The 56,189-nt window shown below is 63.8% G+C and carries 56 protein-coding genes (1 of these 56 running past the window's edge); 37 read left to right on the top strand and 19 right to left on the bottom strand.

The window, feature by feature from the left end:
* On the top strand, positions 1-97 hold the 3' end of the coding sequence (soxR, locus tag LB557_RS26705; protein ID WP_224643113.1) for a redox-sensitive transcriptional activator SoxR. 350 nt of this gene lie to the left of the window's left edge; the window shows 97 of its 447 coding nt (coding positions 351-447); the start codon falls outside the window, past its left edge; the stop codon is at positions 95-97.
* Here the strand turns inward: soxR and LB557_RS26700 are convergent.
* The gene (locus LB557_RS26700; RefSeq protein ID WP_023770299.1) at positions 94-351 is read right to left on the bottom strand and encodes a hypothetical protein; all 258 of its coding nucleotides are present in this window, start codon (positions 349-351) and stop codon (positions 94-96) included. The genes soxR and LB557_RS26700 overlap by 4 nt on opposite strands.
* Before the next feature lie 168 nt (positions 352-519).
* On the opposite strand from LB557_RS26700, the gene hemF reads away from it, so the two are divergent.
* From hemF to LB557_RS26685, 3 genes are all read left to right on the top strand, one after another.
* Positions 520-1,434, top strand: coding sequence for an oxygen-dependent coproporphyrinogen oxidase (gene hemF / locus LB557_RS26695; RefSeq protein WP_224643114.1), 915 nt, complete (start codon positions 520-522; stop codon positions 1,432-1,434).
* 297 nt (positions 1,435-1,731) lie between these two features.
* A complete protein-coding gene (locus tag LB557_RS26690; protein WP_023770301.1) occupies positions 1,732-1,992 on the top strand; it encodes a DUF1344 domain-containing protein in 261 nt (86 codons plus the stop codon).
* A 186-nt stretch (positions 1,993-2,178) separates the two neighbouring features.
* Entirely contained in the window at positions 2,179-2,364 is a 186-nt protein-coding gene (locus LB557_RS26685) for a DUF1059 domain-containing protein (protein WP_015316061.1), read from the top strand.
* A 6-nt stretch (positions 2,365-2,370) separates the two neighbouring features.
* Here LB557_RS26685 and LB557_RS26680 read toward each other — a convergent pair whose 3' ends face one another.
* From LB557_RS26680 to LB557_RS26670, 3 genes are read right to left on the bottom strand one after another with little or no spacing between them, the layout of a single operon-like run.
* Positions 2,371-3,633 carry a CCA tRNA nucleotidyltransferase gene (locus tag LB557_RS26680; RefSeq protein ID WP_224643116.1) on the bottom strand — a complete coding sequence of 421 codons (1,263 nt, stop codon included), beginning with the start codon at positions 3,631-3,633 and terminating at the stop codon, positions 2,371-2,373.
* On the bottom strand, positions 3,630-4,262 hold the full coding sequence (locus tag LB557_RS26675) for a CoA pyrophosphatase (RefSeq protein ID WP_224643117.1): 633 nt from the start codon (positions 4,260-4,262) through the stop codon (positions 3,630-3,632). The genes LB557_RS26680 and LB557_RS26675 overlap by 4 nt, the downstream gene beginning before the upstream one ends.
* Positions 4,262-4,891: a DUF1285 domain-containing protein gene (locus LB557_RS26670; protein ID WP_224643118.1), complete on the bottom strand. Its 630-nt coding sequence runs from the start codon at positions 4,889-4,891 to the stop codon at positions 4,262-4,264. Before LB557_RS26670 ends, LB557_RS26675 begins: the two co-directional genes overlap by 1 nt.
* A 158-nt stretch (positions 4,892-5,049) precedes the next feature.
* Between LB557_RS26670 and LB557_RS26665 the strand changes: the two genes are divergently transcribed.
* Genes LB557_RS26665 through LB557_RS26650 form a run of 4 tightly spaced genes read left to right on the top strand, consistent with a single transcriptional unit; the run spans position 5,050 to position 11,969 of the window.
* The gene (locus LB557_RS26665) at positions 5,050-6,054 is read left to right on the top strand and encodes an AAA family ATPase (RefSeq protein WP_023770308.1); all 1,005 of its coding nucleotides are present in this window, start codon (positions 5,050-5,052) and stop codon (positions 6,052-6,054) included.
* Complete coding sequence (locus LB557_RS26660; protein WP_015316056.1) at positions 6,054-7,019, top strand: DUF58 domain-containing protein; 966 nt, start codon at positions 6,054-6,056, stop codon at positions 7,017-7,019. Before LB557_RS26665 ends, LB557_RS26660 begins: the two co-directional genes overlap by 1 nt.
* A complete protein-coding gene (locus LB557_RS26655; RefSeq protein ID WP_224643119.1) occupies positions 7,016-9,838 on the top strand; it encodes a DUF4159 domain-containing protein in 2,823 nt (940 codons plus the stop codon). Before LB557_RS26660 ends, LB557_RS26655 begins: the two co-directional genes overlap by 4 nt.
* Positions 9,839-9,896: 58 nt before the next feature.
* Positions 9,897-11,969: a hypothetical protein gene (locus LB557_RS26650; protein WP_224643120.1), complete on the top strand. Its 2,073-nt coding sequence runs from the start codon at positions 9,897-9,899 to the stop codon at positions 11,967-11,969.
* Between the two features lie 102 nt (positions 11,970-12,071).
* On the opposite strand, the gene clpS is transcribed toward LB557_RS26650, so the two are convergent.
* From clpS to LB557_RS26630, 4 genes are all read right to left on the bottom strand, one after another.
* Positions 12,072-12,377, bottom strand: coding sequence for an ATP-dependent Clp protease adapter ClpS (gene clpS, locus LB557_RS26645; RefSeq protein WP_015316053.1), 306 nt, complete (start codon positions 12,375-12,377; stop codon positions 12,072-12,074).
* Positions 12,378-12,506: 129 nt separating this feature from the next.
* Positions 12,507-12,821: a hypothetical protein gene (locus tag LB557_RS26640; RefSeq protein ID WP_140665118.1), complete on the bottom strand. Its 315-nt coding sequence runs from the start codon at positions 12,819-12,821 to the stop codon at positions 12,507-12,509.
* A 162-nt stretch (positions 12,822-12,983) separates the two neighbouring features.
* Complete coding sequence (locus LB557_RS26635; RefSeq protein WP_224643121.1) at positions 12,984-13,292, bottom strand: hypothetical protein; 309 nt, start codon at positions 13,290-13,292, stop codon at positions 12,984-12,986.
* Between the two features lie 38 nt (positions 13,293-13,330).
* Positions 13,331-13,630 carry a hypothetical protein gene (locus tag LB557_RS26630; RefSeq protein WP_015316050.1) on the bottom strand — a complete coding sequence of 100 codons (300 nt, stop codon included), beginning with the start codon at positions 13,628-13,630 and terminating at the stop codon, positions 13,331-13,333.
* Positions 13,631-13,909: 279 nt separating this feature from the next.
* Between LB557_RS26630 and LB557_RS26625 the strand changes: the two genes are divergently transcribed.
* Complete coding sequence (locus LB557_RS26625) at positions 13,910-14,626, top strand: response regulator (RefSeq protein WP_015316049.1); 717 nt, start codon at positions 13,910-13,912, stop codon at positions 14,624-14,626.
* Positions 14,623-16,032: an ATP-binding protein gene (locus LB557_RS26620; RefSeq protein WP_140875385.1), complete on the top strand. Its 1,410-nt coding sequence runs from the start codon at positions 14,623-14,625 to the stop codon at positions 16,030-16,032. The genes LB557_RS26625 and LB557_RS26620 overlap by 4 nt, the downstream gene beginning before the upstream one ends.
* A 112-nt stretch (positions 16,033-16,144) precedes the next feature.
* Here LB557_RS26620 and choV read toward each other — a convergent pair whose 3' ends face one another.
* From choV to LB557_RS26605, 3 genes are all read right to left on the bottom strand, one after another.
* A complete protein-coding gene (gene choV / locus LB557_RS26615; protein WP_015316047.1) occupies positions 16,145-17,326 on the bottom strand; it encodes a choline ABC transporter ATP-binding protein in 1,182 nt (393 codons plus the stop codon).
* Positions 17,323-18,177 carry a choline ABC transporter permease subunit gene (choW, locus tag LB557_RS26610; RefSeq protein ID WP_224643122.1) on the bottom strand — a complete coding sequence of 285 codons (855 nt, stop codon included), beginning with the start codon at positions 18,175-18,177 and terminating at the stop codon, positions 17,323-17,325. The genes choV and choW overlap by 4 nt, the downstream gene beginning before the upstream one ends.
* Positions 18,178-18,312: 135 nt before the next feature.
* The gene (locus tag LB557_RS26605) at positions 18,313-19,248 is read right to left on the bottom strand and encodes a choline ABC transporter substrate-binding protein (protein WP_015316045.1); all 936 of its coding nucleotides are present in this window, start codon (positions 19,246-19,248) and stop codon (positions 18,313-18,315) included.
* A 262-nt stretch (positions 19,249-19,510) separates the two neighbouring features.
* Here LB557_RS26605 and LB557_RS26600 point away from each other — a divergent pair, with 262 nt between their 5' ends.
* The 9 genes from LB557_RS26600 (at position 19,511) to LB557_RS26560 (ending at position 30,234) form a co-directional block, all read left to right on the top strand.
* On the top strand, positions 19,511-20,122 hold the full coding sequence (locus LB557_RS26600) for a thymidine kinase (RefSeq protein ID WP_140617670.1): 612 nt from the start codon (positions 19,511-19,513) through the stop codon (positions 20,120-20,122).
* 130 nt (positions 20,123-20,252) lie between these two features.
* Entirely contained in the window at positions 20,253-20,642 is a 390-nt protein-coding gene (locus LB557_RS26595) for a c-type cytochrome (RefSeq protein WP_224643123.1), read from the top strand.
* Positions 20,643-20,960: 318 nt separating this feature from the next.
* The gene (locus tag LB557_RS26590) at positions 20,961-22,049 is read left to right on the top strand and encodes a hypothetical protein (RefSeq protein ID WP_140665129.1); all 1,089 of its coding nucleotides are present in this window, start codon (positions 20,961-20,963) and stop codon (positions 22,047-22,049) included.
* Positions 22,050-22,089: 40 nt separating this feature from the next.
* Positions 22,090-23,235, top strand: a complete 1,146-nt coding sequence (locus tag LB557_RS26585; protein ID WP_140721661.1) for a hypothetical protein — start codon at positions 22,090-22,092, stop codon at positions 23,233-23,235.
* Between the two features lie 24 nt (positions 23,236-23,259).
* Positions 23,260-25,170: an AAA family ATPase gene (locus LB557_RS26580; RefSeq protein WP_224643124.1), complete on the top strand. Its 1,911-nt coding sequence runs from the start codon at positions 23,260-23,262 to the stop codon at positions 25,168-25,170.
* A 69-nt stretch (positions 25,171-25,239) separates the two neighbouring features.
* Positions 25,240-25,647, top strand: a complete 408-nt coding sequence (locus LB557_RS26575; RefSeq protein ID WP_015316039.1) for an endonuclease domain-containing protein — start codon at positions 25,240-25,242, stop codon at positions 25,645-25,647.
* A gap of 67 nt (positions 25,648-25,714) precedes the next feature.
* Positions 25,715-27,013, top strand: coding sequence for a DUF6638 family protein (locus LB557_RS26570; protein ID WP_224643125.1), 1,299 nt, complete (start codon positions 25,715-25,717; stop codon positions 27,011-27,013).
* A gap of 103 nt (positions 27,014-27,116) precedes the next feature.
* Positions 27,117-28,241: a DUF2333 family protein gene (locus LB557_RS26565; protein ID WP_015316037.1), complete on the top strand. Its 1,125-nt coding sequence runs from the start codon at positions 27,117-27,119 to the stop codon at positions 28,239-28,241.
* Positions 28,242-28,554: 313 nt separating this feature from the next.
* Positions 28,555-30,234, top strand: coding sequence for a formate--tetrahydrofolate ligase (locus LB557_RS26560; RefSeq protein WP_015316036.1), 1,680 nt, complete (start codon positions 28,555-28,557; stop codon positions 30,232-30,234).
* Between the two features lie 67 nt (positions 30,235-30,301).
* On the opposite strand, the gene LB557_RS26555 is transcribed toward LB557_RS26560, so the two are convergent.
* Positions 30,302-30,946, bottom strand: coding sequence for a cysteine hydrolase family protein (locus LB557_RS26555; RefSeq protein ID WP_140665139.1), 645 nt, complete (start codon positions 30,944-30,946; stop codon positions 30,302-30,304).
* Positions 30,947-31,053: 107 nt separating this feature from the next.
* Here LB557_RS26555 and LB557_RS26550 point away from each other — a divergent pair, with 107 nt between their 5' ends.
* Complete coding sequence (locus tag LB557_RS26550) at positions 31,054-32,049, top strand: helix-turn-helix domain-containing protein (protein WP_224643126.1); 996 nt, start codon at positions 31,054-31,056, stop codon at positions 32,047-32,049.
* A 56-nt stretch (positions 32,050-32,105) separates the two neighbouring features.
* Here the strand turns inward: LB557_RS26550 and LB557_RS26545 are convergent, their stop codons facing one another.
* Positions 32,106-32,690 carry a cytochrome b/b6 domain-containing protein gene (locus LB557_RS26545; RefSeq protein ID WP_224643127.1) on the bottom strand — a complete coding sequence of 195 codons (585 nt, stop codon included), beginning with the start codon at positions 32,688-32,690 and terminating at the stop codon, positions 32,106-32,108.
* Between the two features lie 5 nt (positions 32,691-32,695).
* Positions 32,696-32,962 carry a PepSY domain-containing protein gene (locus tag LB557_RS26540; protein ID WP_140665146.1) on the bottom strand — a complete coding sequence of 89 codons (267 nt, stop codon included), beginning with the start codon at positions 32,960-32,962 and terminating at the stop codon, positions 32,696-32,698.
* Between the two features lie 166 nt (positions 32,963-33,128).
* Between LB557_RS26540 and LB557_RS26535 the strand changes: the two genes are divergently transcribed.
* Both LB557_RS26535 and LB557_RS26530 read left to right on the top strand, forming a co-directional pair.
* Entirely contained in the window at positions 33,129-33,788 is a 660-nt protein-coding gene (locus tag LB557_RS26535) for a response regulator (RefSeq protein ID WP_140665149.1), read from the top strand.
* The gene (locus LB557_RS26530; protein WP_140665152.1) at positions 33,785-35,134 is read left to right on the top strand and encodes an ATP-binding protein; all 1,350 of its coding nucleotides are present in this window, start codon (positions 33,785-33,787) and stop codon (positions 35,132-35,134) included. Before LB557_RS26535 ends, LB557_RS26530 begins: the two co-directional genes overlap by 4 nt.
* Here the strand turns inward: LB557_RS26530 and LB557_RS26525 are convergent.
* Entirely contained in the window at positions 35,121-35,678 is a 558-nt protein-coding gene (locus tag LB557_RS26525) for a sugar O-acetyltransferase (protein WP_140875362.1), read from the bottom strand. The genes LB557_RS26530 and LB557_RS26525 overlap by 14 nt on opposite strands.
* A 213-nt stretch (positions 35,679-35,891) precedes the next feature.
* On the opposite strand from LB557_RS26525, the gene LB557_RS26520 reads away from it, so the two are divergent.
* The 7 genes from LB557_RS26520 (at position 35,892) to LB557_RS26490 (ending at position 44,476) form a co-directional block, all read left to right on the top strand.
* Complete coding sequence (locus tag LB557_RS26520) at positions 35,892-36,539, top strand: glutathione S-transferase family protein (protein WP_224643128.1); 648 nt, start codon at positions 35,892-35,894, stop codon at positions 36,537-36,539.
* A 116-nt stretch (positions 36,540-36,655) separates the two neighbouring features.
* Positions 36,656-37,117, top strand: a complete 462-nt coding sequence (locus tag LB557_RS26515; protein WP_224643129.1) for a DUF4126 domain-containing protein — start codon at positions 36,656-36,658, stop codon at positions 37,115-37,117.
* A gap of 11 nt (positions 37,118-37,128) precedes the next feature.
* Positions 37,129-38,505, top strand: a complete 1,377-nt coding sequence (locus LB557_RS26510; RefSeq protein ID WP_224643133.1) for an FAD-containing oxidoreductase — start codon at positions 37,129-37,131, stop codon at positions 38,503-38,505.
* 288 nt (positions 38,506-38,793) lie between these two features.
* Positions 38,794-39,969 carry an MFS transporter gene (locus LB557_RS26505; protein ID WP_224592893.1) on the top strand — a complete coding sequence of 392 codons (1,176 nt, stop codon included), beginning with the start codon at positions 38,794-38,796 and terminating at the stop codon, positions 39,967-39,969.
* A gap of 87 nt (positions 39,970-40,056) precedes the next feature.
* Positions 40,057-41,112, top strand: a complete 1,056-nt coding sequence (locus LB557_RS26500) for a succinylglutamate desuccinylase/aspartoacylase family protein (RefSeq protein WP_224585687.1) — start codon at positions 40,057-40,059, stop codon at positions 41,110-41,112.
* 221 nt (positions 41,113-41,333) lie between these two features.
* A complete protein-coding gene (locus tag LB557_RS26495; RefSeq protein ID WP_015316024.1) occupies positions 41,334-43,523 on the top strand; it encodes an anthranilate synthase in 2,190 nt (729 codons plus the stop codon).
* Between the two features lie 5 nt (positions 43,524-43,528).
* Complete coding sequence (locus LB557_RS26490; protein WP_140617656.1) at positions 43,529-44,476, top strand: cation diffusion facilitator family transporter; 948 nt, start codon at positions 43,529-43,531, stop codon at positions 44,474-44,476.
* A 171-nt stretch (positions 44,477-44,647) separates the two neighbouring features.
* Here LB557_RS26490 and LB557_RS26485 read toward each other — a convergent pair whose 3' ends face one another.
* Positions 44,648-45,745: a hypothetical protein gene (locus LB557_RS26485; protein ID WP_224643130.1), complete on the bottom strand. Its 1,098-nt coding sequence runs from the start codon at positions 45,743-45,745 to the stop codon at positions 44,648-44,650.
* A gap of 101 nt (positions 45,746-45,846) precedes the next feature.
* Here LB557_RS26485 and LB557_RS26480 point away from each other — a divergent pair, with 101 nt between their 5' ends.
* The 6 genes from LB557_RS26480 to LB557_RS26455 all read left to right on the top strand — a co-directional run bounded on the left by LB557_RS26480 (position 45,847) and on the right by LB557_RS26455 (position 49,423).
* Positions 45,847-46,284 (top strand): DsrE family protein, encoded by a 438-nt coding sequence (locus LB557_RS26480; protein ID WP_140617654.1) that lies wholly within the window; start codon positions 45,847-45,849, stop codon positions 46,282-46,284.
* 71 nt (positions 46,285-46,355) lie between these two features.
* Complete coding sequence (locus LB557_RS26475) at positions 46,356-47,141, top strand: SDR family NAD(P)-dependent oxidoreductase (protein ID WP_140665172.1); 786 nt, start codon at positions 46,356-46,358, stop codon at positions 47,139-47,141.
* 58 nt (positions 47,142-47,199) lie between these two features.
* On the top strand, positions 47,200-47,508 hold the full coding sequence (locus LB557_RS26470; RefSeq protein ID WP_140721619.1) for a putative quinol monooxygenase: 309 nt from the start codon (positions 47,200-47,202) through the stop codon (positions 47,506-47,508).
* Between the two features lie 102 nt (positions 47,509-47,610).
* Entirely contained in the window at positions 47,611-47,856 is a 246-nt protein-coding gene (locus LB557_RS26465) for a type II toxin-antitoxin system Phd/YefM family antitoxin (RefSeq protein WP_140721616.1), read from the top strand.
* A complete protein-coding gene (locus LB557_RS26460) occupies positions 47,853-48,239 on the top strand; it encodes a type II toxin-antitoxin system VapC family toxin (protein ID WP_140721613.1) in 387 nt (128 codons plus the stop codon). Before LB557_RS26465 ends, LB557_RS26460 begins: the two co-directional genes overlap by 4 nt.
* 95 nt (positions 48,240-48,334) lie before the next feature.
* A complete protein-coding gene (locus LB557_RS26455) occupies positions 48,335-49,423 on the top strand; it encodes an AbrB family transcriptional regulator (RefSeq protein WP_224643131.1) in 1,089 nt (362 codons plus the stop codon).
* Positions 49,424-49,446: 23 nt separating this feature from the next.
* On the opposite strand, the gene LB557_RS26450 is transcribed toward LB557_RS26455, so the two are convergent.
* Positions 49,447-50,334 carry a LysR family transcriptional regulator gene (locus LB557_RS26450; protein WP_140665177.1) on the bottom strand — a complete coding sequence of 296 codons (888 nt, stop codon included), beginning with the start codon at positions 50,332-50,334 and terminating at the stop codon, positions 49,447-49,449.
* A gap of 143 nt (positions 50,335-50,477) precedes the next feature.
* Here LB557_RS26450 and LB557_RS26445 point away from each other — a divergent pair, with 143 nt between their 5' ends.
* The gene (locus LB557_RS26445; protein WP_140721607.1) at positions 50,478-52,013 is read left to right on the top strand and encodes an MFS transporter; all 1,536 of its coding nucleotides are present in this window, start codon (positions 50,478-50,480) and stop codon (positions 52,011-52,013) included.
* Positions 52,014-52,052: 39 nt separating this feature from the next.
* On the opposite strand, the gene LB557_RS26440 is transcribed toward LB557_RS26445, so the two are convergent.
* Positions 52,053-52,829 (bottom strand): esterase family protein, encoded by a 777-nt coding sequence (locus LB557_RS26440; protein WP_140721604.1) that lies wholly within the window; start codon positions 52,827-52,829, stop codon positions 52,053-52,055.
* 3 nt (positions 52,830-52,832) lie between these two features.
* Complete coding sequence (locus LB557_RS26435) at positions 52,833-53,999, bottom strand: ATP-grasp domain-containing protein (RefSeq protein ID WP_224643132.1); 1,167 nt, start codon at positions 53,997-53,999, stop codon at positions 52,833-52,835.
* Positions 54,000-54,400: 401 nt separating this feature from the next.
* On the opposite strand from LB557_RS26435, the gene leuA reads away from it, so the two are divergent.
* Complete coding sequence (gene leuA / locus LB557_RS26430) at positions 54,401-56,140, top strand: 2-isopropylmalate synthase (RefSeq protein WP_224592912.1); 1,740 nt, start codon at positions 54,401-54,403, stop codon at positions 56,138-56,140.
* The last annotated feature ends 49 nt before the right edge of the window (positions 56,141-56,189 follow it).

Below are 56,189 nucleotides of genomic sequence, written 5' to 3'. Positions count from 1 at the left end.
CGGCTGCATGTCGATCGACAAATGCCCGCTTCGCAATAAGGGGGATCGGCTGGCAAGGGAGGGAACGGGCGCGAGGCGCCTGCTGGCCGAGCGCTAATCCGCGGCCGGCAGCCGCCTTATCGTAAACTCGATAAGGTCGCCCGGGCGTTCGAACCAGCTTTCGATCTCGGTCCAGTAGGCCTGCTTGGGGAAGCGCTCGAACCATTCCTTGGCCTTGAGACGGGCGTCCGAGCGCGGCAGGACGAAGGTCTCGCGCAAAAAACCGTCGCGCGGCATGCGTGCGCGCTCTGCCCGGCTTTGATCGAGCCTTTTCTTCAGGCCATCCAGCGGCGGTCTTGCCGGGGTGCGCACGAAACAACTCCTTGCACCTGGCGCATGACCCCGAAATCGGAATCGGGTTTCGGAAAGGATCATGCGCGAAACCAAAGTGACTTGACCCTATCCCTTAAGAGATTAGGGATCGCGCCCGGAAAAGACGAGTCTTTTGTCGACTCACCGCCCCGCAACCGGAGACGGCACTTGGAACGACCTGAAATACCGGCGGGGCTGCCTGCCGACATCGAAGAAAAGAAGATGAAGGCCCGGCTTTGGTTCGAGGCGCTGCGCGAGCGCATCTGCGGCGCTTTCGAGCAGATCGAGCAGGATCTCGGCGGGCCGCTGGCTTCCTGGTCACCGGGCCGTTTCGAAAAGACGCCCTGGCAGCGCGATCACGGCAAGGGCGGCGGCGGCACCATGTCGATGATGCACGGCCGCGTCTTCGAGAAGGTCGGCGTCCACACCTCGACGGTTTATGGCGAGTTCTCGCCCGAATTCAGGAAGCAGATGCCCGGCGCCGAGGAAGACCCGCGCTTCTGGGCATCGGGCATTTCACTGATCGCGCATCCCTGGAACCCCAACGTTCCGGCCGTGCATATGAACACCCGCATGGTGGTGACCTCGCGCCAGTGGTTCGGCGGCGGCGCCGATCTGACGCCGGTGCTCGACCGCCGCCGCACGCAGGACGATCCCGACACGATAGCCTTCCAGCGTGCCATGCAATTCGCTTGCGAGAAGAATGCCGCCGTCGCCGACTATCCGAAATTCAAGGCTTGGTGCGACGAGTACTTCTTCCTGCCGCACCGCAACGAGCCGCGCGGCACCGGCGGCATCTTCTTCGACTACCTGCATCCGGAAGAGGAGAAGGGCGGCTGGAATGCCAATTTCAACTTCGTCCAGGATGTCGGGCGCTCTTTTCTCGTGGTCTACGGTCACCTCGTGCGCGCCAACTTCAACGAGAACTGGACCGATGGCGACCGCGACGAACAGCTCGTTCGCCGCGGCCGCTATGTCGAATTCAACCTTCTTCACGATCGCGGCACCATCTTCGGGCTGAAGACCGGCGGCAATGTCGCCTCGATCCTGTCCAGCCTGCCGCCGGAGGTGCGCTGGCCATAAAAAAATTGTGAGCGCGATGTGAGGCCGCATTGATGTCCCATTGTTCGAATCTGGGCGCGGAATGTGACGCAATGAATATCTTTTTCGTCTAATATCCATCTGAAAAAACTGGGTTATTTATCGCATTCGGGTCGGGAAGCGCCGGTGGTTTGCCTGAGGGCAATTCCAGGAAAATGCGGTTTTCCCTTCGGAATTGCGTCGGAACAGGCGAACCGCGACTCGACGCGACCGGACGGCCCGAAGACGATGCGGATCATCTTCGTCAAAGGATGGCCGCTTTCCCAGGAGTATATCAGCATGAGAAAGATCATTGTTTCCGCTGCCGCGGCTGCCCTTCTTGCTTCCGGTTCGGTGGCGTTCGCCGCCGTCAAGCACACCACCGGAACGGTCAAGAGCTTCGATGCGACGGCCAAGAGCCTGGTTCTCGACAATGGATCGTCTTTTACGCTTCCCCAAACCTTCAAGGATCCTGGCCTGAAGGTCGGCGAGAAGGTCAGAATTTCGTGGGACATGAGCGGCAAGGACAAAGTTGCCGAGGCAGTCAAGATCGTGAAGTGACGGCCTGCCCGCCGGGCTAGCGTAAGAGGGCGGAGCAGCGCTGCTCCGCCCTTTCACCGTTGACCGCAACCAATATCACACCATCTGTGTTATGGTTCTCACCCCCGCCCATGATCGGAAAAGTCGGATCATGAGCCAAAAAGTACCGGAGCCTCGCAGGCTCCACGGAGGAAAAGGAGAAATCCGATGAAGGAATTTCACTGCGGGTCGCTGGTTCCCGGCTGTGAGTGGCATACTCGTGCCGGCGAGGAGGCCGAAGTGATGCGCCGTGCCGTCGAGCATATGCGTGAAACACATGGCGAAACGACCATCCGCGAGACGATGATCGAGGCTATCCGCTCCCGAATTGAGAAGGTCCGCGACGCGGCCTGATCCTCATCAGCCTTCAAGTGCCTCCGCGGCGCGCTTGATCAGTGCGTCGCGATCGGGCGTGAAACTCGCATCGATCCATTCCGCTTCCAGGTTCTTGAGGATTTCGCCGAGCTTCGGCCCCGGTGTTGCGCCGAGCGCGGTCAGATCGGCGCCTCGCAGCGGAAATTCGGGCTTTTTCCATTTGAGCGCAAAGGAAAGCAGGCGCGAAAAGCCGCCGGCTTCGAGCAGCGCTTCATTGTCCTCGACGGCCCGCACCCGCGCCGCGGCAAGCGAAAGCCGCAGGCGGTCGACAAATCCTTGGCGGTCGCCGCGATAGAGCCGTTTCGCCAATTCGCCCTCGGTCGTCTTCGGTTCGACCGCGGTTGCCATCGACCAATGGCGCAGGCGATCCGCTTCGGCGGTCGAGAATTTCAGCCGCTCCGCAAGCGTCTTCATGCGCGCCGCATCCGGCGGCACCATCGCCTCCAGCCGCAGCATCGGATCCACCGCCCAGCCCAGGTCCTTCTCGGCCCTGGTCAATCCGTGGATCGCATCGATGCCCCATTTCTCGCTTTCCGGCAGCGCGGCGGTCAAGACACCGGCCTGCCGCATCCAGAGCAGCGCCCGTGAGGGATCGGGTGCGGACAAAAGCTTTTTCAGTTCGGACCAGATGCGCTCCGCCGAGAGTTGGGCGAGGCCTTCCTTCAACCGGGCGCAGGCCTTCAGCCCCTCGGCGTCGGGCCGGCCTTCGCCATACCAGGCGAAGAAGCGGAAGAAGCGCAGGATGCGAAGATAATCCTCGCGGATGCGTGCCTCCGGATCGCCGATGAAGCGCAGCCGGCGCGCCTCGATGTCGGCGATGCCGCCGACAAGGTCGACAACGCTGCCATCGGCCTCCGCATAAAGCGCGTTGATGGTGAAGTCGCGCCGCTCGGCGTCGAGCTTCCAGTCGCGCCCGAACGACACCTTGGCACGACGGCCATCGGTCTCGACATCGGCGCGCAAGGTGGTGATTTCATAAGGTTTGCCATCGGCGACCACCGTGATGGTGCCATGCTCGATACCGGTCGGCACCGCTTTGAAACCTTCCGCCTCGGCGCGGCGAATGGTTTCCCGCGGCAGGCAAGAGGTCGCTATGTCGATGTCGGTGACAGGCTGGCTCATCAGCACGTTGCGAACGGCGCCGCCGGCGATGCGCGCCTCTTCACCGCCTTCGGTGAGCGCGCCAAGCAGGCGCTGCAGATGCTTGTCGAAGAGCCAGTCCGCCCTGCCCGCGATCGAAACACTCACGCATAGAGCCTTTCATACAGTGTGCGGATGATCCCGGCGGTGACACCCCAGATGCGCCGGTCGCCATAGGGCATGTCGTAGAAGAACCATTCGAGATCGTTCCAGATGCGGCTGTCGCGCTTGTGGTTGGCCGCGTCCATCAGGAAGCGCAGCGGCACTTCGAAGGCGGCGTCGACCTCATCCGCGTTCAGGGTCAGCTGGAAATGTGGCCGCACGATGCCTAGAACCGGCGCGATGCGGTAGCCGCTGCCGGCGACGTAATCGGGCATCCGGCCGATGATCTCGATGCGATCCTGGCCAAGGCCGATCTCCTCGAAAGTCTCGCGCAGCGCCGCCGCTTCCGGGCTTGCGTCGGTCGCATCGATCGTGCCGCCCGGGAAAGCCACTTGCCCGGAATGATTGCGGAGTTTTTCGGCCCGTTTGGTCAGCAGAACCGTCGCCTGGCCGTCATGGTCGACCACCGGGATCAGCACCGCGGCGTTGCGCAGCGGCTTGCCAGGGTTGAGGCGTGGATGGCCGGGATTGAAGCGGTGATCGCCATAGTCGCCGCCGGCATGCGCCTCCGGCTGCGCGGCAAAGCGCGCGCGAAAATCCGCCGACGAAAACGGCGCCGGCGATACCTGGTCCATCATGCGCTCAACCGCTTCAACTGATCGGCCAGCATGATCGGAAACACGGCGTTCTTGGAGCGCACTGAAAACATCGTCCTGCCGTCGATTTCGATCTCCTCGCCATGCCCGACCAGTTCGTACATGACCGGCCGCGCCACAAGCGCCTCCAGCCTGCCGCGCACCAGCAGATACGGCTTCAAACCGCCGGTCCCGTTCTCGTCGACGAAGCGCAGCGGCCGCTCCGGTCCGGCCTCGATCACGTCGCCGACATTGGTGCGGAAGGTGATGACCTGATCCTCGCCTTCGCCCGAAACATCCATCTCGACGGCGACGAAAGGCGCATCGGCGACGCGGATGCCGACTTTTTCCACCGGCGTCACCAGATAGGTCCTGCCGTCGGCGTCCTTGCGCAGCACGGAGGAGAAAAGCTGCACCAGCGGCATGCGGCCGATCGGCGTGCCCAGGTAGAACCAGGTGCCGTCGGCCTTGATTTCCATGTCGAGATCGCCGCAAAAGTCGGGATTCCAGCGCTCGACCGGCGCCGCGCCCTTGCCTGCGCGGGCCGCGCGCGAGATCAGCGCCTCAAGGCCCCGAGCCTCGGTGGCCTGCGTAAGGCTTTGTTGGCGATGTTCGTGGTGTTCGCTCATCGTCACGAAATAGTCACTGTTGTTCCGCTTGTCAGCCTAAGTCTGTGATTTAAGTTCAACCATAGGCGCTCCGCGAGGCCGAATCGCGGCAGCCTATGGTATGGTGCGGGCCAGCATTTCCAAACCATGGCATTTCCAACCAAAGGGATCGATGCGGCATGAGCGTGATGGTCAAGGAAAGCCCGATCAGCGAAACGGACATGGTCGCCGAGGCCGAGAAGGCGCTTGCCGACATCTCCAGGATCCGCGACGGGGTTGGCCGGGTGATCTTCGGCCAAGAGAACGTCGTCGAGCGTACGCTGGTGGCGCTGCTGGCCGGCGGCCATGCGCTTCTGGTCGGTGTGCCGGGCCTCGCCAAGACCAAGCTGGTGGAGACGTTGGGCGTCGTGCTGGGGCTCGATTCGCGCCGCATCCAGTTCACGCCCGACCTGATGCCGTCCGACATCCTCGGCTCCGAGGTCATGGAGCAGGACGAAACTGGCAAGCGCTCGTTCCGCTTCATTTCCGGGCCGATCTTCGCCCAGCTGCTGATGGCCGACGAGATCAACCGCGCCTCGCCGCGCACGCAGTCGGCGCTGCTGCAGGCGATGCAGGAATATCATGTCACCATTGCCGGCGCACGCTACGACCTGCCTTCCCCCTTCCATGTGCTGGCGACGCAGAACCCGCTGGAGCAGGAAGGCACCTATCCGCTGCCCGAAGCCCAGCTCGACCGCTTCCTGATGCAGGTCGACATCTTGTACCCCGAAATCGAGGCCGAGCGCCGCATCCTGCTGGAAACCACCGGCGTCGAGGACGCGAAAGCCCAGAACGTGCTGCAGCCGGCGCGGCTGAAGGAGATCCAGACACTGATCCGCCGCATGCCGGTACCCGAAAGCGTCGTCGAGGCGATCCTTACCCTGGTGCGCTCGGCGCGTCCGGGCCAGGGCAATGCCGACACGGACAAGCATGTCGCCTGGGGCCCGGGCCCGCGCGCCAGCCAGGCGCTGATGCTGTGCACCAGGGCGCGCGCGCTCTACGACGGACGCCTGGCGCCCTCGGTCGACGATGTCAGGGCGCTGGCCGAGCCGGTACTGCAGCATCGCATGGCGCTGACCTTCGCCGCCCGCGCGGAGGGCACCAGCGTGCGCGACGTGGTGGCGAAGCTTGTGAAAGGCATTTGATGGCGCGTATCGGCGAAGTCCAGGCCCCGGCAGCGACGCGCGATGCGCTCGCCCGAGGCCGGTTGCGGGCTTCGCTGGTTCCCGACCTGCTGGTCGAGGCACGCCGTATCGTCAACACCGTGATCGCCGGCTGGCATGGCCGCCGCAAGCGCGGCATCGGCGAGAATTTCTGGCAGTTCCGGCCCTATGTCGAAGGCGACGCCTCGCGCATCGACTGGCGCCGCTCGGCCCGCGACGACCACACCTATGTGCGCGACCGTGAATGGGAAGCCGCCCACACCGTCTGGCTGTGGGCCGACCCCTCGCCGTCCATGCTCTACAAATCGACGGGAGCCGGCGTTTCCAAGCAATCGCGCGCCCTGGTGCTGACCTTGGCCATGGCCGAGCTTTTGTCACGCAGCGGCGAACGCATCGCCTGGCCTGATCTGACCGATCCATTCACCGCTCGCAACGGCGCCGAGCGCATCGCCGCCCAGCTCATGCATGCCGGCGAACTGCCGGCAAAACCCGATCTCTCCAACATCAGGCGCTTCTGCGACATCGTCATCGCCAGCGATTTCCTCGACCCCGTCGAGGAAACCATGGCCTGGCTCGACGTGCTCGCCCGCCATGGCGTGCGCGCCCATCTGATCGAGGTTGCCGACCCGGCCGAGGAAACCTTCCCCTATGCCGGCCGCACCGAGTTCACCGATCCCGAGACCGGCGACAAGCTGACCGCCGGCCGCGCCGAGATGCTGGCCGATGAATACCGCCTGCTCTACACCGCTCGCCGCCAGGAGCTGGCCGGCTGGTGCAAGCGGCTTGGCTGGAGCTTTACCGTCAACCACACCGACCGGCTCGCGTCCGACGCGCTGGTGCGCCTGCACATGGCGATGACCGCCGATGGCGGGCATGCCGGTATCATTGCCGGCGATCAGCCCAGGCCGATCGCCAAGGGCGATCAGCCTGGAAAGGCGGTCGCATGAGCTGGCTGCCGCTCTCCTTCGGCGCTCCGATGGTGCTGTGGGGCCTGCTGGCGCTGCCGGTGATCTGGTGGCTGCTGAGGCTGACGCCGCCCAAGCCGCAGACCGAGGTGTTCCCGCCGCTGAAGATCCTGGCCCGTGTGCTGAGGCGTGAGGAAACCCCGCAGCGCAGCCCCTGGTGGCTGACGCTGCTCAGGCTTCTGATGGCTGCCCTCGTCGTCGCGGCATTGGCCGAACCGGTGTTCAACCCGCGCGAAAAGTTGCCGGCCGAGGGTGCCGCGCTTGCCCTGGTCATCGACAATGATTGGGCGAGTGCCGCCGACTGGAACAAGCGCGTCGCCACCGCCGAGCGGCTGATCAAGGACGCCGGCTCGAACGGCGTGCCTGTTATCATCGCCTTCACCGCCGAAAAGCCCAATGCGGAGATCGGCCCCTTCGATGCTGCCGCCGCGCTCGACCGGCTGCGCGCCGCCAAGCCGCGGCCGATCCCGACCGACCGGCCCGCCGTCTATGCGCGCGTCGCCGGCATGCTGGAAACCTTGCCTGGCGCCAGCGTCGCCGTGCTGGCCGACGGCCTGGCGGCAAGGGGCGACGAGGTCGCCTTCAACACGCTTTTGTCGAAAAATGCCGCCCGAATCGTCTGGGCGGTGGCCGACCGGCTGTCGTTGACTGGCCTGACATCAGCCGAAAACCAGGTTGATGGCTTTGGTTTGACCGCCATCCGCGCGCCCGGCGATCCCGCCCCGGCGCAGGTCACCGCCGGCGCATTCGACGACAAGGGCCGCCGCATCGCCGATGCGACCCTGACCTTCGCGCCGGGCGAAGCCACGGCCACCGGCACCATGGCGGTGCCGTTCGAATTGCGCAACGACTTCGCCTCGATCGCGCTCGATGGCGAACGGCATGCAGGTGCCGTGCGCGTGCTCGACGAAAGCTCCAAACGCCGCCGCGTCGGGCTGTTGTCGCAAGCCGAGGCCGACCAGGCGCAGCCGCTTCTGTCGCCGCTCTACTACATCAGGCGCGCGCTGCAGCCTTTCGCCGATCTGGTCGAGCCCTCCAGCGCCGATCTCGCCGACGCCATCCCGCAGATCCTCGACCAGAAGCCGGCGATGATCGTCATGGCCGATATCGGCACCATTCCCGCACAGGTCCGGCAAAGACTGGTCGACTGGGTCGACAATGGCGGCACGCTCGTGCGTTTCGCCGGCTCGCGGCTGGCCGCCGCCGGCAATGACGACGATTTGCTGCCGGTCCGCCTGCGCACCGGCGAGCGTTCGCTCGGCGGCGCGCTGTCATGGACCTCGCCGCAGCCGGTCACCGAATTTCCCAAGGCCGGCCCGTTCGCCGACCTGGCGCCGCCGACCGAGGTCACGGTGACCAGGCAGGTGCTGGCCGAACCGACACCCGACATCGTCGAGCGCACCTGGGCGGCCCTCGCCGACGGCACGCCGCTGGTGACCGGGCTGAAGAAGGGCAAGGGCACGCTGGTGCTGTTCCATGTCACCCCCGAGGCGACGTGGTCGAACCTGCCGATCTCGGGCAGTTTCGTGGAGATGCTGCGCCGCATCGTGCAATTGTCGCGCAATCAAGGCGCGGCAATCGCCAATGCCGAAGCCGCTGCCACGTCGCTGGCGCCCTATCGGATGATCGCGGCCGACGGCTCGCTGGTGCCGCCGACACCGGATGCACGGCCGCTGGTGCCGGGCGCAGGACCACTGCCGGTCACCTTCGAGAACCCGCCTGGCCTCTATGGTTCGGAGACCGGCGTCTTCGCCCACAATCTGCTCGACGCCGCAAGCACCTTTGCCCCTCTGGCGCGCCCGCAAGTGACGGTGCCTGTTACCACCGTCCAGTACGCCTTCGATGAATCGCGCAACCTGAAGGGCACGCTGGTCGCGGCGGCTCTGCTGCTGATGCTGCTCGACACGCTGGCGGTGTTGTGGATGGGCGGCCTCTTTTCGCGCCGGCCGCGCCGTGCCGGTGCGGCCGCGACCACAGCCGCCGTGCTGATCGCGCTTGGCGCACTGTTCGGCCATGCCGATGTCGCGCGCGCCGACGATGCCAAGCCGGGCGACCAGGTTGCTATCGAGGCGATTTCGAAAACCCGCATCGCCTATGTGCTGACAGGTGTCCCGGGTGTCGATTCGATCAGCCGCGCCGGGCTCGAGGGTCTGACCCGCTTCCTGATCGAGAAGACCGCCTTGGAGCCGGGGGCGCCGGCCGGCGTCGATATCTCGAAGGACGAACTGTCGTTCTATCCCCTGATCTACTGGCCGATCGATCCGGCGGCACCGATGCCGAGCCAGGCCGCGATCGCCCGCATCGACGCCTATATGCAGCAGGGCGGCACCGTGCTGTTCGACACCCGCGATCAGTTCGCCAACGGCATCGGCGCCGATTCCACCAGCCCGGCGACCGAGCGGCTGCGCGACATCCTCGGCAACCTCAACGTGCCGCCGCTGGAGCCGGTGCCGTCGGACCATGTGCTGACCAAATCCTTCTTCATCCTGCCCGAGTTTCCCGGCCGCTTCGCCGGCAGCCCGCTCTGGGTCGAGGCATCGCTCGATGCCAGCAATGCCGACAACCGGCCGGTGCGCACCGGTGACGGCGTATCGCCGATCATGATCACCGCCAATGATTTCGCCGGCGCCTGGGCGGTCGACGAGAATGGCGATCCGCTGCTGCCGACCGTGCCGAACGATCCGATGCAGCGGGTCTACGCGCTGCGTGCCGGCGTCAACATCATGATGTACATGCTGACCGGCAACTACAAATCCGACCAGGTGCATGTTCCCATCCTGCTCGAACGGCTGGGGCAGTAGGATGACGTTCTTACTCTCCACGGCGGGTCAACTCTCTCCACAACGGAGAGGATGAAGCATGAACTGGTCGATCTCCTTCGAACCGCTTCTATCCTGGCCGCTGCTGGCCCTGGTGCTGGTACCGTTGGCGCTGCTGGCGCTCGTCGGCCTGTGGTTTCGCCAGCGCGGCTCGGTCCTGCGCCTGGTCGCCCTGCTCGCGCTCGCCGCCGCCCTCTTCAACCCCGTATTCCTCAACGAGGAGCGCGAGCCGCTGAAAAGCGTGGTCGCGCTGGTCGTCGACCGCAGCCAGAGCCAGGACATTGGCGACCGTACCAGGCAGACCGACGAGGCCGTGGCCGGGTTGCAGCAGCGTCTTGGCCGCTTCAAGCAGTTCGACGTCCGTGTCGTCGAGGCCGGCAAATCCGACGCCGCCGAGGAGCGCACGGAAACGCGGCTGTTCGGAGCGCTGGAAGGCGCCTTCCGCGACGTGCCGCCCTCGCGCATCGGCGGCGCCATCATGGTCACCGACGGCGAGGTGCATGACACGCCGTCGGGCACGCCCGAGTTCAACGCCCCCCTGCATGCCCTGATCACCGGCAACGACCATGAGAAGGACCGCCGTATACGTTTCGAGAACGCGCCGCGTTTCGGTATCGTCGGCAAACCGCTCGACATGAGCTATCGCGTCATCTCGACCGAAAACGAGACCGGACCGGTCGATGTGCGGGTCTCGGTCAATGGCGAGCAGGTTTCGGTCGAGCATGCCACGGTCGGCCAGGCCATGCCGCTGCAGGTGACAATCCCGGGTGCTGGCCGCAACATCATCGAACTTGCCATCGACCGTGAGCCGGGCGAACTGACCGACACCAACAACCGCGCCATCGCGCTGGTCGACGGCATCCGCGAGAACCTGCGCGTTCTGCTCGTTTCGGGCGAACCGCATGCGGGCGAGCGAACCTGGCGCAATCTGTTGAAATCCGACGCCTCGGTCGATCTCGTCCATTTCACCATCCTGCGGCCGCCGGAGAAGCAGGACGGCACGCCGATCAACGAATTGTCGCTGATTGCCTTCCCGACCCGCGAGCTGTTTGTCGAAAAGATCAAGGATTTCGACCTCATCATTTTCGACCGCTACCAGCACCGCGACGTGCTGCCGATCCTCTACTACGACTACATCTCCGAATATGTCGAAAAGGGCGGCGCGCTGCTGATCGCCGCCGGTCCCGAATATGCCGGCGAGGCTTCGATCGCACGCACGCCGCTGATGTCGGCGCTGCCGGCCATGCCGACCGGCGAGGTTGTCGACAAGGCCTTTTATCCCCGCCTCACCGAACTCGGTCAGCGTCATCCGGTGACGCGCGGCCTCGACGGTTCGGCCACCGAGCCGCCGCACTGGAGCCGCTGGTTCCGCACCATCGGCGTGCAGAATCCGCAGGGTGAAGTGGTGATGAAGGGCGCCGACAACCGGCCGCTGCTCCTGCTCGACCGCAAGGGCGAAGGCCGCGTCGGCATGCTTCTGTCCGACCAGGGCTGGCTGTGGGCGCGCGGCTTCGAGGGCGGCGGCCCGCATGTCCAGCTCTACCGGCGCATCGCCCACTGGCTGATGAAGGAGCCCGAGCTCGAGGAAGAGCGGCTGACCGCCGAGGGACGCGGCATGGTGCTGGAGATCCGCCGCCAGACCATGGCCGACGATCCCGGCCCGGCGCAGATCATCACCCGCTCCGGCAAGACGCTCGCCGTCAAGCTCGACAAGTCCGAGCCCGGCGTCTTCCTCGGCAGCATCCAGACCAGCGAGATCGGACTCTTCCAGGTCGCCAATGGCGATCTCACCGCGCTTGCCCATGTCGGACCGGTCAACGCTCCGGAATTCGCCGACGTCGTCTCCACGCAGGAGCGGCTGAAGGCGCCGGCGGAAGCCACCGGCGGCAGCGTGCGCCGGTTGGCGTCTGCCGCGGGCAGCGACGTGTCGCTGCCTTCCATCGTGCCGGTGCGCTCGGCCGGCGAGGCGTCGGGCAGCGACTGGATCGGCCTGCGCACCACCGACGACAGTGTGCTCAAGGCCGTGTCGCGCGTGCCGCTGTTCGGCGGCTTCCTTGGCCTGGGCCTGTTGCTCCTGGCGATGGGTTCGATGTGGTACCGCGAGGGACGATAGAGCGGTGCGCTCCTACTTTCTCCCCGTGTAGTGACGTGGAGAGCGACGCTGTCGCGAGTGGTTTCGCCAATCGTCGAAACCAAGGCTATGACGAGCCCCTCCTCACTCCTCCGGTTCCGTCGTGAACAGCAGTGGGTAGCCCTTGGCCTTGCCGGCGTCGGTCGCCCGCGTCGCCTTGGTCTCGGCGACATCCCTGGTGAAGACCGCGACCACGCAGACGCCACGCTGGTGCGCGGTGATCATGACCCGGTGCGCCTGGTCCTCCGAGAGCTTGAACTCGCCCTTCAGCACCGTGACCACGAATTCGCGCGGCGTGAAATCGTCGTTGACGAGGATGACCTTGTAGAGCTTCGGCCGCTCTGTCTGCGGCTTGACCTTGGTGCGCGGTTTTGTGGTGATTTCAGGCATTCGAACCGACTGTTTTCGCGATCAGCTTAAGTCCGCATTTTGCCGCGGGCGGCAATGATCGTCCATTTACGGACCGTCGGCGGGCGGGCCCGGTCCTCCGGGATCATGTGGGGAATTGTCGGTCGCGGTTCAACGGCCCTGACGGCCGAAGACGCGGCGCGTTGGGTCGGCATCCGCCCGGCGTTCCAGCCACGCCGCGATCGGCCATCCGGCAACACAGATCAGCGTCACGCCGGCGAGCACGATCAAAAGCCATGCCTGCACCGGCGTGATGTAATCCCAGTTGCTGGAAATCGCCGGTGCGAACAGCGAAGGCTCGGTGCGCCCGCTTGCAGGGTCCGGCACGGGGCTGGCGGTGAGCAGAATCAGCACCCTGGCGACGCCGGTGGCAACCAGGCCGCCGATCACCATGGAGCGAAAAATGGACGAAAGCCGCTTCTTCATGCGGATTGTCCTACAGGACCGGCATTGCAAACGGGTTAAGCACGATCGAGATGCGTGGCTGGAAGCCGCCGGCGTTCAGCTCATCGACCATGCCCTTGGCAGAAGGCCGCCCCAGCCGGTTTGCGGCTGGGGCGGCCTTGCTAGAACTAACCTCGAAGCTGATCAGGGCTTCTTGGGAGCAGCCTTCGCAGGGGCCGCCTTCGCGGGAGCCGCCATCGCGGGGGCCGCCATCGCGGGGGCCTTCTTGACCGGGCACTTGTGCTTCTTGGTCACCTTGCAAACGGTCTTCTTGGCGACCTTCTTCGGAGCAGCCTTGGCCGGAGCAGTGGTCGTCGCGGCGGCAGCCGGAGCGGTGGTCGTGGTGGCAGCGGCCGGGGCAGCGGTCGTGGTCGCGGCAGCGTTGCCGAGAACGGGCATCGAGAAGGCGAGAGCGACGGCGAGACCAAGGGCGGACAGGAGGGATTTTTTCATGGCTTCGTTTTCCTTTTTTGTGCGGGTCGTTTTGAGTGTCACTGGACCGGGTCGTTCGGTGTCACTCCAAGCAGCTTCAAAGCATTGGCGAGCATCCGGATGCCCTGCGCCTGTTTCTTGGCGGCGCAGTACCGGTTACCCTTTCTCTGAAGTGCCTTTGCCGCGGTGACCTGCGTTGCCGTGGCATGGGTTTCGAGGGCTTCATCAAATTGGTGGCTGAGATTGGCGCACCGTTCGCTCCGGGTCAGCGGCGCCTTTGCGTCTGATTGGTCGACAGCGGCAGTGAGCAGGCCAAGGCCCAGCAAAACTCCCAACAAACTGATCGACAATCTTGGCATCGGTTTATCCGTGAACCCGGAGACTAGCGTCGCAGCCGATGACCTGACCGCCACGGCACCGTTATGCCGGCCTACCTTTTCAGGAGTTTTTCCCGATTGTAGAATTTTGTTTCTGAATTGTGTCTGGCCAGGCCACGCCAAGCTGGCCGTTGCTTCATGTGGAGACGGCGGAATTCATTTTTCCTTGAAAAGCAAGGCACTGGCCAACATACGGCCCGAATTCTATCGTGTGGCTCACGAGCCAAAAATGGCGTGGCTCGCAAACCAGACAGGGCAGCTGTGAAATCCGAGACACACATACTGATCGTCGACGACGACAAGGGCATTCGCGACCTGCTTCAGGAGTTCTTCCAGAAGCGGGGTCTGCACACCTCGGTTGCCGCCGACGGCACCGAGATGGAAACCATCCTGCGCCGCACGCAGGTGGATCTGATCGTGCTTGACGTGATGCTGCCCGGCAGGAGCGGGCTGGAACTGTGCCGCGACATCCGCGCCCAGTATACGACGCCGATCATCATGCTGACCGCCGTCACCGAGACGACCGACCGCGTCGTCGGGCTCGAGATGGGCGCCGACGACTATGTGCCCAAACCCTTCGACCCGCGCGAATTGCTGGCCCGCATCCGCGCCGTGCTGCGGCGCAATGGCGCCGCCGAGCCCAAGCGCGCCACCACCAAGCAGATTTACCACTTCGCCGGCTGGACGATGGACTGCTCGCGGCGGCGGCTGACCGCGCCCGACGACGTCAGGGTCGAACTGACCATGGCTGAGTTCAACCTCCTGCAGACCTTCGTCAAGAGCGCCCAGCGCGTGCTGACCCGCGATCAGCTCATCGAACTGTCCGGCGGCGACAGCGACTATTCCTTCGACCGCAGCATCGACATCCTTGTCTCCAGGCTGCGGCGCAAGATGGAAGATGATCCCAAGACGCCCAAACTGATCCTCACCGTGCGCAGCGGCGGCTACCAGTTCCTGCCCGAGACGACATCCGAATGAGACGTTTCCTGCCGCAGACCTTGCCTGTCTGGGTGCTGCTGATCGTCATTGCCGGCCTGCTGATCAGTCAGGTCGCGACGCTTTATATCGTATCGCGCGACCGCGCCGCCGCCAACGACGTGGTCGACCTCTACCGCCTCAACGACCGCGCCTTCTCGCTCGTGCAGCTGATGCACGACGCCACGCCGGAGGAGCGCAAGGCGACGGCGACCGGGCTGTTCAACTCCACCTACGCGCTCACCGTCTCGGACACGCCCGCCGTCACCTCCTCGATCGCCGGCGACGACGAACTGGCCGAACTCGAGGACATTCTCGTCGGCCGATTGTCCAAGTTCGGTATCACCGACGCGCGCGTGCGGCGCGATCCGGCGACGCGCGAAGCCGACGATGCCGGCGGCGCGGCACCGGGACCCGAGATCGGCCAGGTGGAGCGGGATCTTCTGGTGCTGGCCGCCGATTTCGCCCAGAGCGACAAGCTGACGGCTTCGCTGCGCTTCGCCGACGGCCAATGGCTGAATTTCACCGAACCGATCACGCCCGTCGGCCCGATCCTGAGCGTCGATAGCCTGCCGCTCTATTCGCTGATCGCGGGGCTGGTGGTGATCATGTCGATCTGGTCGCTGCGCCGGCTGACCGCGCCCTACCGGATGATGGAAACCGCCGTAAACCGGATTGGCAACGACCTCAAGAGCCCGCCGATCGCCGAGAGCGGCAGCCGCGAGGTACGCGCCGCCGCCAAGGCGATCAACGCCATGCAGGCGAGGCTGCGCGAATATGTCGAGGATCGTGAGCACCTGGCGGCGGCCCTCGCGCACGACCTGCGCACGCCGATGACCAGGATGCGCCTGCGCCTGGAGCTGTTGCGCAGATCACCGGCGCGCCAGGCGCTCGCCCACGATCTCGCCGACATCGAAAGCATCGCGAGTTCCGTGATAGACTTCGCCAAATTCGAGGTCACGGAAGAGAAGGCCGAACGGATCGATTTCTGGTCGCTCGTCGAATCGGTCGCCGACAGCTACGAGACGGTTTCCTTCGACAATGACGACGTCCGCCAGCGCGGCCTGATCTGCATGGCGCGGCCGGTGGCCCTCAAGCGCTGCGTCACCAATCTGGTGCAGAACGCCGTCACCTACGGCAAGCAGGCGCATCTCAGCCTCAGCCGCTTAGACGGCACGATCACGCTCGCCATCCGTGACGAGGGACCGGGCATTCCCCAGGCACAGATCGACGCCGTCTTCGGCTCCTTCGTGCGTCTCGAACAGTCCCGCAACCGCCAGACCGGCGGTCTCGGGCTGGGGCTGACCATTGCCCGCAACATCGCGCGCGCGGCGGGCGGCGAAGTGCGCCTGTCCAACCATCCAGACGGCGGCCTGCTGACCGAGTTGCGCCTGCCGATGGCGGCTTAGGACATAGCCGCCTAAAGCGCGTCGCGCCGAAGCGGATCAGGCGCCGCGCTTCAGTCTTCGTTTTTGTGCATGTCGCCTTCCCAAAACCGAGGTCACTTTTGGGCGACATGCATCAGCGCCGCAGCACCGCGCTCAGCACGTCGCGGATGCCGATCGCGCCGACGAAGCGCGACTGGTCGTCGAACAGCGCCACGGGTGCGGTCTGCGACCGGTGCATGGCCAGCATCACGGTCTTCAGCGAGGTGCCGGGATTGGCCCAGAACACTTGCGCCAACTCCTCCGGCTGGCCCTCGACATCGGCGCAGGACACCCATACGGCCGGCTTGCCGTCGCGCTCGGCCGCCGCCACCAGCCCGTGCTCGTCGATCTTGAAGCGCGTCGTCTTGCGCCGGTCGAGCCACACCCAGCCGTCCTTGCCCTGTTCGAGATCGCGGCGGTCGCGCATCACGTTCCAGGCGGTCAGCACCGAGAGCGGGTTCACATTGGCGATGAAGTCGCGGACATAATCGTTGGCGGGGCGCAGCACGATGTCTTCCGGCGCGCCGGTCTGGACGATACGGCCGCCCTCCATGATAGTGATGTGGCTGCCGATCTTCAGCGCCTCCTCGAGATCGTGGCTGACGAAGATGATGGTCTTCTTCAATTCCGCCTGCAGCTGCAGAAGTTCGTCCTGCAGCTTGGTGCGGATCAGCGGGTCGAGGGCCGAGAACGGCTCGTCCATCAACAGGATAGGCGCCTCGGTGGCGAAGGCACGCGCCAGGCCGACGCGCTGCTGCATGCCGCCCGACAGCTCATGGGCGTATTTGTTCGACCATTGGTCGAGATTGACCAGCTTGAGCTGGCGATGCACCCGCTCCTTGCGCTCGGCGTCCGGCACGCCGGCGAGTTCGAGGCCGAGCCCGACATTCTCCTCCACCGTGCGCCATGGCAGCAGGCCGAACTGCTGGAACACCATTGCCACCTGCTTCTGGCGCAGCCGCCGCAGGGTCGGCTCGTCGCAGGTGACGACATCGACCGTGCGGTCACCGTCCTTCACCAGCACCTGGCCGCGCGACACCACGTTGAGCCGGTTGACCGCGCGAAGCAGCGTCGACTTGCCCGAACCGGACAGGCCCATCAGCACCGAGATCTCGCCTTCATGCACGGTGAGGCTGGCGCCGGCGCAGCCGAGCACATTGCCGGTCTTCTCGAGGATTTCGGCCCGGGTGGCGCCCTTGTCGATCATCGCCAGCGAGCCGGCCTGGTCGGCGCCGAAGACGATATCGACATTCCTGAAATCGACGGCGACGGTCATTTCTTGCCTCCAACGCCAATGCGGGTCATCCGGTCGAGCACGATGGCGAGCACGACGATGGCGAGACCGGCCTCAAGGCCCAGATCGATGCGGCGCGAACCGAGCGCCCGGTTGATTTCCGTACCGAGCCCGCCGGCGCCGATCAGGGCCGCGAACACCACCATCGACAGCGACAGCATGATCGACTGCGTCAGACCCGCCATGATGGTCGGCAGCGCCGAGGGCAGCTCGACCTTCCACAACAGCTGGCTCTTGGTGGCGCCGAAGGCCTCGCCGGCCTCGATGATCGACTTCGGTACCGAGACGACGCCGAGATGGGTGAGCCGGACCGCGGTCGGGATGACGAAGATGATGGTGACGATCAGGCCGGGCGCATTGCCAAGACCGAACAGCGTCAGCACCGGGATCAGGTAGACGAAGGTCGGCAGCGTCTGCATCAGGTCGAGCACCGGCAGCATGATGCGATAAACCTTCGGCTTGTGCGCGGCCCAGATGCCGAGCGGCACGCCGATCGCCATCGCCGCCGCCGCCGCCGCGACAACCAGCACCAGCGTCTGCACCGTCTGTTTCCAAAGGTTCTGGTTGATGATGAAGATCAGCCCGATGAAAACGCCAATGGCGAGCGGGCGCGAACGCTGCGGCAGCCAGGCGATGACGGCAATCACCAAAGCGAGCAGCACCGGCGGCACCATCAGCAGGATGTTGACCAGCCCGTCGAGCAGAAAATTGAGGCCATTCGAGAACGCCCTGAAGACGGTGTCGAAATTGTCGGTAAGGAAACCGAAGAACGCCTTTCCCCAGGCGCCGATCGGGATCTTGTGATCGACCATGAACTTGGAAATCGGATCCATCTCACCCCTCGTTTGCCAGAGCTCTGCCTTCGGCCCCGTACTGTCGCGACGTCATCTTGTCACAGGATACGAAAAAGGGCAGCCTTTTCCACAAAGACTGCCCTCTGTTTCGGTCACGCCGAAATCAAAGTCGGCTCAGCTTCCGAGCGCGGTCTTGACCGCTGCCGCAGCGTCGCCGCCGTCGAAGGTGGTCACGCCGGCGATCCACGGCTTGACCGCATCCGGGTTTTTCTTCAACCAGTCGGTTGCCACCTTGTTGGCATCGCTGCCCTTCAGGATGGCGTCCATCATCTGGCCTTCCATATCCAGATTGAACTTCAGGTTGGCGATGAACTTGCCGACATTCGGGCACTCGCTCATGTAGCCCTTGCGCACATTGGTCGAGACGGTGGCCGCGCCGAAACCGCTGTCGCCCATGCCGTCGAGATAGGTGATCTTCATGGCGCCCATCACCGGATGCGGCGTCCAGCCGAGGAAGGCGATCCACTCATTGCTCTTCATCGACTGCTCGGCCTGCGTCAGCATGCCGGCCTCCGAGGATTCGACCAGCTCGAACCCGTCGAGATTGTCCTTCGGGTTCTTGATCATGTCGAGGATGATGCGATTGCCGTCATTGCCGGCCTCGATGCCGTAGATCTTGCCGTTGAACTTGTCCTTGAACTTGCCGAGGTCGGTCAGCGACTTGACGCCGGCATCCGCGACATAGGTCGGCACGACGATGCCGTAACCGGCGCCGGCCAGGTTCTGGCTGACGGTCTCGACCGAACCGTCGGCCGTATAATCCTTGATGTCATTGGTCATCGACGGCATCCAGTTGCCGAGGAAGACGTCGAGGTCCTTGTTCTTCAGCGACGCATAGGTCACCGGAACCGAGAGCTGGATCACCTGCGGCTCGTAGCCGAGCGCGGTGAGCAGTACCGAGGCCAGCCCGGTGGTGGCCTGGATGTCGGTCCAGCCGACATCGGAGAGGCGAACCGCCTTGCAGCTTGCCGGATCGCCGGCGAAGGCGGCGCTCGTGGACAGGAAAGCCGCCAGGCCCAGGCCGGCGACGAAGGAATTCATGCGCGACATCTGTATTCTCCCATTTCGATTCTTTGGCGAAGCGAAGTTACGGTTTTTGTGCCCGCCTTGTTTCGTCAGCCAAACACCATTCTGGAGTGGTTTCAAGCGCTAAGACAATCACGATCAACGGCGCTGGCTGGCCCATCAGCGACACAGCTGACGCTTTCCGCGCCGAGCCCAAGCGCAATCTGCCTCGGCAATGGCGGCTTTTTCAGGGGAATGCGGCGCCGGCCCCTCCCCGAGGCCTGGCAAGTCGGCTTAAAAGAGCGGCATGGCCAAGCTTTACTTCCACTACGCGACGATGAATGCCGGCAAGACGACCATGCTGTTGCAGGCGTCGTACAATTACCGCGAGCGCGGCATGACGACGATGCTGTTCGTCGCCGGCCACTACCGCAAGGGTGACACCGGCCTGATCTCGTCGCGCATCGGGCTGGAAACGGAAGCCGAGATGTTCCGCGACGGCGACGACCTGTTCGCCCGCGTCGCCGAGCATCACCAGCACACGGCGGTGCATTGCATCTTTGTCGACGAGGCGCAGTTCCTGGAGGAGGAGCAGGTCTGGCAGCTTGCCCGCATCGCCGACCGGCTCAACATCCCGGTCATGTGCTATGGCCTGCGCACCGATTTCCAGGGAAAGCTGTTTCCCGGCTCGCGCGCGCTGCTGGCGATCGCCGACGATCTGCGCGAAGTGCGCACGATCTGCCGCTGCGGCCGCAAGGCGACGATGGTCGTGCGCCTCGGTCCCGACGGCAAGGTGGCCAGGCAGGGCGAACAGGTGGCGATCGGCAAGGACGTCTACGTCTCGCTCTGCCGCCGGCATTGGGAAGAGGAAATGGGCCGCGCGGCACCTGACGACTTCATCGGCTTCATCAGCCGCTGAATGTGGCTCGCTGGGGCGTCGGCGTGGGTAGCTGGCTGCCACCTCTTGTCGGCCGCGCCGTTCTATGGTGCCTCTGTTAAGGCCAGCGCCCTATTTTCCCACCCTCAGCCAGAGCCTCCCGGGGTCAGCCATGCTTCGAGCCGTCTTGTCCGCCAGCCTTCTTTTGCTTGCCACCTCCGTTACCGCCCGGGCCGGGGGCGATCCTGTGCTGGGTAAACATGTTTTCAACCGATGCATGGCCTGCCATGAGGCGGCGTCCGACCGCGACAAGGTCGGCCCGCATCTGATGGGCGTCGTCGGCCGCAAGGCGGGAACCGCCGAAAGCTTCCTCGGCCATTATTCGGACGCCATGAAGAGCGCGGGTGCTGCCGGCCTCGTCTGGGACGAGGCAAATCTTGCCGAATACCTCAGATCGCCCAAGCTGAAGGTGCCCGGCAACAGGATGGCCCTTGGCGGCCTCAGCAATGACGACGACATCGCCAACGTCATCGCCTATCTGAAGGCCGACCCCAAACCCTGAGCAGACGCCGTTCGTCGTCGGACGGGCCGACTTGTGCCGCCGGTGGGGCTGCAAATGGCCAGTTGTTGTCGAGTTTAGGAGCCATTCGCTTCCGCGTGGATTGATTGCTTTGCCGGCATCAAAGTTCAAAATCAGCTGAACAAGGCTTGGCCTGCCAGTTGATCACGCCATGACCACGGCTCCATTGGCTTTCAAGGGTTCGGCCGGATATTTGTTTTCGCGCCATGCACTGTCTTCACGTCTTTCAATCCCCTGATACCCCACATATATTCGCCGCTGTTCGCAACCAGCGAGCGGAAGCCGAAGCGGGAGGCCCCTATGGCGACATTGCAGAATTTCGATGCCGAAATTGCCAAGACCAAGCAGGTCGTCCAGGACATGCGCACCAAGATCGAGCAATCCGGCACCGTGCTCGACACGCTCGCAACCGCCGACAAGAAGATCGGCGACGCCAATTTCGACATCGAGAACGCCCGCATCGAGGATGTACTGAAGCAGCAGAAGGTGATGGAAGGCAACATCGCCGACCTGATCATCGGGCTGGAGGACGCCACCAACGTCTTCGGCGCCGAGTTCGAGAGCATGAAGAACTATACCGGCTGGGAAAACTTCGTCGGCGTTTTTTCGGCACAGCGCAAGCAGCGCATGCGCACCGATCGCGTCCGCAACATGTCGCTCGCCGGCAACCTGCAGGAGCTGCTGGCCAAGTCCGATACCATCGTCGGCATATTGAAGGCGCAGAAGGAAATTCTCGACCAGCGCTACAAGACCTCCGAGGCCAGCCTGTCGCAGGTTATCGAGCGCCGCAAGATCACCATGACCAACCTCGAAACCGTGCAGAAGCGCATCGAGGAGCTCAACCCGATGCTGCTCGACATCGAAAACAGGATCGCCGCCTCGACCAGCCAGAAAGACCGCACGCAGCTCGAGGGCGAGCGTTCCAAGCTCGCCACCGAATACAATGAAAAGCAGGCGAAGGAGCAGGAGCTGCTGGCCGAAAGCCAGACGCTGGAGCGCTATACTTCGATGTTCCAGACCTTCGTCGATTCGCTCAACAACCAGATCGCCGCGCAGTCGACGCTGATCAACAAGCTGACCATCGATACCGAACAGCGCATCGTGCTCTACAAGGCGCTCGAGGACTCGCTGAAGACCGCCGCCCAGCAGGACGTCGCCCACAAGATCAACACGCTGGGCAGCCAGGTCGACAACACGGCCGAGGAAACCATGGCCGGCATCGGCGCCGCCTCGCAGAAGCACATCGGCGATCTCCTGGAGATGCACGAGAAGAACATGGTCGCCAGCGCCGACATCCAGCGCCGCAAGAAGCTGGCCGACGATGCCTTTGCCCGCCGCTTCGACGAGGTGCTGAAGAAGCACAATTCGGCCAACTACGTGCAGTCATAATTGCCGCGCGCATCGGTGCGACAATCCCAGGACTGACAGCATGACCCCCGAAAACGACGCCGCGGCGCGGTATTTCTCGGCAATCACGGCCGCGCTCAGCGGCCTTGAAGTGTTCATGCGCGACGACCGCTCGCCGCTTTACCGACACGGCATCGTCGCCAAGATCGTTGCCGAGTACATCGCTCGGCTCGACAAGTCCTTTTCCTGCTGGCGCAACCGGCTGGGCTTCATGGACACGTTCCGCATTTCGCGCGCCGAGAGCGGCTACCCGGTGTTCCAGAACCTGCTTGAACTGGAAAACGACCGCCTGCAGGCCGACGCGCGGCTCGCCAACATCCCCCAGGCCGGCGAGCTGCGCGAGGAGATGGCCGACTTCATCCTGCGCCACAAGGAGTTTCCCGAGGCGCTGCAGAAATCGATGGCCGAGCGGCTCTATCTCGAAGACGTCAAGAGCGAGCAGACCTTCGGTCCGTTCACGCTGGCGCAGACGGCCAAGGTGTCGGTCAATCCGAAGACGGCGCGGCCTTATTACCTCGTCCACTGGGCAAGCTTCGACGGCAGCGCCAACCTGCCTCTGGTCTATATGGTGACGGTGGAGGATTCCTCGGAAAGCATGGTCCGCCAGCTTGTCGACCGGAGCGGCAAGCTCAACGACAAGGTCGACATTCCGCTGCCCGTCGACGGCCTGCTCAACCCCGAGCTTGCCCACCGCTTCGACGATTTCACCGAGAAGAATTCGGCCTATACGCTGTCGCCGGCGACCATCGCGGTCAATCTCGACAAGGATTTCGAGCCATTGCACCCCAAGCAGCTGAGGCGGGTGGTGCTTGGCCCCTTCTACTCGGCAGGCATCACCGACAACAACTCGACGGTGACGGAAGTGCTGGCCAAGGTGCGCAAGCCCGAAAATGCCTGGCTTTTGACCTGGACCATCCAGGAAGTCTATTCCAAGGGCGAGAAGCCCGGCCGCAAGGGCCTGTTCTCCAGCGAGAAGACGACGCAGGAATTCTTCATCAACACCGACGACCTGGAAGCCGCCCGCCAGGGCGTGTCGAGCTACGAAAACCACGCGCTGATCCCGCACGAAGCCTACCAGGCGCTTTACGCGGCCGGCGAAGCACAGAAGATCTTTGGCGGCTACAAGGTTCACATCCTGTCGAATGGGCAGGTCATCTCAGACGTCTGACCGTCACACCGCGGAGCACCCTTCATGGACACCGGCCTGACCACCATCCCGGAAGCGGCTATCGAAAAACACCGGGCCACCGCGCAGAGCTTCATCACCCGCATCGTCGTGCTGGAGGATCCATCGCGCGAATCCGGTACGGCATTGGCCGGCACCAACCGCCGCTTCGTCTCCACCGTCTCGGTCGGTCAGGTGCGCCGCACCCGCGAGGTCGAGCTGTCGAAGACGGTCGGCGCCGTTCATCCCGACGACCAGTTGCTGACCATCCCGCAGCACACGCTGCTCTTTCGCGCCCGCCGCGGCACGGCGATCGCGCTGGCGGTATCGGACGTCTTCGCCGAAGGCTCCGATCTCGAAAGCCTGCAGGCCAGGAACACCCGCGCGCCGCTCGAAGGCGACGAGGCGTCCACCTTCAAGAAACTGCTGTCGGCTTCGGCCTATATTTCGGCCTTCAGCCTCGCCTCGTATCTGTTCCAGCTCATCGACGGCGACGGCGAGGCGCCGAACGATATCCCCGAGCCGGACTTCCTGTTCGACACGCCCCAGGATGCCGTGAAATCGATCCTGGCCGGCCTCGACAAGGCGATAGCGGGCTCGACGGACGACGGCGACCTGACGACCAGGGCGCGCGCCTTCGCCCGCGTCGCCATCGACGGGCTTTTGGCGCGCAAAAGCCGCTTCGACGGCATCGGCCCGTTCGAGAACGCCCATATCCGCATCGACGCCGACGACTTCACCCTCGACGGCTTCGACGTGGCGCCGGGCAAGCGCTCCAAGCCGCTGGTGATGACCTTCAAGAAACCGGAAGAGGTCGTCGGCAACCACATCGCCAAATACCAGTCCGTCAAGCTCGCCAAGATGCTGATGGCCTATGATTTCGAGCGTGAACTGAACCCGTTGGTCGAGCTCGGCGGCTTCCTGTTCACCTTCATCGGCGACGGCGCGCCCGGCACCGGCAAGACGACGCTGATCCAGATGATCGCCGGCCTTGTCAACGGCTATTGCCAGGTCGCCGGCTATCCCTTTGCCTATGAAAATTTCGGCGTCGACCAGATTTCGTCCTACCAAGGCAAGTCTGGCCAGAACTGCCGCCAGTTCATCAACAATGTGTTGAACCCGCGCGTCATCGGCTTCGGCACCATCGACGACATCGACCAGGTGGCCGCCCGCCGTTCCGACGACCGCGCATCGGCCGGCCAGCAGGAGATCACCGGCGTGCTGATGGACGCCTTCGCCGGTGCTGCCACCGTGGTGCGTGGCAATTGCTCGTTCGGCATGTTTTCCAACTATCCCGAAAATGTCGACGATGCGCTGCGCCAGCGCGCCGGCGCCCGCTGGCTGGTCGACGGGCCGCAGACCCGCGATGACTATATCGACATTTTCGTGCTGCTCGCCGGCAAGAACCACGAAATCCCCCTGGGCAAGCACGAACTCTACGCCGCGCAGGAGATCCAGCGCGCCGTGACCGAAGCCTATGAAGAGCATGAAAAGCCGCGGGAGGACGGACTGGTGCGGGTCTACGAGCGCTATATGAAGGAAAATGGCGCGCCCAAGACCATGGCCGACATCGGCACCTACCTGCACCTGATCAAGGACGCCGAGCCGCGCTTCACCGGCCGCGCCATCAAGAACGTCACCGACGCCATCAAGATGCGTGCCATGGACATCGAGCTTCCCGACGACTGGTTCGAAAAGCCGGAAGCCTTCATGCACAAGAGCTACGACGACAAGAAAGCGATGATCGAGGAATTGCGCGGGCCGTTCTCGATGGACATGGTCATGCAGGAGATCAACCGCTACGCCGATTCCGAGTTCCGCTATTCCGACAAATCCGACGATGCCGCGGTGGAGAAGCTGCTGCGCGACGCAAGGCTGCGCGAACGCGCGGCGCGTGAGATGGAGGAGATGAAGAAGAAGGGTCTGTGGAATGCGTGAGGCGAGCTCTTCTTCCTTCTCCCCGTTCACGGGGAGAAGGTGCCCGAAGGGCGGATGAGGGGCAGCGCCATGCGTGGTGGAAACGAGCCCAAGGTGGCAAGAGCCCGCGAGCTTCGGAAAATCGAGAACGATGCCGAGGAAAAGCTCTGGCATGAACTGCGTGGGCGACGATTGAATGGCCACAAATTCATTCGCCAACTGCCCATCGGGCCCTATTTCGCCGACTTTGCCTGTCGTGAGGCTAATCTGGTCGTGGAGGTCGATGGCAGCCAGCATGCAGGTGGATCCCGGGATCGCTACAGGGACGAAACGATGAACGCTAATGGTTGGTCGGTATTGAGGATTTGGCACGCTGATGTTTTGAGCGGCCGAAAGAGCGTATTGGAGACCATCGTTGCGGCCGTGGATGGTCGGCTGAACAAGAAGATGATTGGCATCGACGCGAAGTTTCTGCCTTCAATCTTGGAGACGAGATGATGAGCGTTTGCGCCGCCCCTCATCCGCCCTTCGGGCACCTTCTCCCCGTGAACGGGGAGAAGGCAAGATGAGCAAAAAACCCGATCTCCTGCGCGACAACGAACTCATCTACGGCCGGCTGCTCACGGTCGACGAGCCGCATCTCATCCAGCGCTACAACAAGGCGCTGGCGGCTTTCGGTCTCAAGCCGACAAAGCTGAAGAGTTTCCAGATCGACCGCACCGGCTTTTCGCCCGAAGTGGCCGAGGAGTGTGGCGACTACGATTATCTGGATCCCAACGAGGTCAACCGCCGCTTCATCATCCTGACGCCGTCGCAGATCGACCTGCCGGTGGTGCACACGGCCTTCTCGAACACCTCGCAGCTGATGTTCGAATTCATGTCCAGGAACCAGCGCGCCATAGACGCGCTGACCATCAAGGACGTGATCTACGGCGAGATGGAGGATTCCGTTCCCAAGGTCAACGACATCGAGGACCTGCTGTCGATCAGCCAGGTCGAGTTCAAGGTGCTGTCGGCCGAGGACGTGCTGGGCAAGGCGGCCGAGCTCGGCAAGCTCGTCGACCGGCTGAAGCAGGAGCCCGACGCCTGGCGCGACAATGCCATGCTGACCCGCATGGTGGAACTCGCCAAGGTCTGCGGCGACATCAGGGAGAACGCGCTGGTGCCCGACCAGGTGATCTTCCGCCACAACGCCTACTGGACCAGCCATTTCGGCGGCCTCTACGTGTTCGTCGATCCCGACATGACGACGGTGATCAGCGATCCGGCGGCTCCAGGTTTCCGCCGCTCGCGGCCCTGGCAGGTGAGCTATCTCTCCATCAAGGACGCCGACAAGGTGTTCAAATTCCTGGCCGCCACCGGCCGCATCGAACTGCCGCGCGCCTCGTGGATCGAAACCTCGGGCTATCTGGAGCACCGCGCCGAAATGGTGGTGCGCGCGCTGATCCGCGACGCCGAGCCGAACCGCAATTTGACCGATGTCGACAAGGTCTGGCTGCAGACCTGGATCCAGAGCCATGCCGACCTGATCACCAGGGACGGCAATTTTCCCTTCCTCAACGCCGCCAAGCGCGAGATCGCCCAGCTCGGCCACCTCAAGATCGAGGACGTCTTCCCGCAACAGCGCTTCCTGGTGGTCCGCGCCAAGCCGGATCATCCCGACGCCTGGCTGACCAACCGGCTGATCTCGGATTTCGTGCCGTCTGACTTCGTGTCGCGCTATATCTTCAACAAGGACGGCTTCTACAAGGACTATGACGGCTTCAGCGAAGCCTGGCGATCGCATGTTGTGGACGTTCTGAAAACCACATATTTGAAGGAAAAGGTGGCGTTTCGCACACGCCTCTACGGCCTGACCGACTAGAACGATATGAACCGTCATTCCGTTCTAACTTGTTGTTTTGGTGCACGATGTTATCCAAAAAGTCTGCAACTTTTTGGCATCGTGCTGAGGGGGTGATACAGCCATGCTCGACCCGATCGTGAACTTCTTCGTCAAGCTGTTCCAGTGGATCGGCCGCGGCATCGGCCTTCTGATCGGCGTGATCCTGTGGCCCTTCTTGTGGGCCGGCCGCTGGTACACGCAGCGCGGCTGGATCCTGAAGGCCGTCGTCGGCCTGGCCTTGCTGGTGCTGATCGGCCTTTACGCCAACTTCTTCTACGCCACCCAGTGGTGGAACAGGTTCAACCCGAACTACCCGGACACCTACACGTTCGAAAAGCGCAACGTTTCCGCCGGTGAACAGGTGGCCGCCGGCGCCGGCACCGACACGGCCAAGACTTGCGGCAACTCCGGCATCGCCCAGGTGGCGGCGGACCTGACTGACTTCAACGTCAACCAGAATGCCTGGATCTCGTCGATGATCCTCTACAAGCTCGGCCTGTTCGGCATCGACTGGGACAACACCCCGTGGATGGACAACAAGGCCTCTTTCCAGCGCGGCATCAACCAGGCGGTGCGACGCACGGCGACCGAGCTTGCCGACAATCTCGGCCGCGTGCGCACCACCTCGCAGATCGATGCCGACCTGCAGGACGCGCGTGGCAATCTGCAGTTCGACGAGTATACCTGGTATTTCGGCGTGAGCCCGTTTGGACCGAAGACACCGACGCCGAGCTACTATCGCGACGCCGTGCGCAAGCTGCGTTCGTTCAATGCCCGGCTCGCCACCTGCCAGGCCACTTTCGATGCCCGCGCCGACAATCTGAAGCAGTATATCGATCGCATCGCCAGTGACATCGGCTCGACCTCCGCCATCCTCAAGGAGCGTGCCGAGAACCACAACAATGGCTGGTTCGACACCCGCGCCGACGACCGCTACTGGTTCGCCTATGGCCAGCTCTATGCCTATTACGGCCTGATGAAGGGCGCCCAGGCCGACTTCGAGGACGTCATCAAGGAAAAGCACCTGCAGAGCCTGTGGGATACGATGGACGCGCAGTTCGTGTCGGCCCTGCGCATCCAGCCCTTCATCATCGCCAATGGCCGCGAGGACGGCTGGCTGCTGCCCACCCATCTGACGACGATGGGCTTCTACGTGCTTCGGGTGCGCTCGAACATGGTTGAAATCAGCAACGTGCTGACGCAGTAGCGCTGTCCCACAGCAACACTCGCGATGGCGGATTTGCGTCGTCGCGTCTGTCGCATTCCGTGCATTGTGCGGCTGTTTTGAGACGGCGGAAGCGCCCCTGCTCTGGCTTCTATACGGCGCGGCAAGCGGAGCCATAAAGAACCGGGAATAGGTCGGCCCGCCGCAGAGGAATTTTCTCTATAGGAAACATAGTTGCATGAAAGTTGACGCCGCCGCAGCGACAGGGTTAGATGCCCCGCGCGCCCGGCTCCACCCTTCTTGCGAGTAAGATCAACCCCGTCCCCTCCACCGTCCAATCCAGAGGAACGCCGTCATGGCCGAAGTGAAGTCCGACATCGAGATCGCGCGTGGCGCCAGGAAAAAGCAGATCCAGGAGATCGGCCAGAAGATCGGCATCCCGACCGAACATCTGCTGCCCTACGGCCACGACAAGGCCAAGATTTCGGCCGAGTTCATCAAGTCGGTGAAGGGCAACAAGGACGGCAAGCTGATCCTCGTCACCGCCATCAACCCGACCCCGGCCGGCGAGGGCAAGACCACCACCACCGTCGGCCTCGGTGATGGCCTCAACCGCGTCGGCAAGAAGGCGATCGTCTGCATCCGCGAAGCCTCGCTCGGCCCGAATTTCGGCGTCAAGGGCGGTGCCGCCGGCGGCGGTTACGCGCAGGTCGTGCCGATGGAGGACATGAACCTCCACTTCACCGGCGACTTCCACGCCATCACCACGGCGCACAACCTTTTGTCGGCCCTGATCGACAACCACATCTACTGGGGCAATGAACTCGGCATCGACACCCGCCGTGTGGTGTGGCGCCGCGTCATGGACATGAACGACCGGGCGCTGCGCGAGATCATCTGCTCGCTCGGCGGCGTCGCCAACGGCTTTCCGCGCGAAGCCGGCTTCGACATCACCGTCGCCTCGGAAGTGATGGCGATCCTCTGCCTCGCCACCGACCTGAAGGATCTGGAAAAACGCCTCGGCGACATCATCGTCGCCTATCGCCGCGACAAGTCGGCGGTCTATGCCCGCGACCTCAAGGCCGATGGCGCCATGGCCGTCCTGCTCAAGGACGCCATGCAGCCCAATCTGGTGCAGACGCTGGAGAACAACCCGGCCTTCGTGCATGGCGGCCCGTTCGCCAACATCGCGCATGGCTGCAACTCGGTCGTCGCCACCACGACGGCGCTCAAGCTTGCCGACTACGTCGTCACCGAAGCCGGTTTTGGTGCTGATCTAGGTGCCGAAAAGTTCTTCGACATCAAGTGCCGCAAGGCCGGACTGAAGCCGGCAGCCACCGTCATCGTCGCCACCGTGCGCGCCATGAAGATGAATGGCGGCGTCAAGAAGGAAGACCTTGGCAAGGAGAATGTCGAAGCCGTCAGGAAGGGCTGCCCGAACCTTGGACGCCACATCGAGAACATCAGGCAGTTCGGCGTCCCGGCGGTCGTTGCCATCAACCACTTCTATTCCGACACCGACGCCGAGATCCAGGCGCTCAAGGACTATGTCGCCTCGATGGGCGAGGAAGCGATCCTGTGCAAGCACTGGGCCAACGGCTCCGCCGGCATCGAGGAGCTTGCCAACAAGGTGGTGGCGCTCGCCGAATCCGGCGCCTCGCAGTTCGCGCCACTCTATCCCGACTCCATGCCGCTGTTCGAGAAAATAAACACCATCGTTCAGCGCATCTATCGCGGCTCGGAAGCCATCGCTGACAAATCGGTGCGCGACCAGTTGAAGGCCTGGGAGGATGCTGGTTACGGCAACCTTCCGGTCTGCATGGCCAAGACACAGTACTCGTTCTCGACCGACCCGAACCTGCGCGGCGCGCCGACCGGCCACACCGTGCCGGTGCGCGAGGTCAGGCTGTCCGCCGGCGCCGGCTTCGTCGTCATCATCTGCGGCGAGGTCATGACCATGCCTGGCCTGCCGAGCAAGCCGTCGTCGGAAAAGATCTTCCTCAACGAGGCCGGCCAGATCGAAGGCCTGTTCTGATCTTCATCTTGACAAGAACAAGAAGGGCGCCGCATCGCCGCGGCGCCCTTCTCGTTTGCGGATCGTCCTACGCGGCGCTGCGCGACAGCGCCCGCTGGTTGGACGCATGGATCGTGTCGCGTTCCGGCAGCGCGCCGGTCTCCAGGCAGTCGATCCATTCGGCGGTCTTGAGCACCGCGGCGAAGCGCGACTGAAGGATGATGCTCACCACGCGATGGATCTCCTCGGCCGAGGCGTAACCGGCGCTGTTGGCGTAAGGCACCGAACCGGTCGCGTCGGACAGGAACTCGACCGCGAAGCCCATATGCACGGCATGGATGATGGTCGACAGGTCGCAATTATGCGTCATGTAGCCGACGACCGCGATCGTATCGATGGCGTTGGCGCGCAACCAGTCCTCGAGGTCGGTACCGGTGAAGGCGCTTGGCAAGTTCTTCTCGACATAATGGTCGCGGCCGCGCCTGGCGATCTCGGGATGCAGTTCGCCGCCATGGCTGCCCCGGGCGAAGATCGGCGACGTCTCGGGCGCCATCTGCTTGACGACCACGACCTTGATGCCTGCTGCCGATGCGGCATCCATGGCACGCGTCACGTTGACGACGCTGTCGCGGAACGGCGGATACTGGATCGCCAGGTTGCCGCCGTCATAGTCATTCTGGACGTCGACGACGATCAGCGCGCGGCGCGGCGCGGTGTTGGCTGGGGCAGACATGATGTTTCCTTTCAAGCTTGAATGCGATGGACCGAAGATAGCCTGCTGACCGAGGCGCCATCATACGAAAGAATTGGGACAATCCTCCTTCACACTGGAAACGCCCCATGACCGCTCCCATCATCGCCGTCCTCGCCTTCGACGGCATCAGCCCGTTCCATCTCTCCGTGCCGTGCCTGGTGTTCGGCGCCGACCGCACCAGGCTCGGCCTGCCGCGCTTCGACTTCCGCGTCTGCAGCGTAGAGGAAGGGCTGATCCAGACCGACGCCGGATTGAGCATCCTGGTCCCGCACGGGCTTGCCGCGCTCGAAGACGCCGATATCGTCATCATCCCGAGCTGGAAGGATCTCGGAGCGCCTCTGACCAAACCGCTCGAGGAAGCGCTCGGCCGCGCCCACCGGCGCGGCGCGCTGATCGTGGGCCTCTGCCTCGGCACCTTTGCCCTCGCCGCCGTCGGCCTGCTTTCGGGACGGAAGGCGACCACGCATTGGGCCTATACGGATCAGTTGCAGGCTCTCCATCCCGACATTTCGGTCGATGCGGACGTGCTCTACGTTGACGGCGGCGACATCATCACCTCCGCCGGCGTCGCCGCCGGGCTCGACTGCTGCCTGCACATCGTGCGCGCCCGCTATGGCGCCGAGGCGGCACTGCGGCTCGCCCGGCACATCGTGCTTTCACCGCACCGGCAGGGCGGACAGGCGCAGTTCATCGAACGCCCGGTAGCGCCGAGCCCGGCCGCCGACCGCTTTACCCAGGCTCTCGACAAGGTGCGCGCGACATTAGGCGAACCGCACGGTCTCGATAGCGTCGCTGACGCGGCCGGTCTCACCCGCCGCACCTTTACCCGCCGTTTCCACAAGACGACAGGTACCAGCTTCGGCGACTGGCTGGCCGACCAGCGCATCGCGCTGGCGCAGAGGCTGCTGGAGACGACGGACAAGCCAATGGACATGGTCGCCTTCGAGGCCGGCTTCGGCAGCGCAACTTCCTTGCGCCAACATTTCGCCGCGCGGCTAAGGACATCACCCGCGCAATATCGGCGCGAGTTTTCCAGACGGGTCGATCAGGACGGACGGGTGGCGCTGGCCCTGTCATCGTGATCGAACGGCAAGGGCGTCGCGTCGCTGCGGTGCCCTTGCATTTCCGCTCTCCGCGGTCAGCCAACGTCTTGCGGCGAGGCCGCGCGTTTACGGCCGGTGATCATGGCGCGAACCAGATTTTCATGATGACGCAGACTGGCGAGCAGCACGCCGCCGACATGAAGTCCAATCAGCACCAGTACACCATTGCCCAGGATCTTGTGCGTATCCTCGACCCAGGCCACGCCCCACCAGGCATCGGTGGTCTGCATCCAGCCGGTGAGCGCAATTCCTGCCACGCAAGCCAGAAGCGCCAGCACCATGGCACCGCCGGCGGGGTTGTGGCCGAGATAGCGTTTTTCATCGCCATGCGCCACGTCGGCGAGATAAGAACTCACCACGCGCGGTCCACGCACAAACTGACGGAAGCGCGTGTATCCCGACCCCGCCAGACCGGCGATCAAACGCGAGGCAATCAGAACCCCGGCACTGTAGCCGGCCAGTTCATGCACCTTCATGATTTCGCCTAAAGAAAGCCACGCCACCGCGACGCAAAGGACCAGCGACCAGTGAAAGAGGCGGACGTAGGGGCTCCAGACCTCGACCGAGGCCTCTCGTGTCGACTCGGCCGAGGTTTCTCGTGTCGAAACAGTGGCGTTCATGGCCGTCAACCGTCATCGGAATCGGCACCGACCGACTCCAGCGTCTTGGGATTGAAGACGGCTTCCAGCTTCTTGCCATTGGCGTCAAGTGCCTTGGCTTCATAGCAGCCGTGTTCCGTCTTGATGCTGCGAACCTTCCAGCCTTCGCTTTCAAGCTTCTTCTGCAAGGCTTCGCGCGGCTGCCACTGGCCGGTCGGCACATCGCATTTGTCGGCGGCGAAGGCCGGTCTGGCAAAAGCCATAACCAGCGCGGTCAGGATCAAGGTCTTCATCTTATTTTCTCCATCGGCCGATTCCGATGTCGAGGACCTTGGCCGCGAAACCTGACAGCAGCCTGAACACGCATCGCATCGTGCAAAAGCCTCAGTTGGCTTTCATTCAGCTTCCTGTCAGCCTCGTGCCGCATGAAGGCGCGTGTTGCAGCGACACGGAGGCGAAGTGCGCGTTCTGTTGATCGAAGATGATCCGGTGCTGGGCGAAGCGGTGCGCGATCATATCGCCGCCGACGGCCACGCCGTGGACTGGAGCACGACGCTTGGCGGTGCCTGCGATCACCTCCGTGTAGTTTCCTATGTGCTCCTCCTGCTTGACCTGCATCTGCCCGACGGCAAGGGTCTCGAATTCCTTAAAACGCTGCGTCGTGAAGGCACCGATACGCCGGTCATCATCCTGACCGCGCGCGACCAGCTCTCAGACCGCATAGCGGGGCTGAATTCCGGGGCGGACGACTATCTGGTCAAGCCCTTCGATCTCAGCGAGTTGTCCGCACGCCTTGCCGCGGTCGCGCGCCGCTATGCCGGAAACCCCAACCCTTTGATCCGGCTCGGAGCCGTCGAAATCGACCAGGCCGCGCGCCGCGTTACCATCGACGGCACGGAGGCCATGCTGACATCGCGCGAATGGGCGGTGCTGGAGCAGTTCCTGCGCCGGCCCGGCATGACAGTCGGCAAGAACCAGATCGAGGAGGCGCTCTATGCCTTCGGCGCGGAGATCGAAAGCAACACTGTCGAAGTCTATGTCAGCCGCTTGCGCAAGAAGATCGGGCGCCAGGTCCTTACAACCGTGAGGGGGTTGGGCTACCGCCTTGCACTCCCATGAAGGTCTTCAGCAGCCTTGCCGGTCGCCTCGTGTCGTCGCTGATCCTCGTCACGGTCGCTGTTGGCCTAGTCGCCGCTGGCACCGGAAGCATCACGCTGCACCGCGAAATCAATGAAGCCATGGACAATTCGATGCAGGAGGCAGCCCGCAGACTGCTGCCGCTGGTCATCGACGATATGTTCGGGCGTGAGGCATCGCAATCGCCGCGCAGGCTGGGGGAGGCTGTTTCGGACGACGAAGGCGGCCGCCTCATCTTCCAGGTGCGGGACGCCGGCGGCCGCGTTCTCATGCATTCCCATGACGCTCCCGCGGAGCCGCTCACGGCTGAGCTCGCGCAGGGCTTCTCGGAGGCAGCCGGATGGCGCATCTACACCGAGCCCGCGGTCAGCGGCACAATACTCATCCAGGTCGCCGAGCTCGATTCACGGCGCAATGAGGAAACGCTCGAAGCCGCCACCGGCTTCCTCATACCGATGGTCATTCTCATCCCGTTGAGCGCACTTGTCGCGTGGCTGACCCTGACGCGTTTCCTGAGGCCGATCGCGACACTGCGCGGCGAAATCAGCGCCCGCCACGGCGACAACCTTGCTCCGATCCGCACCGAGGACCTGCCCTCCGAACTTGCCGCCATCGCCAAGTCGGTCAACAGCCTGATGCGGCGCCTGCATATGGCGCTCGATGCTGAAAAGGAGTTCACGGCGAACGCCGCGCATGAATTGCGCACACCAATCGCTGGGGCGTTGGCACAAACGGAGCGCCTGATCGCGGAAACATCCGACGAGGCGGCAAGAAAACGCCCGCGCCAGATCAAGGCGGCTCTGTCCGACCTCGCCGGCCTGTCCGAAAAGCTGATGCAGCTGGCGCGCGCCGACGCCGGAGTAGCGATCGCCGGCAAGCCAGCCGATCTCGCCGCGGTCGCCGCATTGGTGGTCGCCGACTTCGAGCAGCACGGCCAGAACAGGGGTCGGCTTCGTCTTGAAGCGTCCGACCAAGGCAAGGCGTTGGCCGCGATCGATACGGATGCATTGGCCATTATCCTGCGCAACCTCATCGAGAACGCCTTGCGGCATGGCGCCGAGGGCGGCGAGGTTGTCGTTCGCATCACTGACGATGCTCGGCTCAGCGTGATCAACCAAGGTCCGGTGGCGTCAGCTCCCGGCGGTCTGGTCAAACGGTTCGAACGCGGTGGGACGCGTGCCGAAGGATCAGGCCTGGGACTGGCGATCGTCACCAAAATCCTGCAGCAGATCGATGCGACGCTTGTCCTGACCTCACCGGCATCCGGCCGACGGGACGGTTTTGAAGCGACGATCAGGTTCCCGCCGCGTAGTGTTAGCCCCGCCTGACCACCCGCGCCGGGTTGCCGACCACGGTCGTGTGCGCCGCCACGTCGCGCGTCACCACCGCCCCGGCGCCGACGATGGCGCCCTCGCCGATGCTGACGCCGCCAAGGATGACCGCGCTGCCGCCGATCCAGGCATTGTCACCGATCGTGACCGGCTTGGCGATCTCCAGCCCCGCCTGGCGCCTTGCCGCCTCCTTATGGTGCTCGGCGCAATAGATCTGCACATTGGGGCCAAGCAGCGTCCCCTCGCCGATACGCACCGGCGCGGTGTCAAGAATGGTGCAGCCGGCATTGAGGAAGGTGCCGGCGCCGAGAAAAATGTTGAAGCCGTAGGCGCAATGGAACGGCGCCTCGATGCGGGCACCCTCGCCCACGCCGCCCAGCAGTGTCCGCAGGGCCGGCCCGAGATTCCCGCGTCGGCGAGGCGGCAGCGTATTGTGCTCGAACACCGCATCCGCGGCCAAGCCGCGCAACGCGCCAAGATCGTCATCCAGGCACGTATACCATTCACCACCAGCCATTTTCGCGCGTTCGCTCTGAACCATGGCAGTGCCTCCGTTTTTTTACATCACTGCGAACAGCGCCAAGGCGAGGACTGACGTGAAATCCGTAAACCAGGATGCGCGGCCTTGCTGATTGGCCGCCATTCGCGATCTGCTCCAGCAATGAAATAGTTCAGGACCGATGTCGATTTCCGGGAAGCTCATTCGTCCTCGGTAGGAAGCCGAAGAAATTCGCCCAGGCAAGGAACAAATGCGATGACAATCACGATCACGGCGTTTGAACGATCACCCGATGGCGGCAAGGGACTGGCCCGCGATACGCGTGTTCGCTGGGCGCTGGAAGAAGTGGGGCAGCCTTACGCGGTTCGTTTTGTTTCTTTCGCGGGCATGAAGGCGCCTGACCATCTGGCCATCCATCCTTTCGGCCAGATCCCTACCTATGAGGACGGTTCTCTCTCGCTGTTCGAGACCGGCTCGATCGTCTTTCATCTTGCCGAGCAGCATGCGGGCCTGCTGCCGAAGGAGCGCAACGCCCGCGCGCGAGCGATCACGTGGATGTTCGCCGCACTGAACACCATAGAGCCGCCGATCCTCGAACTGACCACGGCAAGAATTTTCGAAGCCGACAAGCCCTGGAGCGAGGCGCGCTTGCCGCTGGTAAAGGACCGTGTTCGCGCCCGGCTGGACTGTCTCTCGGCTCATTTGGGCGTCGCGGACTGGCTCGATGATGCGTTCAGCGCCGGCGATCTACTGATGGTGTCAGTGCTGCTGCGACTGAGAATGTCAGGCATTCTGGATGAATACCAAAACCTGGCCGCCTATGTGGCGCGCGGGGAAGCTCGGCCCGCCTATATCAGGGCTTACGCCGCGCAATTTGCGATCAACGCTCCATCAGCCAACTGACTCGCCTCGGTCCGCCGTGGCTGTGCGCTTGTGAGTCTGCGGCCTAGCCAAATATCCGGCCTATGGTAGCTTGCCGTTTCAAGGCTGTACCGGCCCGGGATCGAGGGGGATCGACCATGCTCTACATTCTTGCACTCCTGATCGGCGTCATTGCCGGCCTGCGCGCCATGACGGCACCTGCCGCCGTTGCCTGGGGCGCCTATCTCGGCTGGCTGCCGGTTGCCGGCACCTGGGCGAGCTTCATGGGCCATTGGGCGGCTGTCGGCATCTTCACCATCCTGGCCATCGTCGAGCTGGTCACCGACCAGCTGCCGTCGACGCCAAGCCGCAAAGTGCCGCAGCAGTTTGGCGCCCGCATCCTGCTCGGCGCGTTCAGCGGCGCGGTGATCGGCGCGACCAGCGGCGCCACCATCGTGTGCCTGATCGCCGGAGCGATCGGCGCGGTCATCGGCACGCTGGGTGGTGCCGAAGCGCGCGGCCGGCTGGCGGCCGTTTTCGGCAAGGATCCGCCCGCGGCCTTCATCGAGGATGCGGTGGCGATCATCGGCGGCCTGCTGATCGTGGCGGCGGTGGCATGACGGCCCAGACCTTGAACGCAAGGACCTTCGACGCCATCATCATCGGCGCTGGCCAGGCGGGGTCGCCCCTGGCGGGCCGCCTGACGGCAGCCGGTATGAGCGTGGCGCTGATCGAGCGCAAGCTGGTCGGCGGCACCTGTGTCAACACCGGCTGCATGCCGACCAAGACCATGGTCGCCAGCGCCTATGCCGCCCATCTGGCGCGGCGCGCTGCCGACTATGGCGTGACGTTCCCCGGCTCCGTCGGGGTCGATTATAGCAGGATCAAGACGCGCAAGGACAAGGTAACCAACGACGCGCGTGGCAATCTGGAGACCTGGATCGCCGGGATGGAGCGTTGCACGCTCTATCGCGGCCATGCACGCTTCGAATCCGCCAACACGGTGCGCGTCGGCGACGACCTGTTGACCGCCGACAAGATCTTTCTCAACACCGGCGGCCGCGCCTCGGTGCCGGACCTGCCCGGCATCCACGACATCGACTATCTGACCAACTCGTCGATGATGGATCTCGACGTTTTGCCGCGCCACCTGATCGTCGTCGGCGGCAGCTACATCTCGCTCGAATTCGCGCAGATGTTCCGCCGCTTCGGTTCGGAAGTCACCGTCATCGAAAAGAGCCCGCGCCTCACCGGCCGCGAGGACGAGGACGTCTCGGCCGCCATCCTGTCGATCCTCGAGAACGAAGGGATCGCGGTCCATGTCGGCGCCGACGACATCGGCTTCGCCAAGCAGGGCGGGGACATTGCCGTGAGTTTCTCCACAGGCCAGCCGCCCGCGGTCGGCTCGCATGTGCTGCTGGCGCTGGGCCGAACGCTCAATACCGACGATCTCGGCCTCGACAAGGCGGGCGTCGAGGTCGACGGACGCGGCGCGGTTGTCGTCGACGACCAGCTGCGCACCAGCGTGCCAGGCATCTGGGCGATGGGCGACTGCAACGGCAAGGGCGCCTTCACCCACACCTCCTACAACGACTATGAGATCGTCGCCGCCAATCTGCTCGACAAGGATCCGCGCAGGATCAGCGACCGCATCGAGGCGTACGCGCTCTACATCGATCCGCCGCTCGGCCGCTGCGGCATGACCGAGACGGCGGTGAGGAAATCCGGACGTCGCGCCCTGGTCGGCCAGCGACCGATGACCCGTGTCGGCCGCGCCATCGAGAAGGGCGAGACGCAGGGTTTCATGAAGATCCTCGTCGATGCCGACACCAGGGAGATCCTCGGCTGCTCGGTGCTCGGTCCCGGCGGTGACGAGGCGGTGCATTGCGTGCTCGACCTGATGTACGCCAAGGCGCCGGTCGACACACTGGCCCGCGCCGTGCACATCCATCCCACCGTCTCGGAGCTGCTGCCCACCATCGCCCAGGAGCTGAAGCCGCTGGCGTGAGACTGTCAGCCGCTGCCCCTTCAGTCGTCGCCTATGCCTTGCCGAAAAGGACCGTGATTTCACGGTCGTCATCACGCATTTATTGCTGGGGCCGCGCCGGCTTCAAGATATCGTGTCGGGCACGAAGCGACATCGTTTCAGCCCTTGAAGGATCGGTCTGCGTCGGGCCGTTAGAAGAGGAGACGTCCGCTCCACGCTTTCTGCATTGCTGCATTGCGGCAATGTCTGTTGCGCCCGGCAGGGGTCCTCGCGCAATCTGAAATTGAACCGATTCAGTCTGGACCTCCCATGCCTTTGCCGATCCTTGCGCTTGCCATTGCGTCCTTCTGCATCGGCACCACCGAATTCGTCATCATGGGCCTGCTGCCCGAGGTCGCCGCCGATCTCGGCGTGACGATCCCCGCCGCCGGCCTGCTGGTCACCGGCTATGCGCTGGGAGTCGTCTTCGGCGCGCCTGTCGTGGCCATGGCCACCGCGCATTTGCCGCGCAAGCCCGTGCTGGTGGGACTTGCAGCCCTGTTCGTCGTCGGCAACGTCTTCTGCGCCATCGCGCCCAATTACTGGCTGCTGATGGCGGCGCGCGTCTTCACCGCTTTCGGCCATGGCGCCTTCTTCGGCATCGGCTCGGTCGTCGCGGCAAGCCTTGTGCCGCGCAACAAGCGCGCCAGCGCCATCGCGCTGATGTTCGCGGGCCTGACGCTCGCCAACATCCTCGGGGTTCCCGCCGGCACCGCACTCGGCGAAGCCTTCGGCTGGCGGGCCACCTTTCTGGCCGTGGTCGGCATTGGCCTGATCTCGGTCGCGGCCATCGCCTGGCTGGTGCCGTCCGACGTCACGGAACCGAGCGGCGGCGGTCTGCGCGCCGAAGTCCGTGTGCTCGGCAAGCTGCAAGTGTGGCTGGCGATGCTGATCGCGGCGCTGACCTCGGCCAGCCTGTTCGCCGTTTTCACATACATAAAGCCATACCTCACCGGCGTGTCGGGCCTGTCGACCGCGGCGGTCACCTGGGTGCTTTTGCTGTTCGGCGCCGGCATGACCATCGGCAACATCATCGGCGGCAGGCTTGCCGACTGGAAACTGATGCCGACAGTGATCGCCACCTTGCTGCTGATGGCCCTGCTGTTCGTCGGCTTCATGCAGTTCGGCACGATCGCCAGCGTTGCCATCGGCATCGTCTTCCTCTGGGGCCTGCTCATCTTCGTCGTCGTGCCACCTCTGCAGATCCGGGTCGTCGAGGCGGCTTCCGAAGGACCGAACCTTGCAGCCACGCTCAATCAAGGCGCCTTCAATGTCGGCAATGCCGGCGGCGCATGGATCGGCGGCGTGGCGCTGTCATCAGGCGTTTCCTATGCCGGTTTGCCACTGGTCGGCGCGGTGCTAGCCCTGCTGGCGGTCGCCGTTGCGGTGCTGTCGGCGGCGCTGGACAGGCGCGCGCCTGTCACGCTTCACGCTGCCGCGGAATAGGCCCTTGCGCCCATAGCGCGGCGGGCTGGACCAATCGACATCGGTACCTTCCAATGGGCATGTCTTCTCGCTTTCATGGAGAACGTCATGCAGAAATCGATCGAACGCATCGCCGGCGACAGCGACGGCGTTTCCTACGAATTCCCGGTGCTCCGCTTGGCCGGCGCCGACAAGACAGCACCTTCGGCCTACCTGCAGGCAGCGCTCCATGCCGGCGAATTGCCTGGCGTCGTCGTCATCGATGCATTGATGCCGATGCTGAACAAGGCCGAGGCCGAGGGTCGCATCAGGGGCAACATCACCATCGTGCCCTGGGCCAACCCGATCGGCCGCGCGCAATACCATTTCGGCGAGCACCAGGGTCGCTTTCATCTCGGCACCCGCACCAACTTCAACCGCGGCTTTCCGCTGCTGGCCGCGCCCGACGCCAGGCTCTTGCCGGACGCCACCTTTGGCGGCGCCGACCAGCGGCTGAAGTCGCGCCTGGTGCAGCTTTCGCTCGGCCATGACATCGTGCTCGACCTGCACTGCGACGATGAGGGTCTTGCCTATCTCTACGTCCACACCAGCCTGTGGCCCGGGATGGCCGATTGCGCCGCCGCCATGGGCGTCGATGCCGTGGTGCTGTGGAGCGAGGACACCGACGGCACCTTCGAGGGCGCTTCGATCATGCCCTACCAGAACGCATCGGCCGATGTGGCGAAGTTCGACAGGCGCGTCGCCACCACTGTCGAATATCGCGGCATTCTCGATGTCGACGGCGCGCTGGCCAAGTCCGACGCCGAAGGCCTCTACCGGCTGCTGGTGGCGCGCGGCGTGATATCCGACACCGCCCTGCCCGCGCCCGGCCCCTTCAAGGGCGTCGCGGCACCTCTGGAAAATATCGACATGATGCCGGCGCCCCGTGGGGGTGCGGTCCTCTACGACGTCAAGCCCGGCGACCGCGTCACCAGGGGCGCGCGGCTCGCTACCATCGTTCACGCGCCAGGCGAAGCCGATGGCCGCACGGAAGTGTTCGCGCCGCAGGACGGCATCATCCTGACCCGCCGCTCGCGCCGCATCATCCGCTCCGGCGAAGACCTGTTGAAACTGGTTGGCGACAGGAAGAGCGCCGATGCAAGGTCGGGCACGCTGGAGGATTGAGCCTGCGTCGAATCCAGTTGCGCGGCCGCCCAATCGCCGCTAAGGGAATCGCCATGAACATGCGTTCGATCAAGACCATTTGGTGGTGGGCCTGCTGACAGCGGCCTGTTCGAACGCGTGCGCGTGAAAATAGAGGGTGGCCGCAACGGAATGTCCGGGCGGCCATTTGTTTTTTAAAGCCATTCCCGGGTCCGTTGCCCAAGTAGCTGATGGAGACGGCAATGACGTTGAAGGTTCTGGAAAACGGCGCTGAAAGCTTCGCGACGGCGGGTGGCATCACCATCACCCGCGAGCGCCACGACCGCCCCTATGAAGGCGCGATCGACACTTATGTCGAGGGGCTGAACTCGCGCCGGGGCGCGGTATTTTCCTCGAACTACGAATATCCCGGCCGCTACACGCGCTGGGATACGGCCATCATCGATCCGCCGCTGGTCATCTCGGCACGCGGCCGCGCCATGCGTATCGAGGCGCTGAACGGCCGTGGCGAGGCGCTGTTGCCGGTCATCGGCAGGACACTGGGCGGCCTCGCCGAGGTCACGATCGCCGAGACCTCGAAAAAGCTGATCCGCCTCGATGTCGCCAAACCCGGCCGTGTCTTCACCGAGGAGGAACGCAGCCGCGTTCCCTCGGTCTTCACTGTGCTGCGCGCCATCACCGCGCTGTTCAAGACGGCGGAAGACGCCAATCTCGGTCTCTACGGCGCCTTCGGCTACGACCTTGCCTTCCAGTTCGACCCGGTCGACCACACGCTCGTGCGCAAGCAAAGCCAGCGCGACCTGGTGTTGTTCCTGCCCGACGAGATCCTGGTCGTCGACCACTACTCGGCCAAGGCCTGGACCGACCGTTACGACTATGCGGGCGAAGGTTTTTCGACCGAAGGCCTGCCACGCGACCAAATCGCCGAGCCGTTCAGGACCGCCGACCGTATCCCGCCACGCGGCGACCATGAGCCCGGCGAATACGCCAATCTGGTGCGCCGCGCGATGGACTCGTTCAAGCGTGGCGACCTGTTCGAGGTCGTCCCCGGTCAGATGTTCTACGAGCGCTGCGAGACCCAGCCCTCCGAGATTTCGCGCAAGCTGAAGTCCATCAACCCGTCGCCCTATTCCTTCTTCATCAACCTGGGCGAGAACGAATACCTGATCGGTGCGTCGCCGGAGATGTTCGTGCGCGTCAACGGCCGCCGCGTCGAGACCTGTCCGATCTCCGGCACCATCAAACGCGGCGACGACGCCATTTCCGATAGCGAGCAGATCCTGAAGCTGCTCAATTCGAAGAAGGACGAATCCGAGCTCACAATGTGCTCGGACGTCGATCGCAACGACAAGTCCAGGGTCTGCGAGCCGGGTTCTGTACGCGTCATCGGCCGCCGCCAGATCGAGATGTATTCGCGCCTGATCCACACCGTCGACCACATCGAGGGCCGCTTGCGTGAAGGCATGGACGCTTTCGACGCGTTTCTCTCGCACGCCTGGGCGGTCACCGTCACCGGCGCACCGAAACTGTGGGCCATGCGCTTCATCGAGCAGAACGAGAAAAGCCCGCGCGCCTGGTATGGCGGCGCGATCGGCATGGTCAACTTCAACGGCGACATGAATACCGGCCTTACCTTGCGCACCATCCGCATCAAGGACGGCATCGCCGAGGTTCGTGCCGGCGCTACATTGCTCTTCGACAGCATTCCAGAGGAAGAAGAAGCTGAAACCGAACTGAAGGCATCCGCCATGCTCTCCGCGATCCGCGACGCCAAGACGGGCAATTCGACCAGCACCGAGCGCACCACGGCGCGCGTCGGCGACGGCGTCAACATCCTTTTGGTCGACCACGAGGATTCCTTCGTCCATACGCTGGCCAACTACTTCCGCCAGACCGGCGCCAATGTCTCGACCGTGCGCTCGCCGGTGCCGGAGGAAGTCTTCGACCGGCTGAAGCCCGACCTCGTCGTGCTGTCACCCGGACCCGGCACGCCGAAGGACTTCGACTGCGCCGCGACCATCAAAAAGGCGCGCGCGCGCGACCTGCCCATCTTCGGCGTGTGCCTCGGCCTGCAGGCACTGGCGGAAGCCTATGGCGGAGAACTCAGGCAGTTGCACATTCCCATGCACGGCAAGCCGTCGCGTATCCGCGTCTCGAAGCCGGGCATCATCTTCTCCGGCCTGCCCAAGGAAGTCACCGTCGGCCGCTACCACTCGATCTTCGCCGATCCGGTACGCCTGCCCGACGATTTCATGGTTACGGCCGAGACGGAAGACGGCGTCATCATGGCCTTCGAGCACCGCAAGGAGCCGATCGCCGCGGTCCAGTTCCACCCGGAATCGATCATGACGCTCGGCCACAATGCCGGCATGCGCATCATCGAGAACATCGTCGCGCATTTGCCGCGAAAGGCCAAGGAAAAGGCAGCCTGACGCCAATGGCCGAAGCCGAGAACACGATGGCGATCGCAGCCAGGGCGGCCGCGAAGCGCAAGGTCGCCAACCTTGCCTTCTGGTCGATCGTGGTCGCTTTTGTCGTGCTCGCGCTGAAAGCCGCCGCCTGGTACGTGACCGGCTCCGTCGCGCTCTATTCGGACGCGCTGGAATCGATCGTCAACGTCATCGCGTCGATTGCCGCTTTCTGGGCGATCCAGGTCAGCCACAAGCCGGCCGACCAGGATCACCCCTTCGGCCATCACAAGGCCGAATATTTCTCCGCCGTGCTGGAAGGCGTGCTGATCGTGCTCGCCGCGCTTTTGATTCTGAACGAAGTCTGGCGCTCCTGGCAGGCCCCGGCGCCGCTCGAACAGCCTTGGAAAGGCCTTGCCGTCAACGGCGTCGCCACCGTCATCAACGCCTTCTGGGCCTGGATGCTGATCCGCACGGGCCGGGCGGAGAAATCGCCGGCGCTGGTCGCTGACGGCAATCACATCATGACCGATGTGGTGACGTCGGTCGGCGTCTTCGGCGGCCTCGTCGGAGCGATCCTGACCGGCTGGCAGATCCTCGACCCGGCATTGGCCGTCATCGTCGCGCTCAACATCCTGTGGCAGGGCTGGCATGTCATCGGCTCGTCGATGAACGGCCTGATGGACCGGGCCGTCGACACGGCGGAGCACATGCGCATCCGCGACATCATCTCGGCCAATTGCAAGGGCGCCATGGAGGTGCACGACCTCAAGACCCGCATCGCCGGCCGCGCCACCTTCATCGAGTTCCATCTGGTCGTAGACGCCGACATGTCGGTCGGCGCCAGCCATGTCATCTGCGATCGCATCGAAGACGCGCTGAAGGCCGAACTCCCCTCGGTGCGGGTGACCATCCATGTCGAGCCCGACGACGAAGCCAAGCTGCCCAAGGGCACGACCGCGGTGCCGTTCGCCTGAGGCGGGTCACTGTCGCTGACCTTGGAAGAGCAATTCCAAGAAAGCGTGAGCGGCTTTCCGTCCGGAATTGCGTAAAAACAAAGAGCTAACCGGAGTTTCTCGACTTCGTCATCCTTGGGCGAAGCAGGAGCGCAGCTCCGTAGCGGCGACCCAAGGATGACGAAACGCTGGTTACGGCGCGCAGGCGGATTGTGGCATTGGCTCCAGCCGATAGACCTTGTCGTCGGACATCGTCTTGCCGTCGGCCGCCTTCGAGCACAGGTCGACGACCGCCAGGCTGCTGTTGGGGTTGGCAAGCGTGATGGCGCCGTTGGCGCCGCGCTTGAGGAAGATTTCCTTTTGCGCGATGTCGCAGGAGAAATTGCTCGTCTTCGAACTCGCGGCACAACGCCATTGATCGGCCTCGCCCTGGCATGAATAAGTCTGCGTGACCTTGGCTCCCTTCTGCCGCGTCGTGACCGAGACCACGATGTCGGCGCCGTCGGGCCAGCTCGCGGCGTCGCCTCCCGAGGCGAAGGACGCCAGTTCGACCGGTCCTCGAAACACCCGGATCGACTGCGTCAGTTGCTCGGGATGCGAACTCATATGCGCAGCGTCATAGTCGCGCCCGTAGCAGAAGGCCTGGTCTGGCTTCAGCCGCTCGCGCAGCGGCGGCCCGAGCGCCGGGTCGATCGGATCGATGCGGGCGAATTCAGCCTTGCAGGTCGCCGCCGGCATCGGATCGAGGCGGAAATTGTCGTCTTCCTTGCCAAGCGCCTGCCTGTCGTATTCAGCCGCGCCGAGTTCTTCTTCCGAACCGGCGTCGAGGTAGATATCGGACGACAGGTCCGACAGGATCAGCCGACCCTTGCCGTCGACCTTCAGCGACGCCAGCGTACGGTCGCAGTCCATGCCGCAACGGATCGGGCCCGATTTGCCATCCTCGGACTCGTGATTGCACCAGCCTCCGGCCCATTCCGGCGCCTTGGCGCCACGCACCGTGGTGGTGAGGAACCCATTGTAGGAAGTATCGGAATTCGCGTTCGGTTCCTCATTCGGACGGCTGACCGGATCATGGCCGTAGTAGAAGAAAATCCGCGTCACCTTCTGCTTCGGATGCACATTGAGGTGCGCCGCGTCATAGACCCGGCCGAAACAGGCGTCCGCCCCGTTGGGGCTGAGTTCGGTGAGCTTGAGCATATTGTCGGCAAAAGCAGAACCCACAAGTCCGCCAAGCAGTGCGGCGCCAAATCCGGCGCTGGCAACCGTCTTCCATTCCCTGAACGCCATGTGCCCCCCTCCGCATCGACAGGACGTAACGTCAATTTATGCTAGTATTGCGGCCGCGGCCACGCAAATCGCGCTGGGCCGGCAAGCCAGGGAGGCACGCCATGCGCCGACGTGACATGTTCCACGCGGCTCTCGCCGGAGCCGGGACGCTTCTCGGCCTGCGGGCGGTGCAGGCGGCAACCACCGAGCCTGCCAGGCTGAAGGTCGCCTATCACCTCAGCGACCTCGACAAGGTCAATTTCGTGCTCGGCAACATCAAGAACCACTATGAGGGCACGGGCGGCAACGTCGATATCGCGCTGGTCGTGCATGGTCCGGCGCTTGCCGGCTTCAAGTCGAAGGGCATATCGGCGGCGGTTTCGGGGCGCTTTACCGGTCTTGTCCAGCAAGGGCTCGACCCGCATGCCTGCGGCAATACCATGCACGGCATGGATATTACGCTCGCCGATTTGCTCGACGGCTTCCATGCCGCCGACAGGGGTGGCGTCGTCAAGCTCGCCGAACTGCAAAGCCAGGGCTATGTCTATCTCAGGCCTTGAAGCGGCACTGACTTGAATGCAAGGGTGGCAACACCCGCCAAGAAACTTGGAAATCCCCCGGAGGAACAGCAGTGCCAGAGACAGCCCTTGGTCTTGTCATCCCCGATCTCGTCGGCAAGGCGGTGCTGGTCACCGGCGCCTCGACCGGCATCGGCGCGGCGCTCGCGCTCGCTTATGCCGGGCAGGAATGCAAGGTGGCGCTGCACTACAATTCCAGCCGCGACGCCGCCGAGAAACTCGGCCAGGCCATCCGCGATGGCGGCGGTGAGGTGTTCCTCGTCCAAGGCGACTTTTCTCTCCCTGCCGATGTCGAACGCGTCGTCGAGGACAGCGCGCGGCATTTCGGCCGGCTCGACGGGCTGGTCAACAATGCCGGCGGCATGCTTGGCCGCGTGCCCTACGCCGAGCAGACCGAGGCGCATTACGACGCGGTGATGGACCTCAACGCACGCTCGGTGCTGACCGCCTCGCGCAAGGCGATCCCGTGGCTGAAAAAACAGGGCGGCTTCATCGTCAACACCTCGTCGATCGCCGCGCGCAACGGGGCGGGCGGCGGCGCCGGCCTTTACGGCTCGGCCAAGGCCTTCGTCTCCAACGTGACGCGCGGCATGGCCAAGGAACTGATCGGCTTCGGCATCCGCGTCAACGCCGTGGCGCCGGGCACCATCCTCACCCCCTTCCACGAACGCTATTCGACCGACGAGCAGATGAAGGGCATGGTCGCCACCATCCCGCAGGGCCGTGCCGGCACGGCGCAAGATTGCGTCGGCGCCTATCTGTTCCTCTCATCGGACCTGTTGAGCGGCTACGTCACCGGCCAGGTGATCGAGGTCAATGGCGGCCAGTTGATGCCTTGACCGGCGACCGGCATACTGGACACACTCCTTTCGCGCCAACCCAGGGGGAGACGAGGACATGTATGGACTGATCGGCAAGATGCGGGCGGCGCGTGGCCAACGCGACGCTGTCATGACCGTGCTGCGTGAGAGCACCGGTGCCCTGCCCGGCTGCCTGAGCTATATCATCGCCACCGATCCGGCCGATGCCGACGCGATCTGGGTGACCGAGGTGTGGACCGATCAGGCGAGCCACAAGGCCTCGCTGCAGCTTCCCGAAGTCCAGGCGGCGATCGCCAAGGCGCGCCCCTTCATCGGCGGCTTCGAATTCCAGGTGGAAACGCATCCCGTCGGGGGCTTTGGACTGGCCGAAGCGAAGGGGGGCTGAACCGGCCGGCTCAACACCGACAAACAGGGGCGGACCCGCCCTTGCAATAACCATCAAATGAACTAAGTTCTATGAACTAAGTCCGCTTGAGGTAATGCTGTCGTGCAAACCGTGAACATTCACAACGCAAAGACCAACCTTTCGCGCCTCGTTGACCGAGCCGCCAAAGGTGAGCCGTTCATTATCGCCAAGGCCGGCAGACCACTGGTCAAGGTCATACCTGTCGACCAGTCGGCTTCGGCACAAGCGCGACGGGTTGGTTTTATGATCGGCCAATTTTCGGTCCCCCGTGACTTCGACCGCATGGGCAGCGAGGAGATCGAGCAGCTGTTTGGCGACAACGCGTGAAACTGTTGCTCGACACTCATTTGCTGCTGTGGGTGGCAGCCGAACCAGGTCGGCTGCCAATCGCGGCCCTCGCCGAAATCGAGAACCCAGAGAACGAATTGCTGTTCAGTCCTGCCAGCCTCTGGGAAGTCGCAATTAAACGAGGACTGGGGCGAGATGATTTCCAGATCGACCCTCGGTTGCTGCGGCGAGGCCTGATAGACAACGACTATCACGAACTGCCGATCACGAGTGAACATGCTGTCACCGTCGATGGACTTCCGGCGATTCACAAGGATCCCTTCGATCGAATCCTGATTGCCCAGGCAATGGTGGAAGGCATTACCTTGCTGACGACGGACGATTTTGTCGCCCGATATCCAGGCCCCGTCCGAAAGATCTGACAAGGACATCTCTCGTGAACTGGCGGACACGCTGAATAGTTTTGTTTTGGTACTGCGGGGTTCGCATTCCTTTCCGCCCGGTCTAAGACCAAAGCATGGATTCCGAGGCCGAGCAGTCCCCTGTCGAGCGCATGACGCGGCTGAGCAAGCCTTGGCAGTGGCTCATCCTGCTGGTCATCTCCGCGCTCTTCGCCGGCGCGCTGGAACTCGCCGCTTTGCCGGCGGCGCTGCTGATCGGACCGATGCTGGCGGCCATCGTCGCCGGCACCAACGGTGCCGCGGTGCGTGTGCCGCGGCTTCTGTTCGGCGCCGCCCAGGCTGTCGTCGGCTGCCTCGTCGCGGCTTCGATCTCGGCCGATATCTTCCCGGTCTTCTACAAGGAATGGCCGCTGTTCCTCGGCGTGGTGATCGCCACCGTCGCGGCCTCAAGCCTGCTTGGCTGGCTGATCAGCCGCTGGCGCATCCTGCCGGGCACCACCGCCGTCTGGGGTTCTTCGCCGGGGGCCGCCACCGCCATGGTGCTGATGGCCGGCGCCTTCGGCGCCGATCAGCGCCTTGTCGCCTTCATGCAGTATCTGCGCGTCATCTTCGTCTCGATGACGGCAGCCCTCGTCGCCAAGATGTGGGTCGATACCTCGGGCATCGAGGTCCCGCCCGTTATCTGGTTCCCCGGGATCGATCCGCAACCCTTCGCCGCCACCATCGGCATGGCGCTCATCGGCGGCCTCGCGGGCAGGCTTTGCCGGCTGCCTTCGCCCTTCTTCCTCGGCAGCTTCATCTTCGGCACAGTCATCCATCTCGGCCTCGGGGTGCCGATGCAATTGCCGCAATGGCTGCTGGCGGTCAGTTACGCGACGGTCGGCTGGGCGATCGGCCTGAACTTCACCAGGCCGATCCTGCGCCACGCGGCACGCGCTTTGCCGCAGATCATCGCTTCGATCATCGCGCTGATCGCGTTTTGCGGCGGCCTTGCCTTCCTCATCAGCCGGCTCGCCGGCGTCGACCCGCTGACCGCCTATCTGGCGACCAGCCCTGGCGGCATGGACAGCGTCGCCATCATCGCCGCCGCCGCGCAGAACGTCGACATCTCCTTTGTCATGGCCCTGCAGTCGGCGCGCTTCCTGATCGTGCTGCTTGTCGGCCCCAGCATTGCCCGGCTGGTAGCCAGAAGCATCAGGGAATGATGAGGGCTGCCACCAGGGCACCGCTATCGCGCGGCTGCCAGGCGTTCGGGCAGGAAATCGACGAAGACGCGCACCTTTGGCGACAGATGGCGATTGGAGGGCCATAGCATCCGGAACTGGCCACGGCCGTCGACATGATCGTCGAGCACGGTGCGCAGCCGGTCCTCGCGCAACGCGTCCCGCACCAGGAAATCGGGCATGCAGGCGATGCCGAGTCCGGCGATCGTGGCGCCTTTCAAAGCTTCCATGTTGTTGCAGGTCAGCATCGAACGGATCAGCGGTTGGGCGCTCCCGGTAATGAACGGCCAGTCCAGCAGCCTGCCGCTGTTGAGATAGCGGAAGTTTATGCCGAAATGCCTGATGAGATCCGCCGGCACGCCGGGAGTGCCATGGCGATCGAGGTAGGAGGGTGCCGCGCACAGCAGCATGCGGAAGGGCGCAATGGGTCTGGACACCAATCGTGAATCGGGCAGCTCGCCGCTGCGGATGGCGACGTCGATGCCTTCCTCGATGACGTCGACGATCCGGTCGTTGAAATCGATATCGAGCTCGATCTCGGGATAGCGGGCCATGAACTCCGACAGCACCGGCAGCAAAAGATGGTAGGTGACGATCGGGGTCGAGACGCGCAACCGCCCACGCGGCGTCTCCCTTGTCCGCGACAGCATCGCCTCGGCATCGTCGATGTCGTCGAGGATGCGCCGCACGCGCTCGTTGAACAGCTTGCCCTCCTCCGTCAGGCCGATCCGCCGCGTGGAGCGCTGCAGCAGCCGCACGCCGAGTTCCTGTTCGAGCCGCGCGACGCTTTTGCCGACCGCTGAAGCGGAGATGCCGAGCGCCCGGCCGGCGGCGACGAAGCTGCCGAACTCGGCGGTGCGGGCGAAAGCCAGAAGGCCGCTGAGGCGATCCATCATGCTGCTCCATTCGAGCGTTTCAGTCCGTTATATCAGGATATTTAATACTATTATTCCTGATCTGTCTCTGACCTATCTTGGTCCGCATGATCGGCGCCGCGGTTGCGCGCCGGCGCAGACCGCTCAGATAGGAAAAACCCATGACCTTGAAGACCACCACCGGCCCGGCCGGGCGATGGCTCGTGCTCTTGTCGGTATGCCTTGCCGCGATGACGATGCCTCTGACCTTCACCGGCCCGGCCGTCGCGCTCTCCCGCATCGCGGCCGATCTCGGCGGCAGCCCGATCACGCTCAACTGGGTGACCAACGCCTTTATGCTGACCTTCGCCGCCAGCCTGATGGCGGCCGGAGCGCTGGCCGATAATCATGGCCGCAAGCGGATCTTCCTCGTCGGTCTTGCCCTCTACATATTCGCTTCGCTCGGCGCGATGCTGGCGTCCGACATCGCCTGGTTCGACATCTTCAGGGCCGCGCAAGGGCTCGGCAGTGCCTTGGCCTTCGCCGGCGGCGCCTCCGCACTTGCCCAGGAATTCGAGGGACCATCGCGGCTGCGCGCCTTCTCCTTCCTCGGCACCAGTTTCGGCATCGGGCTGGCCTTCGGCCCGATCGCCTCCGGCCTGCTCATCGCCGCCTTCGGCTGGCGGTCGATCTTTGTTCTGGTGATGGCGCTCGCGGCTGGCTCGGCAACCCTCGGCCTGCGCACCATCAGGGAATCGCGTGATCCGGATGCTTCCGGCCTCGACTGGGCGGGCGCCGCCACGTTCACCTTCGCGCTGGCCTCGCTGACCTATGGCGTGCTCCAGGCACCCCAGAGCGGCTGGACCGACCCGCTGGTGGCAACGCTTCTCGGCGTCGCCGTCCTTTGCTTTGTGCTGTTTGTCGTCGCCGAGCGGCGCGTGCGCCGGCCGATGCTCGATCTCACCCTGTTTCGCTTTCCTCGCTTCGTCGGCGTCCAGTTTCTTGCGGCGGCGCCCGCCTATGGCTTCGTCGTCCTGCTCGTACTTTTACCGATCCGCTTCATCGGCATCGAGGGGATGAGCGAGATCAAGGCCGGGCAATTGATGATCTGCCTCTCCGGACCGTTGTTGTTCCTGCCCTTGCTCGCCGGCCAGCTGGCGCGCTGGATCGCTCCGGCCACGATCTGCGGCGTCGGCCTGCTCGTCGCGGCGGCCGGCCTGGTCTGGCTGAGCCTGACGCCCCCGGTTGAGGTTGCGCTGGTCGCGCCACTGATCCTGATCGGCGTCGGCATCGCCTTGCCTTGGGGGTTGATGGACGGGCTCGCCGTCAGCGTCGTGCCGACGGAGCGGGCCGGGATGGCGGTCGGCATCTTCAACACCACCCGTGTCGCTTGCGAAGGTGTGGCGCTGGCCATCGTCATGGCGACCCTGTCAGGCTTTACCGCCGCGCAACTCGCCGCTCGGGGCGCTGCGCCTTCCAGCGACGCGGCCGCCGCGGCGCAATTGCTGGTGACCGGCAATGTCGGTGGAACCGCGCACCATTTGCCGGCGGCTGGCGCCGCCGTGCTGGTCGAGGCCTACGAAACGGCGTTCGACAGGCTGCTGATCGTGCTGGCGACAGTCACCATCGTCACCGCCCTCGTCGTCTTTCTCGGCCTGCGCCGCGGATCGGCGGCGGAGCACCAGACCGCACCTCTGCCGGCCTGCCAGGAAGGGTAGGCGTCAGCCATCCGCAGGCCAGCTGAATATCAATGCACCTTAGTCCAGCCTGTGCATCAGATCGTCATCCAGCCAGCGGCCGAAGAAATAAGCCAGCTGCTTGTGCCACCACGGCCAGTCATGGCTGACGTCGCCGCCCCAATAGTCGACCCAGGCCGGAATGGATTTGTCGCGCAGGATCTGTTCCAGCTGGCGCGTCTCGACCAGCATGCGCTCTTCCCATGCGCCCTGCCCGCAGCAGAAGATCAGCCTGAGCGCCTTCAGCCGCGCCAGCAGTTTCGGGTCGACGATCCCTGGCAGATAATCGAGCGGCGAGTTGTAGAAGATGTCGCCGTCGAGCGCCTTGCCGAAGAAATCGCGGGCCGAATAGACACCCGACAGCGAGATGACGCCGCTGGCGAGCTCGGGAAACCGGAAGACGAAGTTCGAGGAATGGTAGCCGCCCATCGAACAGCCCGAGAACAGCGGCTTCAACCGCCGTCCGCCATTGGCTTGCGCGGCGGTTTCCAGGAATTCCGGCAGCGCCTCCTCGCGCAGATAGCGGAAATAGGCCTCGTGCCGGTCGATGCGATGCACGGCATCGACATCCCTGGCGAAGAAGGATTCTGTATCGATGCCGTCGACGGTGAACAGCTGGATGCGGCCGGTATCGATGAACTCGGCGAGCGCCCCCACTCCGCCGGAATCCTCGAACTGGTAGAACCGGCCCTGCGAGGTCGGGAACACCACGACCGGCCGGCCGGCATGCCCGTAGCGCTTGTACTCCATGTCGCGGCCGAGATTGCGGGCGAAGACCTTGTGATAGGAAATGTCCATGCCTCAAGCCTTTTCGGCGTGGATATAGGCCACCGCCTCGCGCAGATCAGCCTGATCCTTCGAGCGCATCTGGTAGGCGTAATTTCCCATGGCCCGGCTGAAAACCTCTTCTATCGGCTGATGATGGACGATCTTGTCGCGGTGGGCGGCTAGCACGTCCGCATGGCTGTGCAAATAGTCGAGGTGGCGCTTGCGGCTGGCATAGGCGGTGAAATACTTGCCCTCATAGGGGCCGCCGACGGCATCCTTGACCACCATGTCCGCCCATGCCGCGTAGACATCGATGTCGAACGTGTAGTTGATCGCGTCGGTCATCCAGGCGCCGGGCGGCCGCATGTTGACCTCCAGCGCGATGATGCGGTCGTCCCTGGTCTCGAACAGTTCGATGTGGAAAAAGCGCTCGCGCACGTCGAATGCTTTCAGGATCTTGCGGCCGGCCTCCTCGACGGCAGGCCTGATCCGGGGAAAGCAGGTGTAGCTCATGTGGCGGTCCTTGTTGACCACGTCCATGACGCTCTGGTCGTAGCGATGGCTGGCCGCCAGCACCACCTCGCCGTCGCGGTTGATCAATCCGTCATAGGTCACAACCAGCCCTTCGATGAACTGCTCCATGACGAAGGTCACGTCCTCCGGCTTGTCCCGGAAGAACTGGTCGAGCTCTTTCGCATTGGAGATCTTGAACGTGTTCGAAGCGCCGGAGCCCGAATCCGGCTTCACCACCACGGGGTAGCCGACGCGGCGGATGAAGGTCATGGCGCCGGCCCGGTCGGAGCATTTGCGCTGCGCGATCATCTCGACACCGCTCTTGCGGAAGAAGGCGCGCATGCGGCTCTTGCGCTTCAGATTCTTCACGAAATCGAGCTTGGTGCCGTAGATGTTGAAGTCGGTGCGGATGTTGGCTTCCAGCTCCAGCCAGTGCTCGTTGAGCGATTCGAACCGGTCGATGCGGCCCCATTTGTGGATGAAATGACCTATCGCCCGGAACACCGGCTCGTAATCCTCCATGTCGGCGACGCGGTAGTATTCCGAAAGCGCCTGCTTCAGCTTGCCGTCGAGCGCATCATAGGGCGCATCGCCAACGCCGAGCACGGTCGCGCCGGCCTTCTTCAGCCGGTCGCAGAAATCGGCGCCATTGGCGGGAAAATGCGGCGAGAAGAACACGAAATTCATGAACGCCCCCTGCCGACGGCACCCCGCCGGCAGCCAAGTCTGGCGCATTTGCGGCGCGCGGGGAAGAGCATCCGCGTTAAGATAAAAATCGACGGGGGCCGGCCCGCTTGCCTCCAACAGGCCGCTCCTGTATGAGATCGGCCATGAACACGCGCCCCACCACCGCTTCCCGTCAGACCGGCTTTGCCGGCGAGACCGTGCGCGCGCTTGCCTCGACCCTGCTTCTTCTCGGCCTTATCGGCGATCGCCGGGTTCGCTGAAGGAGCGCCCGGCGGTCGAACCGCCGCGCAAGCGCATGCTCCTTGGCAAATCATATCAAGCGAACGAAATTCTGGTAAAGGCGCCGCTTGGCTCCACATCCGCCTGAAAGGTGGACCCGCCAGCCGCCGGGAGAAACAACGATGAACGCACGAGAAGACATCCGCGCCAGCGAGGCCGCGACCGGCAAGCAAGTTGGCCGGGGCATGCCGGACGCAGCCCGCAAATATCAACCCTACCCGACCGTCGGCCTCACCGACCGGACATGGCCCTCGAAGGTGATCGACAAGGCGCCGATCTGGTGCTCGGTCGACCTGCGCGACGGCAACCAGGCGCTGATCGATCCGATGGGCCACGAGCGCAAGGCGCGCATGTTCGGCCTGCTGCTCGACATGGGCTTCAAGGAAATCGAGATCGGCTTCCCCTCGGCTTCGCAGACCGATTTCGACTTCGCGCGCTGGTGCATCGAGCAAGGCAACGTGCCGGCCGATGTGTCGTTGCAGGTGCTGGTGCAGTGCCGGCCTGAACTGATCAGCCGCACCTTCGAGGCGCTGAAGGGCGCCACCAACCCGATCGTGCATTTCTACAACTCGACCAGCGAGTTGCAGCGTCGCGTCGTCTTCGAGAAAGATGTCGGCGGCATCAAGCGTATCGCGACCGACGCGGCCAAGATGATCACCGACATGGCTGCCAAGGCCGGCGGCGGCTATCGCTTCGAATATTCGCCGGAGAGCTTCACCGGCACCGAACTCGAGGTCGCTCTGGAGATCTGCAACGCCGTCACCGAGATCGTCAGGCCAACACCCGACAACAAGCTGATCATCAACCTGCCGTCGACGGTCGAGATGTCGACGCCCAACATCTATGCCGACCGCATCGAGTGGATGTGCCGCAATCTCGACAACCGCGAAAACCTGATCATCTCGCTGCATCCGCACAATGATCGTGGCACCGGCATCGCCACCACCGAACTCGGCTTGATGGCTGGCGCCGACCGCGTCGAGGGCACGCTGTTCGGCAATGGCGAGCGCACCGGCAATGTCGACATCGTCACCTTGGCGCTCAACATGTACACGCAAGGCGTCGATCCGGGCATCGACTGCTCCGACATCAACCGGATGAAGGATGTCTACGAATATTCGAACCAGCTGAAGATTCCCGAGCGCCACCCCTATGTCGGCGAACTCGTCTACACTGCTTTTTCCGGCTCGCACCAGGACGCCATCAACAAGGGCATGAAGGCCTTGAAGAAGGCCAACACACCGCGCTGGGAAGTGCCATACCTGCCAATCGATCCGGCCGATGTCGGCCGCAGCTATGAGGCCATCATCCGCATCAACTCGCAGTCGGGCAAGGGCGGCATTGCCTATGTGCTGCAGGCCGATTACGGCCTCAATTTGCCGCGCAACCTGCAGATCGAATTCAGTCAGGCTATCCAGGCGATCACCGACGCCGAAGGCAAGGAAGTGCCGGCCAAGCGTATTCATGACCGCTTCCTCGAAACCTATGTCGACCAGCCTGGCGCCCGCCTGAAATTCCTCGATCATCACACTTACCCGGCCACCGAGGTGAAGGGCCGGCGCGTGGTCGAGGCGGTCATCCTCGACAACGGCAAGGAAGTGACGATATCAGGCACCGGCACCGGCCCGATCGACGGCTTCGTCGATGCGCTGTCACGCCATGTCGGCGTCGAGATGTCGGTGCTCGATTATTCCGAGCATTCGATGCAGCGCGGCTCGAATGCGTCGGCTATCTCCTATGTCGAGATGGAATATCCCGGCGGCAAGCTGTTCGGCGCCGGCATCAACACCAACATCGTCGCTGCCTCACTGGAAGCGGTAACGTCAGCGGCCAATCGTATCGTCGGCCGCAACGCGCGATAGGATGGCCAGGATGCCGGAGCAATCCTTATTGAATCCCATGGATGCCAAG

Source organism: Mesorhizobium sp. BR115XR7A, assembly GCF_020165315.1.
Taxonomy (GTDB): Bacteria; Pseudomonadota; Alphaproteobacteria; order Rhizobiales; family Rhizobiaceae; genus Mesorhizobium; species Mesorhizobium australicum.
The sequence above is the reverse complement of the archived record's forward strand: the minus strand, read 5'-3'. Positions and strand labels throughout refer to the sequence as shown.

Excerpts from the sequence above, each read along its gene's own strand:
- LB557_RS26675 (WP_224643117.1), bottom strand. The coding sequence starts at position 4,262 with ATGGACCAGGTATCGCCGGCGCCGTTTTCGTCGGCGGATTTTCGCGCG.
- LB557_RS26630 (WP_015316050.1), bottom strand. The coding sequence starts at position 13,630 with ATGCCAAGATTGTCGATCAGTTTGTTGGGAGTTTTGCTGGGCCTTGGC.
- leuA (WP_224592912.1), top strand. The coding sequence starts at position 54,401 with ATGAACGCACGAGAAGACATCCGCGCCAGCGAGGCCGCGACCGGCAAG.
- LB557_RS26555 (WP_140665139.1), bottom strand. The coding sequence starts at position 30,946 with ATGTCTGCCCCAGCCAACACCGCGCCGCGCCGCGCGCTGATCGTCGTC.
- LB557_RS26570 (WP_224643125.1), top strand. The coding sequence starts at position 25,715 with ATGAGCAAAAAACCCGATCTCCTGCGCGACAACGAACTCATCTACGGC.
- LB557_RS26450 (WP_140665177.1), bottom strand. The coding sequence starts at position 50,334 with ATGGATCGCCTCAGCGGCCTTCTGGCTTTCGCCCGCACCGCCGAGTTC.
- LB557_RS26545 (WP_224643127.1), bottom strand. The coding sequence starts at position 32,690 with ATGAACGCCACTGTTTCGACACGAGAAACCTCGGCCGAGTCGACACGA.
- LB557_RS26575 (WP_015316039.1), top strand. The coding sequence starts at position 25,240 with ATGCGTGGTGGAAACGAGCCCAAGGTGGCAAGAGCCCGCGAGCTTCGG.
- LB557_RS26515 (WP_224643129.1), top strand. The coding sequence starts at position 36,656 with ATGCTCTACATTCTTGCACTCCTGATCGGCGTCATTGCCGGCCTGCGC.
- LB557_RS26685 (WP_015316061.1), top strand. The coding sequence starts at position 2,179 with ATGAAGGAATTTCACTGCGGGTCGCTGGTTCCCGGCTGTGAGTGGCAT.
- LB557_RS26530 (WP_140665152.1), top strand. The coding sequence starts at position 33,785 with ATGAAGGTCTTCAGCAGCCTTGCCGGTCGCCTCGTGTCGTCGCTGATC.
- choW (WP_224643122.1), bottom strand. The coding sequence starts at position 18,177 with ATGGATCCGATTTCCAAGTTCATGGTCGATCACAAGATCCCGATCGGC.
- LB557_RS26445 (WP_140721607.1), top strand. The coding sequence starts at position 50,478 with ATGACCTTGAAGACCACCACCGGCCCGGCCGGGCGATGGCTCGTGCTC.
- LB557_RS26480 (WP_140617654.1), top strand. The coding sequence starts at position 45,847 with ATGCGCCGACGTGACATGTTCCACGCGGCTCTCGCCGGAGCCGGGACG.
- LB557_RS26520 (WP_224643128.1), top strand. The coding sequence starts at position 35,892 with ATGACAATCACGATCACGGCGTTTGAACGATCACCCGATGGCGGCAAG.
- LB557_RS26690 (WP_023770301.1), top strand. The coding sequence starts at position 1,732 with ATGAGAAAGATCATTGTTTCCGCTGCCGCGGCTGCCCTTCTTGCTTCC.
- LB557_RS26640 (WP_140665118.1), bottom strand. The coding sequence starts at position 12,821 with ATGAAGAAGCGGCTTTCGTCCATTTTTCGCTCCATGGTGATCGGCGGC.
- LB557_RS26505 (WP_224592893.1), top strand. The coding sequence starts at position 38,794 with ATGCCTTTGCCGATCCTTGCGCTTGCCATTGCGTCCTTCTGCATCGGC.
- LB557_RS26540 (WP_140665146.1), bottom strand. The coding sequence starts at position 32,962 with ATGAAGACCTTGATCCTGACCGCGCTGGTTATGGCTTTTGCCAGACCG.
- LB557_RS26605 (WP_015316045.1), bottom strand. The coding sequence starts at position 19,248 with ATGTCGCGCATGAATTCCTTCGTCGCCGGCCTGGGCCTGGCGGCTTTC.
- LB557_RS26440 (WP_140721604.1), bottom strand. The coding sequence starts at position 52,829 with ATGGACATTTCCTATCACAAGGTCTTCGCCCGCAATCTCGGCCGCGAC.
- LB557_RS26580 (WP_224643124.1), top strand. The coding sequence starts at position 23,260 with ATGGACACCGGCCTGACCACCATCCCGGAAGCGGCTATCGAAAAACAC.
- LB557_RS26620 (WP_140875385.1), top strand. The coding sequence starts at position 14,623 with ATGAGACGTTTCCTGCCGCAGACCTTGCCTGTCTGGGTGCTGCTGATC.
- LB557_RS26455 (WP_224643131.1), top strand. The coding sequence starts at position 48,335 with ATGGATTCCGAGGCCGAGCAGTCCCCTGTCGAGCGCATGACGCGGCTG.
- LB557_RS26595 (WP_224643123.1), top strand. The coding sequence starts at position 20,253 with ATGCTTCGAGCCGTCTTGTCCGCCAGCCTTCTTTTGCTTGCCACCTCC.
- LB557_RS26660 (WP_015316056.1), top strand. The coding sequence starts at position 6,054 with ATGGCGCGTATCGGCGAAGTCCAGGCCCCGGCAGCGACGCGCGATGCG.
- LB557_RS26560 (WP_015316036.1), top strand. The coding sequence starts at position 28,555 with ATGGCCGAAGTGAAGTCCGACATCGAGATCGCGCGTGGCGCCAGGAAA.
- LB557_RS26650 (WP_224643120.1), top strand. The coding sequence starts at position 9,897 with ATGAACTGGTCGATCTCCTTCGAACCGCTTCTATCCTGGCCGCTGCTG.
- LB557_RS26550 (WP_224643126.1), top strand. The coding sequence starts at position 31,054 with ATGACCGCTCCCATCATCGCCGTCCTCGCCTTCGACGGCATCAGCCCG.
- LB557_RS26665 (WP_023770308.1), top strand. The coding sequence starts at position 5,050 with ATGAGCGTGATGGTCAAGGAAAGCCCGATCAGCGAAACGGACATGGTC.
- LB557_RS26565 (WP_015316037.1), top strand. The coding sequence starts at position 27,117 with ATGCTCGACCCGATCGTGAACTTCTTCGTCAAGCTGTTCCAGTGGATC.
- LB557_RS26490 (WP_140617656.1), top strand. The coding sequence starts at position 43,529 with ATGGCCGAAGCCGAGAACACGATGGCGATCGCAGCCAGGGCGGCCGCG.
- LB557_RS26485 (WP_224643130.1), bottom strand. The coding sequence starts at position 45,745 with ATGGCGTTCAGGGAATGGAAGACGGTTGCCAGCGCCGGATTTGGCGCC.
- choV (WP_015316047.1), bottom strand. The coding sequence starts at position 17,326 with ATGACCGTCGCCGTCGATTTCAGGAATGTCGATATCGTCTTCGGCGCC.
- clpS (WP_015316053.1), bottom strand. The coding sequence starts at position 12,377 with ATGCCTGAAATCACCACAAAACCGCGCACCAAGGTCAAGCCGCAGACA.
- LB557_RS26500 (WP_224585687.1), top strand. The coding sequence starts at position 40,057 with ATGCAGAAATCGATCGAACGCATCGCCGGCGACAGCGACGGCGTTTCC.
- LB557_RS26600 (WP_140617670.1), top strand. The coding sequence starts at position 19,511 with ATGGCCAAGCTTTACTTCCACTACGCGACGATGAATGCCGGCAAGACG.
- LB557_RS26585 (WP_140721661.1), top strand. The coding sequence starts at position 22,090 with ATGACCCCCGAAAACGACGCCGCGGCGCGGTATTTCTCGGCAATCACG.
- LB557_RS26435 (WP_224643132.1), bottom strand. The coding sequence starts at position 53,999 with ATGAATTTCGTGTTCTTCTCGCCGCATTTTCCCGCCAATGGCGCCGAT.
- LB557_RS26670 (WP_224643118.1), bottom strand. The coding sequence starts at position 4,891 with ATGAGCGAACACCACGAACATCGCCAACAAAGCCTTACGCAGGCCACC.
- LB557_RS26635 (WP_224643121.1), bottom strand. The coding sequence starts at position 13,292 with ATGAAAAAATCCCTCCTGTCCGCCCTTGGTCTCGCCGTCGCTCTCGCC.
- LB557_RS26495 (WP_015316024.1), top strand. The coding sequence starts at position 41,334 with ATGACGTTGAAGGTTCTGGAAAACGGCGCTGAAAGCTTCGCGACGGCG.
- LB557_RS26590 (WP_140665129.1), top strand. The coding sequence starts at position 20,961 with ATGGCGACATTGCAGAATTTCGATGCCGAAATTGCCAAGACCAAGCAG.
- LB557_RS26525 (WP_140875362.1), bottom strand. The coding sequence starts at position 35,678 with ATGGTTCAGAGCGAACGCGCGAAAATGGCTGGTGGTGAATGGTATACG.
- LB557_RS26470 (WP_140721619.1), top strand. The coding sequence starts at position 47,200 with ATGTATGGACTGATCGGCAAGATGCGGGCGGCGCGTGGCCAACGCGAC.
- LB557_RS26655 (WP_224643119.1), top strand. The coding sequence starts at position 7,016 with ATGAGCTGGCTGCCGCTCTCCTTCGGCGCTCCGATGGTGCTGTGGGGC.